At 67.7% G+C, this 48,765-nt stretch carries 37 protein-coding genes; 21 read left to right on the plus strand and 16 right to left on the minus strand.

The window, feature by feature from the left end; all coding sequences use genetic code 11:
- From BM252_RS27480 to tssK, 5 genes are all read left to right on the plus strand, one after another.
- The coding region (locus BM252_RS27480) for a DUF2345 domain-containing protein (RefSeq protein WP_139236782.1) at positions 1-1,440 on the plus strand (1,440 nt) is incomplete at its 5' end.
- A 66-nt stretch (positions 1,441-1,506) separates the two neighbouring features.
- The gene (locus BM252_RS27485) at positions 1,507-3,738 is read left to right on the plus strand and encodes a T6SS effector phospholipase Tle3 domain-containing protein (protein ID WP_245774484.1); all 2,232 of its coding nucleotides are present in this window, start codon (positions 1,507-1,509) and stop codon (positions 3,736-3,738) included.
- Positions 3,735-5,216, plus strand: coding sequence for a virulence factor (locus tag BM252_RS27490; RefSeq protein WP_093390857.1), 1,482 nt, complete (start codon positions 3,735-3,737; stop codon positions 5,214-5,216). The genes BM252_RS27485 and BM252_RS27490 overlap by 4 nt, the downstream gene beginning before the upstream one ends.
- 52 nt (positions 5,217-5,268) lie before the next feature.
- Positions 5,269-5,532 (plus strand): PAAR domain-containing protein, encoded by a 264-nt coding sequence (locus BM252_RS27495; protein WP_093390858.1) that lies wholly within the window; start codon positions 5,269-5,271, stop codon positions 5,530-5,532.
- Positions 5,533-5,719: 187 nt separating this feature from the next.
- Positions 5,720-7,066 carry a type VI secretion system baseplate subunit TssK gene (gene tssK, locus BM252_RS27500; RefSeq protein WP_093390859.1) on the plus strand — a complete coding sequence of 449 codons (1,347 nt, stop codon included), beginning with the start codon at positions 5,720-5,722 and terminating at the stop codon, positions 7,064-7,066.
- Positions 7,067-7,154: 88 nt separating this feature from the next.
- Here the strand turns inward: tssK and BM252_RS27505 are convergent, their stop codons facing one another.
- Complete coding sequence (locus BM252_RS27505; RefSeq protein ID WP_093390860.1) at positions 7,155-7,958, minus strand: class I SAM-dependent methyltransferase; 804 nt, start codon at positions 7,956-7,958, stop codon at positions 7,155-7,157.
- Positions 7,959-8,470: 512 nt separating this feature from the next.
- Between BM252_RS27505 and BM252_RS27510 the strand changes: the two genes are divergently transcribed.
- The 10 genes from BM252_RS27510 to BM252_RS27555 all read left to right on the plus strand — a co-directional run bounded on the left by BM252_RS27510 (position 8,471) and on the right by BM252_RS27555 (position 22,016).
- Positions 8,471-10,108, plus strand: coding sequence for a TldD/PmbA family protein (locus BM252_RS27510; protein WP_093390861.1), 1,638 nt, complete (start codon positions 8,471-8,473; stop codon positions 10,106-10,108).
- An 18-nt stretch (positions 10,109-10,126) separates the two neighbouring features.
- Positions 10,127-11,464, plus strand: coding sequence for a TldD/PmbA family protein (locus tag BM252_RS27515; protein WP_093390862.1), 1,338 nt, complete (start codon positions 10,127-10,129; stop codon positions 11,462-11,464).
- Between the two features lie 205 nt (positions 11,465-11,669).
- On the plus strand, positions 11,670-13,307 hold the full coding sequence (locus BM252_RS27520) for a TldD/PmbA family protein (protein ID WP_093390863.1): 1,638 nt from the start codon (positions 11,670-11,672) through the stop codon (positions 13,305-13,307).
- Between the two features lie 8 nt (positions 13,308-13,315).
- Positions 13,316-14,653: a TldD/PmbA family protein gene (locus tag BM252_RS27525; protein WP_093390864.1), complete on the plus strand. Its 1,338-nt coding sequence runs from the start codon at positions 13,316-13,318 to the stop codon at positions 14,651-14,653.
- A 7-nt stretch (positions 14,654-14,660) separates the two neighbouring features.
- Positions 14,661-15,281: a DUF4159 domain-containing protein gene (locus BM252_RS27530; RefSeq protein ID WP_093390865.1), complete on the plus strand. Its 621-nt coding sequence runs from the start codon at positions 14,661-14,663 to the stop codon at positions 15,279-15,281.
- A gap of 2 nt (positions 15,282-15,283) precedes the next feature.
- Positions 15,284-16,306 (plus strand): AAA family ATPase, encoded by a 1,023-nt coding sequence (locus BM252_RS27535; protein WP_425442382.1) that lies wholly within the window; start codon positions 15,284-15,286, stop codon positions 16,304-16,306.
- An 8-nt stretch (positions 16,307-16,314) separates the two neighbouring features.
- Positions 16,315-17,208: a DUF58 domain-containing protein gene (locus tag BM252_RS27540; protein WP_093390866.1), complete on the plus strand. Its 894-nt coding sequence runs from the start codon at positions 16,315-16,317 to the stop codon at positions 17,206-17,208.
- Positions 17,202-18,257 (plus strand): hypothetical protein, encoded by a 1,056-nt coding sequence (locus BM252_RS27545; RefSeq protein ID WP_093390867.1) that lies wholly within the window; start codon positions 17,202-17,204, stop codon positions 18,255-18,257. Before BM252_RS27540 ends, BM252_RS27545 begins: the two co-directional genes overlap by 7 nt.
- Positions 18,241-20,316: a hypothetical protein gene (locus BM252_RS27550; protein ID WP_093390868.1), complete on the plus strand. Its 2,076-nt coding sequence runs from the start codon at positions 18,241-18,243 to the stop codon at positions 20,314-20,316. The genes BM252_RS27545 and BM252_RS27550 overlap by 17 nt, the downstream gene beginning before the upstream one ends.
- Positions 20,313-22,016, plus strand: coding sequence for a hypothetical protein (locus BM252_RS27555; RefSeq protein ID WP_093390869.1), 1,704 nt, complete (start codon positions 20,313-20,315; stop codon positions 22,014-22,016). Before BM252_RS27550 ends, BM252_RS27555 begins: the two co-directional genes overlap by 4 nt.
- 27 nt (positions 22,017-22,043) lie before the next feature.
- Here BM252_RS27555 and BM252_RS27560 read toward each other — a convergent pair whose 3' ends face one another.
- From BM252_RS27560 to BM252_RS27570, 3 genes are all read right to left on the minus strand, one after another.
- Positions 22,044-22,586 carry a GNAT family N-acetyltransferase gene (locus BM252_RS27560; protein ID WP_093390870.1) on the minus strand — a complete coding sequence of 181 codons (543 nt, stop codon included), beginning with the start codon at positions 22,584-22,586 and terminating at the stop codon, positions 22,044-22,046.
- Position 22,587: 1 nt separating this feature from the next.
- Positions 22,588-23,109: a GNAT family N-acetyltransferase gene (locus BM252_RS27565; protein ID WP_093390871.1), complete on the minus strand. Its 522-nt coding sequence runs from the start codon at positions 23,107-23,109 to the stop codon at positions 22,588-22,590.
- Between the two features lie 252 nt (positions 23,110-23,361).
- The gene (locus BM252_RS27570) at positions 23,362-24,060 is read right to left on the minus strand and encodes a pyridoxamine 5'-phosphate oxidase family protein (RefSeq protein ID WP_093390872.1); all 699 of its coding nucleotides are present in this window, start codon (positions 24,058-24,060) and stop codon (positions 23,362-23,364) included.
- A gap of 116 nt (positions 24,061-24,176) precedes the next feature.
- On the opposite strand from BM252_RS27570, the gene pdxR reads away from it, so the two are divergent.
- Positions 24,177-25,667, plus strand: a complete 1,491-nt coding sequence (pdxR, locus tag BM252_RS27575; RefSeq protein ID WP_093390873.1) for a MocR-like pyridoxine biosynthesis transcription factor PdxR — start codon at positions 24,177-24,179, stop codon at positions 25,665-25,667.
- A 47-nt stretch (positions 25,668-25,714) separates the two neighbouring features.
- On the opposite strand, the gene BM252_RS27580 is transcribed toward pdxR, so the two are convergent.
- The 11 genes from BM252_RS27580 to BM252_RS27630 all read right to left on the minus strand — a co-directional run bounded on the left by BM252_RS27580 (position 25,715) and on the right by BM252_RS27630 (position 39,830).
- Entirely contained in the window at positions 25,715-28,186 is a 2,472-nt protein-coding gene (locus BM252_RS27580) for a TonB-dependent receptor plug domain-containing protein (RefSeq protein ID WP_093390874.1), read from the minus strand.
- 306 nt (positions 28,187-28,492) lie between these two features.
- Complete coding sequence (locus BM252_RS27585; RefSeq protein WP_093390875.1) at positions 28,493-29,290, minus strand: spermine/spermidine synthase domain-containing protein; 798 nt, start codon at positions 29,288-29,290, stop codon at positions 28,493-28,495.
- A gap of 79 nt (positions 29,291-29,369) precedes the next feature.
- A complete protein-coding gene (locus BM252_RS27590; protein WP_093390876.1) occupies positions 29,370-29,891 on the minus strand; it encodes an FxDxF family PEP-CTERM protein in 522 nt (173 codons plus the stop codon).
- A 217-nt stretch (positions 29,892-30,108) separates the two neighbouring features.
- Positions 30,109-31,515, minus strand: coding sequence for a sensor histidine kinase (locus BM252_RS27595; RefSeq protein WP_093390877.1), 1,407 nt, complete (start codon positions 31,513-31,515; stop codon positions 30,109-30,111).
- Positions 31,515-32,858 carry a sigma-54-dependent transcriptional regulator gene (locus tag BM252_RS27600; protein WP_093390878.1) on the minus strand — a complete coding sequence of 448 codons (1,344 nt, stop codon included), beginning with the start codon at positions 32,856-32,858 and terminating at the stop codon, positions 31,515-31,517. Before BM252_RS27600 ends, BM252_RS27595 begins: the two co-directional genes overlap by 1 nt.
- Before the next feature lie 139 nt (positions 32,859-32,997).
- Entirely contained in the window at positions 32,998-34,233 is a 1,236-nt protein-coding gene (locus tag BM252_RS27605) for an ABC transporter permease (RefSeq protein WP_093390879.1), read from the minus strand.
- A 24-nt stretch (positions 34,234-34,257) separates the two neighbouring features.
- Entirely contained in the window at positions 34,258-35,574 is a 1,317-nt protein-coding gene (locus BM252_RS27610; protein ID WP_093390880.1) for an ABC transporter permease, read from the minus strand.
- A gap of 10 nt (positions 35,575-35,584) precedes the next feature.
- On the minus strand, positions 35,585-36,301 hold the full coding sequence (locus tag BM252_RS27615; protein ID WP_093390881.1) for an ABC transporter ATP-binding protein: 717 nt from the start codon (positions 36,299-36,301) through the stop codon (positions 35,585-35,587).
- Positions 36,302-36,345: 44 nt separating this feature from the next.
- Complete coding sequence (locus tag BM252_RS27620; protein ID WP_093390882.1) at positions 36,346-37,614, minus strand: efflux RND transporter periplasmic adaptor subunit; 1,269 nt, start codon at positions 37,612-37,614, stop codon at positions 36,346-36,348.
- A 79-nt stretch (positions 37,615-37,693) separates the two neighbouring features.
- Positions 37,694-38,998, minus strand: coding sequence for an MFS transporter (locus tag BM252_RS27625; protein WP_093390883.1), 1,305 nt, complete (start codon positions 38,996-38,998; stop codon positions 37,694-37,696).
- Between the two features lie 34 nt (positions 38,999-39,032).
- Entirely contained in the window at positions 39,033-39,830 is a 798-nt protein-coding gene (locus BM252_RS27630; protein WP_093390884.1) for a DeoR/GlpR family DNA-binding transcription regulator, read from the minus strand.
- A gap of 201 nt (positions 39,831-40,031) precedes the next feature.
- On the opposite strand from BM252_RS27630, the gene BM252_RS31895 reads away from it, so the two are divergent.
- Positions 40,032-41,804, plus strand: coding sequence for a MutS-related protein (locus BM252_RS31895; protein WP_245774485.1), 1,773 nt, complete (start codon positions 40,032-40,034; stop codon positions 41,802-41,804).
- Between the two features lie 99 nt (positions 41,805-41,903).
- Here the strand turns inward: BM252_RS31895 and BM252_RS27640 are convergent, their stop codons facing one another.
- Entirely contained in the window at positions 41,904-43,994 is a 2,091-nt protein-coding gene (locus tag BM252_RS27640) for a phosphoethanolamine transferase (protein WP_093390886.1), read from the minus strand.
- Positions 43,995-44,310: 316 nt separating this feature from the next.
- Here BM252_RS27640 and rpsL point away from each other — a divergent pair, with 316 nt between their 5' ends.
- From rpsL to tuf, 4 genes are all read left to right on the plus strand, one after another.
- Positions 44,311-44,694 (plus strand): 30S ribosomal protein S12, encoded by a 384-nt coding sequence (gene rpsL, locus BM252_RS27645; RefSeq protein ID WP_025603541.1) that lies wholly within the window; start codon positions 44,311-44,313, stop codon positions 44,692-44,694.
- A 145-nt stretch (positions 44,695-44,839) separates the two neighbouring features.
- Positions 44,840-45,310 carry a 30S ribosomal protein S7 gene (gene rpsG / locus BM252_RS27650; RefSeq protein ID WP_093390887.1) on the plus strand — a complete coding sequence of 157 codons (471 nt, stop codon included), beginning with the start codon at positions 44,840-44,842 and terminating at the stop codon, positions 45,308-45,310.
- 111 nt (positions 45,311-45,421) lie between these two features.
- A complete protein-coding gene (gene fusA, locus BM252_RS27655) occupies positions 45,422-47,527 on the plus strand; it encodes an elongation factor G (RefSeq protein WP_093390889.1) in 2,106 nt (701 codons plus the stop codon).
- 72 nt (positions 47,528-47,599) lie between these two features.
- Positions 47,600-48,765: elongation factor Tu (gene tuf, locus BM252_RS27660; protein ID WP_093390890.1), on the plus strand; the 1,166-nt coding region annotated here is incomplete at its 3' end.

Consider the following 48,765-nt stretch of genomic DNA (forward strand, 5'->3'; position numbering starts at 1 on the left):
GCCGTCGTGGTCGGCCCCGCCGGCGAGCAGGTCCATTGCGACGCCCAGGGCCGGGTCAAGGTGCGCTTCGGCGCCATGCGCGAGCAGGAGCACGCCCACGCCGAGGGCGCCGGCGCCTCCGGCACCGACCGCGACTCGGCCTGGGTGCGCGTGGCCAGCAACTGGGCCGGCAACGGCGACGGCAGGCACTTCGGCGCGCTGGCGCTGCCGCGCCCCGGCACCGAGGTGCTGCTCGCCTTCCTCGGCGGCGACCCGGACAAGCCCGTCATCGTCGGCCAGCTGTACAACATGGTGGCGCGCCCGCCCCAGCTCGGCCTCGGCGATTTGCCGGGCAACAAATACTTGTCCGGCACGCGGAGCCTGGAGATCGGCGGATCGCGCGGCAACCAGCTGCGCCTCGACGACACGCCCGGCCAAATCAGCGCGCAACTGGCCAGCGACCACGCCCGCAGCGAGCTGAACCTCGGCTGGCTGACCCAGCCGCGCGACCAGGGCATCGGCCAGCCGCGCGGCGAAGGCGCCGAGCTGGGCACCGACGCGCAACTGGCCCTGCGCGCCGGCAAGGGCATGCTGCTGAGCGCCTGGAAGCGGCTCGGCGGCGGCGGCAAGCAACTCGACCGCGCCGACTACCTGGCACTGATGCAGGACTGCGTCGACCTGTTCCGCTCGCTGGGCGACTACGCCGCCGCGCAGCAGGGCCTGCCGGTGGACGACAAGGCGCAGGACGAGTTGCAATCGGCCATCAAGCAATGGGACAACGGCAGCAACACCGCGCCCCGGGGCGCCGGCGGCGGCGGCGCCGTGGTCGGCGTCACGGCGCCGGACGGCATCAGCTTCGCCAGCTCGAAGGCCATCGTCAGCTACGCCGCCAGCAACATCGACACGGTGGCCCAGCAACACCTGCAGATGACCGCCGGCCAGCGCTGCAACGTCAACGCCGGCAAGGGCATCTCGCTGTTCGCCCAACAAGACGGACTGGCGGCGATCGCCAACCACGGCAAGGTGCTGCTGCAAAGCCAGCACGACAGCACGCAGATCGACTCGGCCAAGGACGTCAAGATCAGCGCGAGGGGCCGCGTGATCGTCATGGCCGAGGAGATTTTGCTCGTGAATTCGGGCGGCGCCTACATCAGCCTCAAGGGCGGCGCGCCCGAAATCGGCGGACCGGGCGAGCTGACCATCAAGACGGCCGGCCACAACTGGAACGGCCCGGCCAGCCGCAGCACCGAGCTGCCCACCTTCGGCGAGGGCGACTTCGGCCGCACACCGCAACTGAGGCGGCCCTCCGACGGCCAGCCCATCAAGGACGTGGACATTCACGTCGAACGTGACGGCGATGCCGTGCTGTCCGGTAAAAGCGACGGCAACGGGGAGGGCGGCAAGGTCGAAGGCAACCGCATCGAGCAGTTGGACGTGGGTTTCTACCAACCGGACTCGTGACCAAACCGCGTTACCGCCGCTCGGGCACGAACAGAACCATGTTGACTAGCCAGATCTGGAGATGCGATGAAAAAAACCACACCAAGGAAGGCGGCTGCGGACGGAGTCCCAGCCGCCGCGCCGAACCCGCTCGACGACCCGAAAAACATCGTCTTCGCCAGAACCTCGGCGATCACACTGCTGAACCACGACAAGCTGGTCATGTACGCGCAGCTGCCGCTACCGGGCATCGTCATCTTCGTCCATGGCGTCAACTCCGACGGCGAGTGGTACAAGGAGACCGAAAAAGGCCTGTGCGCGGGACTCAACGCGCGCCTCAAGCGCTGCGACGAGCACATGGTCTGCCCGACGGTGGAGGGCGGCCAGTTGACGCCTGCCACCTACATGCAGGAACTGACGCCTGACGGTTACATCAATCCAAAGATGAAATTCGATACGTTCATGGGGAACGACGACTATTTCACGCCGGCCGTCCATTTCCGCTGGGGCTACAAGGCCAGCCTCAAAGAGCTGCAGGAGTATGGCGACTCGGTTTATCTCAACGAGAAAAACTACTGGGGCGGCGGCCCCTTTGCCAACGGCTGCACGGCCCTGCCCGACCTGTGGGGCGATGGACTGTCCGACAATCTGTTCCTGTGGATGCACGTCCAGCATTTGAATCCGACCAACAACCGCAACGTCTATTCCTGCCCGCCCCGGCCCTACTACGTGCTGGCCGCGTTGCGGCTGGCCAGGCTGGTCGAGTCCATCCGGCGCAAGCATGCCGACGTGCCCATCACCATCGTCTGCCACAGCCAGGGCAACATGATCGGCATGGCAGCCGCCTTCCTTGGCGACCGGTTGGCGCCGGTCACCGACGTCAGGGGCGTCGAGGGCCGCTGCGTGGCGGATAACTACGTGTTGTGCAACGCCCCCTACCGCCTGGTGAACTCGAATTTCACCGAGGACTGGACCGAGGGGCACATGAAGGACAAGCACGGCGGCACCGGCCGCCAGACCGTGGCCGCCCGCACCGCCACCCTGCGCGCCTTCTTCGACATCGTCCGCCAGCCCGCCTCCAGGCAACAGAAGGTCGCGGACATCAACAAATTCTTGGAAAACGAAAACCATCCCTTCAAGGCCGAGGACGACCGGCTGCGGTATGGCTACGGCATCGCCCCCTCCACCTGCCAACGGGTGACGCTGTACTGCAATCCGCACGACCAGGTGATCTCGTCGATGACCGTGCAGGGCATAGGCTGGCGCGGCATGAGCGAGTTGGAGGTCAAGGAAACCGGAGGCAATGTCTTTCTCTGCCAACGGGTGTTTGCCGAAGGTCATAAGGTGGGCGAAATCGGCAAATACCATTTCTGGAAAAACCACTACAGGAAACCCGAGGCGGGCAGCGCCGGGTACTGGTTCCCGGAGTCGCCCAAGGCGGAGTATTCCTTGTCCAAGGGGATGGAAGCGAGTCGCGGGAAATTCGTCGGATCGGTGCTGACCATCTTCTCGGCGCCGTTCATGATCGTGGCCACCGCGCTGGCCGGGACGCGCATCAACGCATTGCCGGACGAGAACTGGGTGATCAAAGTCGAGGCGCCCGAGCTTCCCCATCCTTTCACGCCGGAAGCGCGACGCTTCGGTGCGGTGGAAAAGAAATTCGACCAGGCCTACGACGCCCCGGGGCAGTCGCGCGATGTCAAGCGCGATCGCGGGGCCGACGACCCGTATGCCGGCGACCGGCCGATCAAACAGCGGGAGGGCGAGGACGAGCGCGAGGCCAACGACGCGGCCAAGGGCAACCAGGCCAGCGAGGCCACCATGCGCTACGAGGACCATGCCCGCCTGCGCATGCAGGCCAGGCGCGAAGGCTGGGCGAAGAACGACCAGCAGGTCGTCGGGGAGGACAAGCCCGAGGAAGCCAGCACGAAATACAAGGAGTGGCGTGAAAAGAAGATCAAGACCTATCTTGCCGAAAACATCGACACCCACGCCACCAACCATTCGACCATCATGACCAACCCCATGCACGCGCAGGAGGCGCTGGCCTATGACGTGGCCGTTGGCCTGTGCCATATCCGCCAAAAGGACTTGCATGCGCTGAGGATGGCCGCAGATTGGCGTTTCCTGGATGGACTCGCGAAAGACGATTCCAACAAGCGCTTTGATGAGTACTTCATATATGGAGTTGTCAAAGGCGTTTCTCCTTACGAGTGGACGCGCGCCGGAAACAGCGAGGGGAGCATGCCGGACAAGATCGTCGACCAGCGCGAACATCCCGCAAGAACAGCTTCGCAGCGTCGGGGAGGACATCCATGAAGGCCTTGATTTCGACTATTCCCCGGAGAATGGGATGGTCCGCGCTTGTTTACATACTCACGGTCGGCGCCGCGATCGCGCTCAAATGGATTGCCACTGCCGACTCACCACGCGTGCTAACCGACGGAGAAATCATGTCCATGTTCCTGACCATGCCAACATTTGCCGCCATCGCCGCCTTCTCGTTCCTCACCGCCGCCTGCGCGGGCAGGCCCGTACCTGTCGTCGCGGAAACGCACACAGCACCCGTTGTCGCGGAGCCCGCGAAACCCTTCAAGGCCCAGGTCGTCGGCCTGCAATGGCTCAATCCCCTGCAACGCCGCGACTATTCGACCGAATGGCAATTGCTGTGGACTTTGGGCCTTGCGCAGCCCAACAAGAATGACGACATGGTGAGGACCGAGCCGGAAAAGTTTTCCACGCTACAAATGGTGGGGTCGATAGCGGCCGGAAATGACGGAGAAGAAACCTTTGAGGGCTATCATGAAAAGTATGTAAATCAACTCACCGTGCTTTTCCACGACATCTATTTCTCCAGTTCCAACTACTTCTACAACGCCCATTCGCTCAAAGACAAGACGACTTGGCGCGAGCTGGCCGGCATCCATGTGGAATATGCGCTACCTGAGGGAAAACTTGATCCAGTCGAGGCGGCGAAATTCACGCGAAACAATATAATCGCCTGCTTTAGCATTGGAAGCAGTCACTTTCCCACCGCTTGGACCCGCAGCACCCCGCCCGACGTGCGCGTCACAATGGGCGGTCCCAACGCCGGCTTCACCTCGCTGTCGGCGGCGCTGCGCCACCTCGAATCGCACCCGGATGAAACCGTCTGGGCCATGAACTGGGACGCCCCCAGCCGCCCCAAGGACAAGCAGATCAACGAGAACATGGTCCTGCTGGTGCTGGCCGGCCCCAACTACAAGACCGAGCGCGACGCGCTGGCCTGGATCGGCTATCCCGCCACCAAGTCCGCCGCCGACTTCGACAGCAAGAAGGGACTGCCGCCCCGCGCGGTGCAGGCGTCGCAGGCGGCCTTGGACGCCGCCGTCGCCAACGCCGGCAAGCAGAGCACCGACATCGGCTACGTGGTCCACGACGCCAACGTCGCCCACCCGGACTCGCCGGACCGCCTGCGCATCCTGGCGCACACCCTCTCGACCGAGGCGCCCGAGATCGACTTCATGAAGCACGCCTTTAACACCCCGGCGCTGCTGGGCGAGATGGGCGCCGGAACGGCGCTGACCAACGTCGCGCTGGGCATCGCCTACGCCAACCACTTCGGCAAGAACGTGCTGGTGGCCGGCACCACCGACGCCGAGCACCCCACCGCCGTGCTGGTTCTGCCGCCGGCCAAGGTGCGTCCCATCGACCCGGACAAGCCATGGTTCCGCGCACGCGGAGAAAACAACGCCTACCTGATGTGGTGGGGCATCCGCCATGACGCCGAAGGAGGCATGCAGGGCTATTCCAAATGACGGCCAATCAACCGCAACAGATTGAACCACAACCTATCCGGGAGGAAGCGCCATGCGCGGAGTCGTACGTTTGAACGACCCCACCAGCCATGGTGGCAAGGTGGTATCGGCCGCTCCAAAGAGCAAAGTGATGGGCGTGGCCGTCGCCCGCAAAGGGGACAGGTGCCTGTGCCCCCTGCCGGGCCATGGCCTCTGCACCATCATGGAGGGCGACCCCAAGGTGCTGATCGACGGCGTCCCGGTGGCCTTCAACGGACATAAAACCAGCTGCGGCGCGGCACTGATTTCCACCGTGTCAAACAGCGGTCGCGGCTAGCCAGAACCATTCGCCAGCGCTGTATTGCGGCCGCGCAAACAGCAGCGACATGGCGCCGGCCACGTTGCGGACGTGTCTATGCCTGCGCAGAAAATGCCGGCCCATGAGCGGCGTCAATGGCGGCGGCGGATTTGGCTGCATGCTAGGGAACTCGGCTTGCATGCCACCAACCCGGAAGGAGTGCGCGATGAGTTTGCCATCAAAGGTCTTATGGTCTCCGGGCTTGTGCCTGGGGCCCCAACAATTCCAGCAATTGGACCTCTACCACGAGTCGCGGCTGCAAAAAATCGCCTCGGCGATCAATCCGGATATTTGGGGTGTGCGCTCGGTGGGCTGGAACATCGACCAGCTGAGCAACAACCAGCTGGCCAGCTACAAGATGTCGCTGATTTTCCAGGACGGCGACATCTACGAGGCGCCCGGCCCGGACGAGTTGCCGGCGGTGGTGGATCTCAGCAAGCTGCCGTTGAGCGAGCAGAGCGTCACCTTCTATGCCGCCTTGCCGGCGGTGAAGGACCATGGCGGGAATCTGCTGGACCCGGCCACGCGGCACAATGGTGCGCGCTATTCGCCGGTGGCCACGGAAACGGCGGACCTGTTCGGCGATTGCCCCGGCGTCGATGTCATGTTCCTGAGAAAGCGCGTGCGATTGCTGTCCCATTTGGAGCCGCGCGACGACCACATCAGCTTCCCCGTGGTCCGGGTACGGCGGATGGAGGGCGGCGGCTTCGAAATCGATCCCACCTTCATGCCGCCCGGTTTGTCGGTCGGCGCGATTGTCGGCCTGCAGTTCTTGCTGAACAGTCTGCTGGGGAAACTACAATCGAAAATCGAGTCGCTCTACGCGCGCCTGCGCCAGCCGCGCAAGGACGTGATCGAGGTGTATGGCGGCGACATCATCCCGTTCTGGATGCTCAACACCATCAACACGGCGGCCGCGTCGCTGAACCACAGCGCCAAATATCACCAACACCATCCGGAAGTCCTGTTCGACAAGTTGAGCGTGCTGGCCGGCGGCATGATGACATTCTCGACCAAGTACGCGCTGACCGACCTGCCGACCTACCAGCACGAGGACCCCGCGCCCGGCTTCGCCGTACTCGACGCGCTGATCCGCGATCTGGTCGACGTCATCATTTCGTCGCGCTACTTCGCTATCCCGCTGGTGGCCAATAAGCGGTGCTATCGCCAAGGCAAGCTGGACGCGGGGAAAGTCGACGGAGAAACAGTGCTGGGCCTGTCGGTCATCGCCGACATGCCGGCCGTTGAGCTGGTAGCGGCGGTGCCGAACCTCTTCAAGGTCGGTTCGCCCGACCAGGTCGAGCGGATGGTCATGTCGTCAGTGAGTGGGATCAAACTTCACTACATGCCACAGGTTCCGCCCGAGGTGCCGGTCCGCCCGAACACCCACTACTTTTTGATCGACAGGAACGACCCCAACTATGACGGGATGATCAAGGCCCAGGCGATCACCATTTACTTTCCCGACGTCTTCGGTAGCATGACAATGGAAATGTTCGGCATAACGCCCTAAGCCGGCTCTGCTGGAGCCACCTTGCGCGCCGAAATGCAGCAGGGAGGCGCGCGGCCTCCCTGCTGTTGACTACGCCGGCTGGCCGGCGTTACGGCTTCACGAACTTCAAGGTCATGCGGTCGCTCTCGCCGATCGCCGTGTACTTGGCGCGGTCCTCGTCCTTGTTGGCGTAGGTCGGCGGCAGCGCCCACACGCCGCTCTTGTGGTCGGCCTTGTCCTTCGGATTGGCGTTGATCTCCGACTTGGCCGCCAGCTTGAAGCCGGCCGCCTCGGCCAGGCCGATCACGTAGCGCTCCGACATGTAGCCGGTGCTGGCCTGGGCATCCTGGGTCTGGCCGGCCGGCAGGCGGTGCTCGACCACGCCGAACACGCCGCCCGGTTTGAGGCTGGTGTAGACGCTGGCGAACAGGGCCTTCAAATTGTCCGGCCCGCTCGGAATCCAGTTGTGGATGTTGCGGAAGGTGAGCACCATGTCGGCGCTGCCGGCCGGCGCGAACTCGTATTTGCGCGGCGGCTCGAACACGCCCAGCTGCACCTTGTTGAACACGGTCGGCCGCGCGTTCAGGCGGGTCATGAAGCGCTCGGCGCCGCGGCGCGCGTCGGCGTTCGGCGAGGCCAGCTCGTTGCCGGCGGCGATCAGCTTGCCGCGCTCGCGCAGGTAGGGCGCCAGGATCTCGGTGTACCAGCCGCCGCCCGGCGCCAGCTCGACCACCGTCATGGTCGGCTTGATGCCGAAGAAGCTCAGCGTCTCGTAGGGATGGCGGGCGCCGTCGCGCAGCGCGTTGGCCGGCGTGCGGTTGTCGCCGGAAATGGCCGCCTTCAGCGCGTCGTCGGCCTGGGCCGTGCCGGCCATGCCGCACAATAGGGCGCTGGCCAGTAGTAGTCGTTTCATGCAAAGTCTCCTCGTGGTGGGTGGGATGCTGCGATGGACGGGCGACACGGCGGCGGTCGCCCTGCGCGATCATCGGCCAACTGCGCAGGCCGGTCAAGCGAATCCGCAGCGTCGTCACGCCGCCGTCCGGCCGGCGCCGCCGGCACTGTCCGCCTTCCGTACGCGGACACTCGGCGGACAGTCTGCGGACACTCAACGGACAGCGCGCGGACAGCCGGCCGGCGCGCTTGTCCGCCTCCCTGCCAGCATGCAAGCCGCTACCGCCGTGCCGCCTACCCCGGCCGGCCGCCGCCGCCCAGTGGCACAAATATTGCCTATCTCGTTTCTTATTTTGCTGGTAATGTTGCCGCTCATTACGCGATAGCGGGCCCCGACGTAATTGCAAAAGTATCAAGTAGTGGCGACACCCGCCAGTAGCACAAGCCGTGGCGTACAAGACCCGGCGCAACCGAGCAAGACCCCGCGTGCGGCCCGTCCGCAACCCGATGCGTGAGTGTTTTTTTGGAGATACTATGGAACGACGTGCATTTCTCAACATCAGTAGTCTGGCCCTGGGCAGCATGTTGCTGCCCGCCTTCGGACGCGCCATCGCGGCCGAGGAGCTGCTCAAGCCGGTGGCCCTGCAGTTCAAGAAAATGTTGGCCGACACCGCGCTGACGGCGGCCACCCAGGCCGGCGCCAGCTATTGCGACGTGCGCGTCGGCCGCTACCTGAACCAGTTCATCACCACCCGCGACCTGAACATCGAAAACGTCACCAACACCGAGTCGGCCGGGGTCGGCGTGCGCGTCATCGCCAACGGCGCCTACGGCTTCGCCGCCACCAACGACATGTCGCCCGACGGCGTGGCCGGCGCGGCGCGCCAGGCGGTGGCCATCGCCAAGGCCAACGCCAAGCTGGGCGGCGAGCCGGTGCGGCTGGCGCCGCAGAAGGGCGTCGGCGAGGTGGCCTGGGCCACGCCGTACAAGAAGGATTGGCGCACCGTGCCGATCCAGCAGAAGGCCGAGCTGCTGATCGCCGCCAACAAGGCCGGCATGGAGGGCGGCGCCAGCTTCATGCAGTCGCTGCTGTTCCAGGTCAACCAGCAGAAGTACTTCGCCTCCACCGACGGCTCCTACATCGACCAGGACCTGCACCGCCTGTGGATGCCGGTGTTCGCCACCGCCGTCGACAAGACCAGCAACAAGTTCCGCTCGCGCCAGGGCCTGTCCTCGCCGGTCGGCATGGGCTACGAGTACCTGGACGCGCGGCCGGAGGACAAGGTCAAGGCGGCCGGCGGCATCTGCACCCTGTACAAGAACTCCTACGACCTGATCGAGGACGCCCGCGCCTGCGGCCAGCAGGCCAAGGCCAAGCTGAGCGCCAAGTCGGTCGAGCCGGGCAAGTACGACCTGGTGCTCAGCCCCGAGCACCTGTGGTTGACCATCCACGAGTCGGTCGGCCACCCGACCGAGTTGGACCGCGTGCTCGGCTACGAGGCCAACTTCGCCGGCACCAGCTTCGCCACGCTGGACAAGTGGCAGAGCAAGAAATTCAAGTACGGCTCGGAGCTGGTCAACATCGTCGCCGACAAGACCACCCCCGGCTCGCTGGCCAACGTCGGCTACGACGACGAGGGCGTGCCCTGCAAGCGCTGGGACATCATCAAGGACGGCATCCTGGTCAACTACCAGGCCACCCGCGACCAGGCCCACATCATCGGCGAGACCGCCTCGCACGGCTGCTCCTACGCCGACAATTGGAGCAGCGTGCAGTTCCAGCGCATGCCCAACGTGTCGCTCCAGGCCGGCAAGAAGAAGCTGACCCCGGACGAGATGATCAAGGACGTCAAGAAGGGCATCTACATCGTCGGCGACGGCTCCTTCTCGATCGACCAGCAGCGCTACAACTTCCAGTTCGGCGGCCAGCTGTTCTACGAGATCAAGGACGGCAAGATCGGCGCCCAGCTGGAGGACGTGGCCTACCAGTCCAACACCCAGGAGTTCTGGAACGCCTGCACGGCCATCTGCGACGAGCGCGACTGGCGCATGGGCGGCTCCTTCTTCGACGGCAAGGGCCAGCCCAGCCAGTCGAGCGTGGTGTCGCACGGCGCGTCCACCACCCGCTTCAACGGCATCAACGTCATCAACACCGCCCGCAAGATCGGCTAAGCCCTGGAGAGTTCCGCGATGAAGAATCTGAATCAAGAAGAAGCGCAGCGCATCTGCGCCAAGGTGCTGGCCTATTCCAAGGGCGACGAGTGCGAGGTCAAGCTGAGCGGCAGCCGCAAGGGCAACATCCGCTACGCCCGCAACACCGTCTCCACCGCCGGCCTGGTGGAGGACACCCAGTTGTCGGTCGCCGTCGCCTTCGGCAAGAAGCAGGGCGTGGCCACCATCAACGAGTTCGACGACAAGTCGCTGGAGAAGGCGGTGCGGCGCGCCGAGGACCTGGCCCGCCTGGCGCCGGACAACCCGGAGTTCATGTCGACACCGGCCAAGCAGGCCTTCAAGGCCAGCGCCACCTTCAGCGCCAGCACGGCCGCCATCGACCCCGAGTTCCGCGCCCAGGTGGCCGCCTACAGCATCGAGAACAGCCGCAAGAACCAGCTGGTGGCGGCCGGCTTCTTCGCCGACACCACCTCCTTCGAGGCGATCGCCAACTCCAACGGCGTGTTCGGCTACCAGCAGGACACCGCCGTCGACTTCACCGTCACCGTGCGCACCGAGGACGGCCGGGGCTCCGGCTGGGCCAAGCGCAACGCCGGCGACGTCGCCAGGTTCGACGCCCGCGAGGCCTCCAACGTGGCCATCGAGAAGGCGCTGCGCTCGGTCGAGGCGAAGGCGCTGGAACCGGGCCGCTACACCGTGATCCTCGAACCGGCCGCCACCTCCGACCTGCTCGGCTACATGTTCAACGGCTTCGACGCGCGCCAGGCCGACGAGGGCCGCAGCTTCCTGTCGAAGAAGGGCGGCGGCAACCGCCTGGGCGAGAAGCTGTTCGACCAGCAGGTCAACGTGTGGGCCGACCCGTGGGACAAGGACGTCGCCGTGCTGCCCTGGGACGGCAACAGCATGCTGGCGCGCGAGCGCATGGACATCATCAAGAACGGCCGCGTCAGCGCGCTGGACTACTCGCTGTTCTGGGCCAAGAAGCAGGGCAAGCGCGCCGTCGGCCAGCCGGGCAACATCATCATGGCCGGCACCAACAAGTCGACCGCCGAGCTGATCGCCAACACCAAGAAGGGTGTGCTGGTCACCCGCACCTGGTACATCCGCATGGTCGACCCGCAGTCGGTGCTGCTGACCGGCCTCACGCGCGACGGCACCTTCTACATCGAGAACGGCAAGATCAAGCACCCGATCAAGAACTTCCGCTTCAACGAGAGCCCGGTGTCCATGCTCAACAACATCGACGAGCTGGGCCGGCCGGAGATAGTCGCCGGCGACGAGTCGCAGTACCAGTTGCTGATCCCGGCGATGAAGGTGCGCGACTTCAACTTCACCTCGCTGTCGGACGCGGTGTAACGGGCGCGGCGCTGAAGGTCGAGAGCCACGACGCAAATCTAGGGTCAGACCCTAGGGTCTGACCCTGGCTCTCCGCCTCTGGCTAGCATAGCAGCCGCCGGCACCAAGCTGGCGACGAAGCATCTGAGTACCGCAGTGAAGGTTGTGCCGTACTTCGCACCGTCACACGGCGGCGCGTTTCAAATTGTATGCATTAGGAGTCACAGTGGAACGACGTTCATTTCTCAAAATCGGCGCGGCGGCGGGCGGCGCCATGCTGGTGCCGGTGTTCGGCAACGCCATCGCCGCCGACGAGCTGCTCAAGCCGCAGGAGGTGCGCTTCAAGAAGGCCTTGGCCGACGCCGCGCTGAACGCCGCCACCCGGGCCGGCGCCAGCTACTGCGACGTGCGCATCGGCCGCTACCTGAACCAGTTCATCACCACGCGCGAGCTGAACGTGGAGAACATCGTCAACACCGAATCGTCCGGCGTCGGCGTGCGCGTCATCGCCAACGGCGCCTACGGCTTCGCCGCCACCAACGACATGTCGCCCGACGGCGTGGCCGGCGCGGCGCGCCTGGCCGTGTCCATCGCCAAGGCCAACGCCAAGCTGGGCGGCGAGCCGGTGCGCCTGGCGCCCGTGCAGGGCGTCGGCGAGGTGGCCTGGGCCACGCCGTACAAGAAGGATTGGCGCATGGTGCCGATCAAGGACAAGGCCGAGCTGCTGATCGCCGCCAACAAGGCCGGCATGGACGCCGGCGCCAGCTTCATGCAGTCGATGCTGTTCCAGGTCAACCAGCAGAAGTACTTCGCCTCCACCGACGGCTCCTACATCGACCAGGACATCCACCGCCTGTGGGCGCCGTTCACCGCCACCGCCGTCGACAAGGCCAGCAACCGCTTCCGCACCCGCGAGGGCCTGTCCTCGCCGGCCAGCATGGGCTACGAGTTCTTCGACGCGCGGCCGGAGCACAAGCTGCGTGCCGCCGGCGGCGTCACCACCTTGTACCGTGGCGGCTACGACCTGGTGGAGGACGCCCGCGCCGCCGGCCGCCAGGCGCGCGAGAAGCTGGGCGCCAAGTCTGTCGAGCCGGGCAAGTACGACCTGGTGCTCAGCCCCGAGCACCTGTTCCTGACCATCCACGAGTCGGTCGGCCACGCCACCGAGTTGGACCGTGTGCTCGGCTACGAGGCCAACTACGCCGGCACCAGCTTCGCCACGCTGGACAAGTGGCAGAGCAAAAAATTCAAGTACGGCTCCGAGCTGGTCAACGTGGTCGCCGACAAGACCACGCCCGGTTCGCTCGGCCACGTCGGCTACGACGACGAGGGCGTCGCCGCCAAGCGCTGGGACCTGATCAAGGACGGCATCCTGGTCAACTACCAGGCCACGCGCGACCAGGCCCACATCATCGGCGAGACCGCCTCGCACGGCTGCTCCTACGCCGACAGCTGGAGCAGCGTGCAGTTCCAGCGCATGCCCAACGTGTCGCTGGCTGCCGGCAAAAAACCGCTGACGCCGGACGAGATGGTCAAGGACGTCAAGAAGGGCATCTACATCCTGGGACGCGGCTCGTTCTCGATCGACCAGCAGCGCTACAACTTCCAGTTCGGCGGCCAGCTGTACTACGAGATCAAGGACGGCAAGATAGTCGCGCCGCTGGAGGACGTGGCCTACCAGTCGAACACCCAGGAGTTCTGGAACGCCTGCTCGGCGCTGTGCGACGAGCGCGACTGGCGCATGGGCGGCTCCTTCTTCGACGGCAAGGGCCAGCCGAGCCAGGTCAGCGCCGTCTCGCACGGCTCGAGCACCACGCGCTTCAACGGCATCAACGTGATCAACACCGCTCGCAAGATCGGCTAAGGGACAACATGAAACAGCTGAACCAGGAAGAAGCCAAACGCATCAGCGACAAGGTGATCGCCCTGTCGCGCGCCGACGAGTGCCGCGTGTCGATCAGCGGCAGCCGCAACGGCAATATCCGCTACGCCCGCAACAGCGTCTCCACCTCCGGCGTGGTCGACAACACCCAGCTCAACGTCAGCGTCGCCTTCGGCAAGCGCCAGGGCAGCGCCTCGGTCAACGAGTTCGACGACAAGTCGCTGGAGAAGGCGGTGCGCCGCGCCGAGGACGTGGCGCGGCTGGCGCCGGAGAACCCGGAGTTCCAGCCGGCCATCAAGCAGCAGCAGTACAAGGCCTCGGCCACCTACAGCGCGGCCACCGCCGCCATCGACCCGGACTTCCGCGCCGAGGTGGCTGCGCACAGCATCAACGCCGCGCGCAAGCACAATCTGGTGGCCGCCGGCTTCTTCTCCGACACCACCGGCTTCGAGGTGGTGGCCAACTCGAACGGCCTGTTCGGCTACCAGGAGCTGAGCAACCTGGGCTTCACCGTCACCACCCGCACCGAGGACGGCCGTGGCTCCGGCTGGGTCACCCGTTCGGCCAACGACGCCGCCAAGTTCGACGTGCGCGAGGCCTCGGCCATCGCCATCGACAAGGCGCTGCGCTCGGTCGAGGCGAAGGCGCTCGAACCCGGCCGCTACACCGTGATCCTGGAGCCGGCCGCCACCTCGGAACTGATCGGCCGCATGTTCGGCGCCTTCGACGCGCGCCAGGCCGACGAGGGCCGCAGCTTCCTGTCGAAGAAGGGCGGCGGCAACCGCCTGGGCGAGAAGCTGTTCGATCAACAGGTCAACTTGTGGGCCGACCCGTGGGACAAGGACGTGCCGGTGCTGGCCTGGGACGGCAGGTCGATGCTGCCGCGCGAGCGCACCAGCGTGATCAAGGACGGCCGCATCGAGGCGCTCGACTACAGCCTGTTCTGGGCCGCCAAGCAGGGCAAGCGCGCCAGCGGCCGGCACGGCAACATGATCATGTCGGGCGGCGGCAAGTCGACCGAGGAGCTGATCGCCTCGACCAAGAAGGGCATCCTGGTCACCCGCACCTGGTACATCCGCGAGGTCGACCCGCAGTCGCTGCTGCTGACCGGCTTGACGCGCGACGGCACCTTCTACATCGAGAACGGCAAGATCAAGCACCCGGTGAAGAACTTCCGCTTCAACGAGAGCCCGGTGTCCATGCTCAACAACATCGAGGAGCTGGGCAAGCCGGTGGTGATCGGCGGCGACGAGGTGCGCTACCAGATGTTGATCCCGCCGATGAAGGTGCGCGACTTCAACTTCACCTCGCTGTCGGACGCGGTGTAGCGCGCGCATGGCCAGCTACGACTTCTACTTCACGCGCCTGAGCTACGAGTCGGGCGACTGGGACGTCGATATCCGGATGCCGAGCAATGTGCTCAATTCCCTGGTCGAATACACCACCCTGCGCGTCGATCCGGTGGAGCGGATCGTCGCGCTGTCGGACCCGAAGATGCTGGAGGCGCCGTTCTGCTACTTCGCCGGCCACAAGCTGGTGCAGTTCAGCGCCGCCGAACGCAAGAACCTGGAACGCTATGTCAAGGGCGGCGGCTTCCTCTTCGTCGACGACTGCAACCACGACATCGACGGCCTGTTCGCCAAGTCCTTCGAGGCCGAACTGGCGCGCATCTTCGGCGCCAAGGCGCTGCGCAAGATCGCCAACAACCATCCGCTGTATTCGAGCTTCTTCCATTTCGACGGCCCGCCCAACACCAGCGTGGAGTTGAACGGCTGGGGCGACGATCTGGTGCACGACTACTTGAAGGCGATCGAGGTGGGCGGCCGCGTGCGGCTTTTGTACAGCAACAAGGACTACGGTTGCGAGTGGGACTACGACTTCCGCAACAAGCGCTGGCTGGTCATCGATAACACCCGCTTCGCCGTCAACATCATTCAATACGCATTGGGAGCCTGATAGTGTCTGCATTGTCGAACATGTCGCACAGCGCGAGCATCGCCTGGAGCGAGGACGAGATCGGCGCGCTGTGCGCCAAGGTGGCCGGCCTCAAGGCCAGCATGGCCAAGGTCATCATCGGCCAGGAGGAAGTGATCGACTCGCTGATCATTTGCCTGCTGGCCGGCGGCCACGCGCTGGTCGAGGGCGTGCCGGGGCTGGGCAAAACGCTGTTGGTCAAGTCGCTGGCGCAGGCCACCGACATGCAGTTCCGCCGCGTCCAGTTCACGCCCGACCTGATGCCGTCCGATATCGTCGGCACCGAGATTTTGGAGGAGGATACGGCGACCCGCAAGCGCGAGTTCCGCTTCCAGCGCGGCCCCGTGTTCACCCAGGTGCTGCTGGCCGACGAGATCAACCGCGCGCCGCCGAAGACCCAGTCGGCCCTGCTCGAGGCGATGCAGGAGTGCAGCGTCACCTTCGCCGGCCAGACGCACATGCTGCCGCGTCCCTTCTTCGTGCTGGCGACACAGAACCCGATCGAGCAGGCCGGCACCTATCCGCTGCCGGAGGCGCAGCTGGACCGCTTCCTGCTGCGCATCGACGTGGTCTACCCGAGCGAGGAGGAGGAGATCGCCATGGTCTCGGCCACCACCCACGCCGGCCTGGCCGACGCCGAGCCGGTGATGGACGTGGCCACCCTGCTGCGCCTGCAACAACTGGTGCGCGACATCCAAATCGGCGAGCACCTGCTGCGCTACGCCACCCGCCTGGTGCGCGCCACCCGGCCGGCCGACAGCGAAGTGGCCAGCGTGAAGAAGCACGTCGGCTGGGGCGCCGGTCCGCGCGCCGGCCAGGCGCTGGTGCTGGCCTCGAAGGCGCGCGCGCTGATGCACGGCCGTTTGGCCGTGACGCGCGACGACATCGCGGCGATGCTGCTGCCGGTGCTGGCGCACCGCGTGCTGCGCAACTTCGAGGCCGAGGCCGACGGCGTCGCCATCGCCGAGATCCTGCAGGCGCTGCGCGACCACGTGCGGCCGGAGTAGGGCCGCGCATGCTGCAAACGTCGGCCCTGGTGGCGCACTCCACCGATTTGAACCTGATCATCCGCCACGTGCTGGCCGGTCTCGGCCACGGCATGCACGCCGGCCGCGAGCGCGGCGCCGGCGTCGAGTTCTCCGAGTACCGCGCCTACGCGCCGGGCGACGAGTGGCGCCGGGTCGACTGGAAGCTGCTGGCGCGGGCCGACCGCTACTACGTGCGCGAGGCCGAGCGCGACAGCCACGTCGCCGTCTGGCTGTGGCTGGACGCCAGCGCCTCGATGGCCGAGCCCAGCCGCGAGGTGGCGGGACTGGACAAGCTGTGGTTCGCCCGCACTATGCTGGCCTGCCTGGCCGCCGTGGCGCAGCGCCAGGGCGACGCCTTCGGCCTGGTGATGTGCGGTGGCGGCCGCGTCGAGTTCACCCCGGCCGGGCGCGGCCCGCGCCAGTTGCAGCGCGTGCTGGCGCAGCTGTCCCGCGTCAAGGCGCAGGGCGCGCTGCCGGACGAGGCGACGCTGCGCGCCAACCTGCACTTCGCCCGCGCGCCCAGTTTGATCTTCGCTGTCAGCGATTTCTTGGAGTGGCCGTCGCCGCTGAGCGAGGCGCTGCTGCGCCTGCGCCGTCTACAGCACGACGTGCGCATCCTGGCGTTGCGCACCCAGGCCGAGGTGGACGCCAGCTTCAAGGCCGGCGCCGGCTACCGCGATCCCGAGCAGCCGGACGGCCTGCACCGCATGGGCCAGGCCGAGCGCGAGGCCTACCGCCAGGCGTTAACCGAGCATTTCGATGCGCTGGCCACCAGCTGCCGCCAGCACGACATCGTGCGCTGCGAGGCGCGCATCGAGCAGCCGCTGGCGTTGGTGCTGCGCAGCTGGCTGCAACTGGCGGGGGCGCGCGCAAGATGTTGAGTACTCAAGCATTGTGGTGGCTGGCGCTGCCCGTCCTGCTGCTGCCGATCTGGTGGCACCGGCAGAAGCGCCAACGCCTGAAGGCCGAGCCGCTGGCCACCGCGCGCTTCCTGCCGGCCGCCGCGCCGGAACAATTGCGCGTGTGGCGCTGGCGCGACCTGCTCCTGCTGTTGTTGCGCTGCCTGCTGCTGCTGGCGTTGATCGCCTGGCTGGCCGCCACCGTGCTGCCGTGGCGCGGCGACACCGTGCTGCTGGCGCGCGGCGTCGACCAGGCCTGGGCCGGCCAGCGCATCGCCGCCTCCGGCTTCGGCGCCGCCCGCCGTGAGGAGATCGCCGCCGAGGCGCTGCCGCATTTGCTGCCCTGGCTGCGCCAGCACGAGTACCAGTGGCGCGGCGACGCCCGCGTGTTGGTGCTGGCCGACGCCGGCCAAGTCGCCATGCCGGCGCGCTTGCCGCGTTTCGCCCACGCGGTCCGGCTGGAGTTGAGGCCAGCGCCTGCTGTCGCCACCGCCGCGCCAGCCGCCACCGTGGCCGAACACCGCGTCGCGCTGGCCACCACGGCGGCGCGCGCGCCTGCCTGGCAGGCGCTGTTCGCCGCCTTCAACGCCGGCGCCGACGACCGCTACGTCTTGACCGACGAGCCCGACGCCGCCACCGAACTGATCGTCTGGGACCGGCCGCAATTGCCGCCGCATGGTTGGCACGCGCCGCTGTGGTGGTTCGGTGGCGGCGCAACGCCGCCCGAGCTGGCCGGCGCGCCCACGCTGGACATCAATGGCATCAAGCTGCGCTACGCCGACAGCGCGCGCGGGCGGCTGTGGGCCTCGGACGCCTGGCCGGCGCATGACGCCGAGACGGCACGCGCCATCTTCGCCACCCTGAACGCGCTGGACCGAGCGGCGCCGGACTACCCGGCGCCGGCGCAGGCGTTCGCCGCCGAACGCGGCGTCGGCGTGCCGGTCGAGGCCAGCCCGGCCTCCTGGATCGGCTGGCTGCTGCTGGCGCTGTTTTCACTGGAACGGATACTCACCCATGCGCGACGCCGCTGACCTCCTGCGCGGCCAGTTGCGCCGCGCCGTGCTGCGCCGCCGCGCGCCGCTTTGGCTGGCCACGCTGCTGCCGCTGCTGGCCTGCGCGCTGTGGCTGCCCGCCGCGCGCCCCTACACCCTGGCCGCGCCGCTGCTGTGGGCCGCCTGGCTGTTGTGGGACTTGGCACGCTGGCGCCGCCGCGTCGGCGCGCAGTGGGCCGCATGGCTGGACGCCGCCGTGCCCGCGCTGGAGGACAGCAGCGCCTTGCTGGCCGGCGCCGTCGACAGCCCGATCGCCCGTCTACAGCAAGAGCGCCTGCGCGTCCGCCTGGCCAGCGCGCTGGGGCCAGACGACTTCCGCGCCATCGCCCGCGTGCGCGCGCCGGTCGCCTCCGTGGAAGCACTGCTGCCGTTGTTGTTGGCGCTGGCCGTGGCCGGCGCCGCCTGGGGTTGGCAGCAGCGCCACCAGGCCGGCGCCGCAGCTGGCCACGCCGCCGCCGCCGCCGCGCGCGCCATCGTCGACGGCGATGTTTACCTGCGCGTGGCGCCGCCGGCCTACACCGGCGTGGCCGCCTTCGAGACGGCCGCGCGCGATATCGAGGTGCCGCAGTATTCCGCGGTGCGCTGGTGCGTCAAGAACGCCGTCGGCGCGCAGCCGGTGGTGGAGCTGAGCGACGGCCAGGCGCTGCCCGTCACGGCCGACTGCGCGCAGTGGCGCGCCGGCGAGTCGATCTTCTGGCGCGCCCGTGGCAAGGCCGGCACGCGCTACAACGTGCGGGTGCGGCCCGACCAGGCGCCGCAGGTCAACGTGGTCGCGCCGAACGAGTTGATCACCGTGCTGCCGGCCGACGCCGGCGGCGTGCAGTTGGAGCTGAGCGCGCGCGACGACTACGCCATCGTGCGCGCCAGCCTGCACATGACGCTGGCGCGCGGCAGCGGCGAGAACGTCCGCTTCAGCGACCGCGAGGTGCCGCTGCCCGAGTCGGCCGACCGCAAGGTGCGCAACTGGCAGAAGCGCTGGACGCTGGCGGTGCTGGGCATGGAGCCGGGCGACGAGTTGTACTTCTTCGTGCGCGCCACCGACAACGCGCCCGAGCACGCCCACACCACGCAGTCGCCCACCTACACGCTGCGCCTGCCCGGCCCGGCCGCCGAGAGCCTGGACGCGACGGCGCTGCCGTCGATGGTCAAGCCGGAGAACCTGCGCAGCCAGCGCCAGATCATCATGGACACCGAGCAGCTGCTGGCCGACCTGCAGGCCAAGCCCAACATGCCGCGCGCCACGCTGCGCGAGCGCAGCGAGTCCATCGCCACCGACCAGGCGCAGCTGCGGCGGCGCTACGGCATGTTCCTCGGCGAGGAGTCCAGCCTGTTCGGCGAAGAGCACGAGCACGAGCACGAACAAGAACAAGAACACGGCGGCGGGCATGGCGGCGAACCCGGCGCGCCCAAGCGCGGCGCCGAGGCGGCCATCATCGCCGAGTTCGGCCACGCCCACGACCAGGAGGACAACGCCACCATCTTCGACCCGGCCACCAAGGCGCTGCTCAAGCGCGCGCTGGCGGCCATGTGGGACGCCGAGAAGTCGCTGCGCGCCATCACGCCGAAGTCGGCCCTGCCACCCGAGTACAAGGCGCTGGCGGCGATCAAGGAGTTGCAGCAGGCCGAGCGCGTCTACCTGCACCGCACCGCCTTCGTGCCGCCGGCGCTGAAGGAGGAGAAGCGCATGAGCGGCGACATGGTCGGCGCGCTCAGCTACAAGCGCGCCCAGGGCGGCGCCGTCGACGCCGCGCCGGCCGAGGTGCGCGAGCTGGTGCTGGCGCTTGCCGGCGACGGCACGCTGCCGGCGCTGTGGAGCAAGTCGGCGCGCGAGATCATCGCCGCCCGCATCACCGACCAGGAGCAGAAGCTGGCGGCGCAGCGCGCCGTGCAGGACGTGGCCGACGGCTGCGTCCCCTGCCGCGCCGTGCTGCGCGCCTGGCTGCGCGGCACGCTGGCCGAGGCGCCTGTGCGCCTGCAGGCGCAGCCGCAGGCCGACACCCCATTCCGCCGCGCCTGGCGCGGCAAGGAGCAGCCATGACGGCCAGCATCACCAGTCTGGCCGTGCTGGCCGTCGGCGCGCTCAGCGCGCTGTTCTACGCGCGCCGGCGCCAGTGGATCGAGCTGGCGCTGGTCGTCCTGGCCGCACTGGCGCTGGCCGCCATGTTCGCCGACCTGCGCCAGTCCGGCAGCGTGGCCGCCAACATCACATTGAGCACCGACGCCGCCGGCAACGCCAGCGAGGCGGCGCTGCTGGCCGTACCGCAGGCCGGCGCCATCCTGTTGCGCGGCGACGGCCTGCGCGAGGCGCAGTGGCGCGACTTGCCGGCCCGTCCGCTGCAGTGGAAGCCGGCGGCAGACGCCGACCTGCTGTGGCTGGACTTCCCGCGCCGCGTGGCGCTGGGCCGCATGTTCCAGTTCAGCGTCCGGCGCGGCCAGGCGCAGGCCGGCTGGCGTTTGCAACTGCTGGCCGAGAACGGCCAACTGCTGGCCGAGGCGCGCGCCGCCGCCGCCACCGACAAGCTCTCGCTGCAATGGCTGCCGCCGCTGGCCGAGGCCATGCTGCTACAGGCGCGCCTGCTCGACGCCGCCGGCAAGACCATCGCCGCCGGACCGCTGCCGCTGCAGGTGGTGGCCGCCGCGCCGCTGCAGGTGCTGGGCCGTTTCGACGCGCCGTCCTTCGACGCCCGCGCGCTGAACCAGTTGCTGGCCGAGGGCGACGCCGTGCTGGACTGGCAGCTCACGCTGGGCAAGGCCATCGCCCGCAGCGAGACGGCGCGGGTGCCGTTGACGCAGCCGAACCTGCTGCTGGTCGACGCCGCCTATGTCGAGCATCTGAACCCGGCCGCGCGCGCCGCGCTGCTGGCTCAGGTGGCGCAGGGCGCGCCCCTGCTTGTGCTGGGCGCGAACGCGGCCGACGCCGCCCTGTGGCAGCGCGAATTCGGCCTGCGTCTGCGGCCGCAGTCGGCCACCACGGAGAAGGAGGACATGCGCCAGTTCAGCATCAACGGCGCCGCGCTGGCGCTGACGCCGGCCGGCCTGAACCCGGACGCGCCTGCCGGCGCCGCCTGGACGGCGGCGGCGCGCGACGACAAACAGCAAGCCTGGTTGTGGCAGCGCGACTGGCAGCGTGGCCGCGTGCTGTGGCTGGGCGTGGCCGACTGGCACCGCTACGTCATCAGCGCGCCGCAGCCGCTGTCGCTGTGGTGGCAGCAGCTGCTCGACCGGGCGGCGCTGCCGGCCACGCAAAAGAGCGCCTGGCGCCTGCCCGACCCGATGCCGGTGCCGGGCCTGCGCAGCGAATTGTGCGGGCAAGGATTCAAGCCGGGGGAAGAGGTGCGACTGGACGGCATGGCGGCGGCCAGATGGCAGGCGCGCGCCGAGCAGGCCGACGCCGTCTGCGTGGCGCTGTGGCCGCGCGCGCCCGGCTGGCAGAAGTTCGCCAGCGCCGGCCAGGAGGGCATGGAATACATCTACGCCGCCGGCGACTGGCCGGCCTGGCAGCGCGCGCTGCGGCGCGACGCCACCGCGCGCTATGCCGCGCGCAGCGAGGCGAAGCCGGCGTTGGTCGTTGCCGGCGCTGCGGGGGCTGTGGCCACCGGCGCCGCCAACGCCCCCGTCAACCCCAGGCTAGGCCCGGAGGCCACCGCTGCCGCGAACGGCGCACCCATGCCGGCGGCGCCGTTCGCACTGCTGTTCGCGCTGTGCATGCTGACGTTGTGGTGGCGCGAGCAGCGTTAGGCGAAGGGCAGGCCCTTGCTTATCGCCTCAGAGTAGGGCGTTGCCCAGCTCTCTGCGCAGCAACGAAAAGTGCGCCACGGAAATGTACCGGCCATCCCGATGTTCGCATTCCCGATGGATGCCCTCCTCGGTGAAGCGAAGTGATCGCAGCAATTCGAGCGAGGCGATGTTCTCGGTTTCGACTTCGGCCCAGAGGCGATTGATGCGGTAATGCGCAAACACATATGGCACAAAGGCTTGTAGCGCCGCGCGCATTGCGCCTCGTCCCCAATGAGCCGGCAACAACCAGTAGCCGAGCTGCGCGTGGTGATCCGTCTCGCAAAGGTCGCTAAAACCCAGCGCGCCGAGAAATGCTCCGTTAGACGCGTCGACCACCGCCAGCCACAGGCCGCTGCCTGTCTTTTGGATGGATCGATACCAGTCCATTTGAACCTCGAAGGCATCCGGCGCATCGAAGCGCATGCCGTAGTAGCGCAGCACTGCGGCATCGGAAAGGCCGGCCTGGATGTACGGGCGATCCGTCGCTGCGATCGGGCGCAGTTGGATTGAATCGTTTTCGATGAGCACCATACTACACCCCCGGAAAGTCGACGTTTTTCGAACGCGATAAACCCTGCTGCGCGGAGCGTGGGCGCTCCAATGCTAGGGGTGGCGACGCAAGATGAAATCCGGCGATTTTTTCTCCCCACGGGGCCAGTCCCTCGGCGCGAAAACCGACGGACTCATACAGACGATGGGCCGCCAGATTGTCGACGTGATAGCCAACCATCAGCTTCGGGGCTGCGGGAGTCCCTTTCGCCAGGGTCTTGATGATCTCCTGCAAAGCGATCCGGGCATGGCCTTGTCGCTGCTGGGCTTTGTCGATCATCAGTCGATACAACCAATAATTGCCGTCATCCGGATCGATTCCATACAAGGCAAAACCGATCATCTCTTGCTTGAGGTAAATGCCAGTCGCTTTGAAACCGGGCAGGAACTGGGCTTCGGCGATGGAGTAGAGATTGGCGGCGATGAATTTTTTTTGCTCGCGCGAGACGCGCAGGGCGACGCAATCTTCCCAGTTGTTTTTGTTGATACGTTTGAGTCTTAACATGTGTTTTTTACGATATGGGTACTGCCTGATCAGTGAACAAGAAATCGATTTTTCTCATCGATTCTTTCCGTACAATTTCGGTCGTTTTTTGGTCGTCGCTCATAGCACATTTCCTTTACTAAAATAGCTTGTTGCCCATGCTTGGCTGGGATGGGATTATGTATTGCTGCAAAGTGGGGCCGGCGTCGTCGAATGCAAGCCCGCGCCAGGCAGACGGCGCGTCCGCCGCTGGCGCGGGTTCAACTCAGGCCCTTATTGCGCGCCCTCGCTCCAGCGTTGCACGTAGTCGGGCACCGCCAGCGCGCAGGCCGGGTCGGTCTGCGGCGCCAGGCGGCTGCGCTCGAACGGCAGCACGCCGGCCCAGACCGGCCAGGCCATGTCCTCGGCGTCGTCGGTCGGCGCGCCGGCGCGCACCTTGCAGGCCGCCTCGGCCAGCGCGATGCGCAGCACCGTGGTGGCGGCGTATTCCTTGTCGTTGCCGGCGCGGACCTCGGCCTGGCGGCCCGGCACCAGCCGGTCCATGAAGCTCTCCATGGTGCGCCGCTTGTGCGCCTCGTCGGTGACTTTTTCAAAACGGCCGTAGATCATCACCGAGCGGTAGTTCATCGAGTGGTTGAAGGCCGAGCGCGCCATCACCAGGCCGTCGAGGTGGGTGATGGTGACGCAGATGTCCGACTCGACCAGGCGGCGCAGCATGCGGCTGCCGTTCGAGCCGTGGATGTACAGGTGCTCGCCGTCGCGCCAGCAGGCGGTGGGGATGCAGTGGCTGCCCTTGTCGTCGCTGAAGGCGATGTGGCACAGGTAGGCGTCGTCGACGATGGCGCGCACGGTGGCTGCGTCGTAGCGGGCGTTCTCGGCGACGCGGCGCACGCGGGTGCGCTCGCTCGGCGCGCCGGCGAAGGTGGTGGTGTCTGCGGATGCTGCGGTGTCGGCTGCGACGGTGTCGGTCATGGTGGTGTCCAGATGGGTGGCTACAAAGGGTGAAGTAGGCAATATAATGGCCCGCTGGCTCTGTCGACAGATCCAGCGTTGTGTCATTTTTTGGAGCCATGAATGGAGCACACCCCGTGGATTACGCCCTATTGATCGCCGCCTTCACCGAGCAGCACCGCGCGCGCGGCTGGCCGCGCCAGCGCCTGCTGCACGAATGCCTGCGCGCGGCGATCCGCAACGGCACGCTGGGCGCCGGCAGCCGCCTGGTGGCCACCCGGGTTCTGGCCGCCGAGCTGGGCGTGGCGCGCAACACCGTGCTGTATGCCTACGAGCAGCTGGCCTGCGAGGGCTATGTCAGCACCGGCCGCGGCGGCACCATCGTCGCCGCGCTGGCGCCGGAGTTCGCCGCGCCGGCGGTGGCGGCGCCGCACGCCGGCCTGTCGTCGCGCGCCCGCGAGCTGCGCCCGATGTCCGGCATCAGCGACAGCATGGCCGCCTTCATGCCGGGCGTGCCGGCGCTCGAGCAGTTTCCGCTGGCGCTGTGGCGGCGCATGCTGGAGCGGGCCTGGCGCGGCCTGACGGTGGCGCAGCTGAACTACGGCGAGCCGTGCGGCGAGGCGGCGCTGCGCGAGGCCATCGCCGACCACCTGCGCGCCTCGCGCGGCGTGGTGTGCGAGGCCGGCCAGGTGTTCATCACCGACGGCACCCAGAGCAGCCTGGACCTGTGCGCCCGCGCCTTCGCCGACCACGGCGACACCGCCTGGCTGGAGTGCCCCGGCTACGCCGGCGCGCTGGCCGCCTTCCGCGCCGCCGGCCTGCGCGTCGAGCCGGTCGCCGTCGACCAGGACGGCATCGCGCCGCAGCCGCAGGACTGGGCGGCCCGTCCGCCGCGCCTGATCTACACCACGCCGTCGCACCAGTACCCGACCGGCAGCGTGCTCAGCCTGCGGCGCCGGCTGGCGCTGATCGAACAGGCGCGCGCCGCCGGCGCCTTGATCATCGAGGACGACTACGACAGCGAGTTCCGCCACGACGGTCCGCCGCTGGCGGCCATGCAGGGGCTGGCGGCGGACGCGCCGGTGCTCTACCTGGGCACCTTCAGCAAGACCATGTTCCCCTCGCTGCGCATCGGCTTCGTGGTGGTGCCCAGGGGCCTGGCGCCGGCGCTGGCGGCGATGCGCGCGCAGTCGGCCGCGCGCGGCCGCGTCGCCGAGCAGCTGGCGCTGGCCGAGTTCCTGCGCAGCGGCCAGTTCGCCCTGCACCTGCGGCGCATGCGGCGGCTGTACCGGCAGCGGCGCGACGCGTTGGCGGCGGCGCTGGGCGAGCATGTGGGGACGGTGGCGCTGGTGCATGGCGGCTCGGCCGGCATGCACCTGGCCTTGCGTTTCACCGACGCGGCGCTGTGCGACACGAGCATCGCCGCGCAGGCGCTGGAGCTGGGCATCGTGACGCACGCGCTGAGCGCGCACTGCGACCATGCGGGGGAGGGCGGTTCGGACTGGCGGGGCTTGATGCTCGGCTACGCGCAGGTGCCGGCGGAGCGGATGGATGGACTGGTCAGGCGGTTGGCGGCGCTGTTGCACCTGGCGGCCTACAGCGCCAACCGGCCGCGCCGCAGCGGTTGACGCTGCGGCGCGGAGGCACTACGGAACTACGGCACGACGGAACTAGCTTAGAACGCCGTGTCGGCGCGGATGTACATCGAGCGGCCGTTCACGCCGATCGGGCAGGTTTCCCAGCAGCGGGTGAAGCCGATCTTCGGGAAGTCGCCGCCGTTGGTCCATTCCGACGGCAATGTGTTGAACACGTTGTTGGCGCCGACGCTGAGGAAGGTGCGCTTGCTGAAGGCGTAGCGCACCGAGGCGTCGACCAGCCACTTGGCGTCCCAGGTGTGCAGCGGGCTGAAGTTCGAGGCCTGCACTTCGCCGTAGTAGTTGGCGCGCGTGTTCAGGTTCCACGGGCCGCTGGTGTAGTCGGCCGCCACCACGTGGTGCTTGCGTGGCTGGCCGCGTTCGATCAGCGTCACCTGCGACTGGTCGAACAGCTGCTCGCCGGTCAGCACCGACGACGTCGAGTGGCGCTTGGTGACCTCGGTCTTGTTGAAGCCCAGCTGGCCCGACAGCACCAGCGTCGACGCCGGCAGGCGGGTGGTGTGCTCGGCGACGATGTCCAGGCCGCGTGTCTTGGTGTCGACCGCGTTGGTGAAGAACTGCGCCTGGCCGACGCCGAGCGGTTTCAGGATGTTGGCGATCGGGCCGCTGCCGCTCGCCTCGGGCGCCACCTCGCTGGAGAACACGATGCGGTCCTTGATCTTGATCTGGTAGGCGTCGGCGGTGATCGAGAAGTTCTTCACCGGGCGCAGCACCATGCCGATGCTGCCACCGGTCGAGGTCTCCTCCTTCAGCGGGGCGATGCCGAAGGCCTGGGTCACGGCGCTGCCCTGGCGCGCGGTCAGCGTCTCGGTCAGCACGCCGTTGTTCAGGTTGGTCGAGACCGAGCTGTAGAACGCCTGCTGCACGCTGGGGGCGCGGAAGCCGGTCGAGACGCTGCCGCGGAAGCCGATCTGCTTGCTCGGGTCGAAGCGGGCGCTGAACTTGCCCGTCACGGTGCTGCCGAAGTCGGAGTACTTCTCGTAGCGCACGGCGCCGGCGACGGTCAGCTGGTCGACCGGCTTGTGTTCGAGGTCGAGGAACAGGGCGATGTTGTGGCGGCCGGCGTCGACGGCGGTGCCCGGCGTGTAGCCGGGGAAGCCCTGGATGCCGGAGGCGGCGGTCTTGCCGTTCTGGCCCTTGATGACGATGGCCGGGTTGTTGGTGCGGCCGTACTGGTAGGAGACCGGGTCGCCCGCCTCGATCTGGTAGTTGTCGCTGCGGTACTCGAAGCCGGTGGCGACGAACACGGTGCCGTCGCCGAACTTGACCGGACCCTTGACGTCGGCGTTGAAGGTGGTCTGGGTGAACTTGAGCTTGCCGGTGTCGGCCTCGCGCGGCGACTCGCCGTAGATCTGGCCCGGCGCGCCGCCCGGTTTCGGCTCGTACCAGTAGCTGACGTTGATGCTGTTCGACTCGTGGAAGTCGAGTTCGCTCTCGCCGTGGTTGATGCTGATGTCGGCCTTCCAGTCGTTGGCCAGGTCGCGCCGGTAGCCGAAGGCGAAGGAGGCGTCCTTGACGGTGGTGTGGATGTTGGGCAGGTAGCCGTCGGCGTGGGTCTCGGACGGCACGGTGCGGTCGTCGCCCTGCGAGCGGTAGAAGCCGTAGGCGTCGCCCTTGCGGCGCGACAGGCCGCCGAAGGCGTAGAACTCGCTGGCCTTGTCGATCGGCAGCGCGGCGTTCCACCACAGGTAGGCGTCCTTGGCGTTGCTGTCGCCGATGTGTTGGGTCACCCGTGGCGCGCCTTGCACGCGCAGCGAGTCGGGGCCGGCGCGGTTGGTCTCGCCGCGCTTGCGCGCCTCGACGGTCAGGTTGATGAAGCCGCCGTCCTGGCCCAGGGCGAAGCCGGTGTTGGCGCTGCCGGAATAGGTGTCGCCGTCGCCCTCGGAGGTGGTGCCGACGGTGCCGCTCAGGGTGGTCTCCTTGACCTGCGACTTGAGCACGATGTTGATCACGCCGGCGATCGCGTCGGAGCCGTACTGGGCGGCGGCGCCGTCGCGCAGCACCTCGATGTGGTGGATCGCGCCAAGCGGGATGGCGTTGATGTCGGTGCCGGCCGAGCCGCGGCCGATGGTCTGCTGCACGTTGACCAGGGCCTGCTGGTGACGGCGCTTGCCGTTGACCAGCACCAGCACCTGGTCGGGGCCGAGCGAGCGCAGCGTGGCCGGGCGGATGATGTCCGAGCCGTCGCTGATGAAGGTGGTCGAGAAGTTGAACGACGGGTCCAGCGTCTGCAGCAGCTTGCCCAGTTCCAGCGGTCCGGCGGTTTGCATGTCCTTCAGGCTGATCAGGCCGACCGGGGCCGAGGTGTCGAGCGCGGTCTTGGCCACCGAGCGCGAGCCCAGCACGACGACGGTTTGTTCGGCTGCCGGCGCGCTGTCGGCGGCGCTTTGCGCCCAGCTATGGCCGGCGGCGAGCAGCAGGGCGGAGGCGATCAGGGTGCGGCGGAAGGGGAGGCGTTGCGGGGCGGCGGTGCTGCGGTGTGCTGTAGTCATGTGTCATTCTCTCGTATGGTTTTTATCTGAACATGCAGCCAATGGGTGACCGGCTTTGACGCTGAACGGGCGAGGGTGACTCGCCGCCGAGAAAATACTACAGTGTGCGATTGCTGCCGGCCAAGGGGTTTGCGGCGCGGTGTTGTGTTATGTGCACCAGTTGCAATATTGCGTGCGTTATACGGGGAAATCCCTTACCCTGATCGACCGCCGGCCGGAAAGTCGAGTCCGCCAGGGGGCGGCGGGTGGATGCCTTTATGCTAGTCTTGCCGGGGCGGCAACGACTGTTGCCGCCGCCGGCGCCGCCTATTGCTGGTCGAGCATCCAGCCCTTGAGGCCGTTGACCCAGGACTTGGCGGGCAGGTTGAAGCGCGTCTTGATGGCGCCGGCGCGCTCGTAGAGCAGGCTGAAGTCGAGCAGCGGCGAGCGCTTGAAGGCGATCACGACGATGTTGGCGTCGTGCACCTCGGGCAGCCAGACGACGGCGTCGAACACCTGCTCCATGGCTTGCAGGTTCTTGTCGTAGTTGGGGAAGTCGCCGAACACGTTGGTGGTCATGATGCCGTCGGCGCTCAGGCAGTCGTGGCAGGCCTGGTAGAACTCGGGCGAGTCGAGCACCGGGCCGCGCGCCTCCTCGTCGTACAGGTCGACCTGCAGCACGTCGACCGTGCCGTGGTTGGCCGGGTCGAGCACGAAGTCCATGGCGTCCATCTCGCGCACCGCCAGGCGCTCGTCGTCGGGCGGCAGGCCGAACTGGGCGCGGCAGATGGCGATGACGTTGGGGTTGAGCTCGACGGCGGTGACGCGCGCCTCGGCCAGGCGGTGGTAGCAGAACTTGGTCAGCGCGGCGCTGCCCAGGCCGAGCTGGACGACGTGGCGCGGGCGTTCCTGGAACAGCAGCCACATCATCATCATCTGCACGTATTCGAGCTCGATGGCGTCCGGTTTGGACAGGCGCATCGCGCCCTGCACCCACGAGGTGCCCAGGTGGAGGAAGCGCACGCCCTGGAACTGGGTGGTGGTGGCCGGCGGGTGGCCGGGCTGGTCGTAGCGCGCGGCGCTGGCCGGCGCGGCGGCGGTGGGGGAGGCGGTTTTCTTGGACATGGGCGTAGTTTACCAGCCGCCCCGGCGGCGCAAAAAAAAAGACGCCGCAGCGTCTTTTAAGCTGGGCGCCGGGTTGCGCTCAGGACGACTTGCGGCGCCGCGCCAGGAAGGCCAGCACGCCCAGGCCGCCGAGCATCATGCCGTAGGTTTCCGGCTCGGGCACGGCGGTCACGTTGATGGTGCCGGCGTACGAGGCGGTGATCGGCGTGTCCTTGTGCATCATCATGTCGCCGGCCCAGCCGTGCACGGTCAACACCAGCGAACCGGAGGCGGGCGCCGGGAACATGCCGCCGAATTCAAAGAAGCCCGGACCGGACAGTATCAAGGGGTTGCCGTTCAGCGTGGCACCGAGGAAGTCGATGTTGTTGACGGCGCTGAAGCCGATCGTGACCAGGCTGGCGTCGACCATCGACGGGCCGACCGCCGGGGTGAAGGTGATGGTATCCCAGAACTCGCCCGAGAACATGTGCGTCAGGCCGAAGCCGGCGCTCTGCATCGGTGGCACGCCGACCAAAGGCACGCTTGGCGTGAGGTCTTCCGCCATGACGGCGGTGAAAGGTGCGGCCAGCATGGCGGCCAAAAGTAATGATTTTAGTTTCATTTTTCTTCCCCGTGAAAGTGTTACCCGGCACCGAAAGGTCAGTGCCGGATTCCAAGTTACGCCAGTGGAAAAGTCATGTCAATTCGCTATTTTCAAATCGATAGTCACCGCGAAATAGCTTGTCCCTAACACAAGGGCGGGCGCCTCGGAAACTTATCAAAGAGGCACTGATCAATGTCAAAATTTACATCCAAATATTGTCAGCCCGAGCACAATTTTAGTTGCAGGAAACCGACAGTGGCAGGATCAGCGCCACCGTCAGGCCACCGCCGGCGCGGTTGGCCAGGGTGATGCGGCCGCCGTGGGCCTCGGCGATCTCGCGCGCCAGCGCCAGGCCCAGGCCGGTGCCGCTGCGCTTGGTCGAGTAGAACGGCACCAGCGCGTTGGTCAGCACCGTCTCGCTCATGCCCGGGCCGCGGTCGTGCACCTCGATGCGCAGGCCGTCCTGCAGGCGGCGCACGGCGAGGCGCACGGCGCCGGCCGGCGAGCCGGACTCGTGGGCGTTCTTGAGCAGGTTGAGCAGGGCCTGTTCGAGCTGGGCGGCGTCGAAGGCGGCCGGCTCGGCCGGCAGGGCGCCGGCCAGGGCGAACTCGACCTGGGCCGCCAGGTGGCCGACGAAGGCGCCCCAGTCCTGCCATTCCGGGCGCGGCGCCGGCAGCTTGGCGAAGCGGGCGTAGCCGAGGATGAAGCTCTCCAGGTGGCGGCTGCGCTCCTCGATGGTGGCGAGGATCTGCGGCAGGCGCGCGGTCTGGCCGCGCCGCACCAGCTCGGCGCCGGAGTGGGCCAGCGAGGTGAGCGGGGCGAGCGAGTTGTTGAGCTCGTGGCTGATGACGCGGATCACCTTCTTCCAGGTCTGCACCTCCTGCCGGCGCAGCTCCAGGGTCAGTTGGCGCAGCAGCAAGAGCTCGTGTTTGCGGCCGTTCAGGTTGAAGCTGCGCCGCGCCAGGTGGAACACCTCCTCCTCGGCGCCCGCCTCGGTGCCGAGCCCGGCGCCGTTGGTGAACAGGCCGTCGCCGCCGCGCGCCAGCGCCTCGTTGAGGGCCGGCGCGGCCTGCGCCAGCACGGCGGCCAGGCGGTGGCCCTCGAGCTTGCGGCCCTGGTTGAGCAGCTGGCGGGCGGCCACGTTGGCGTACACCACCGGCCCGCCCTCGCTCACCAGCAGCATCGCCACCGGCGTGTTCTGCACCATGGTGTCGAGCAGCAGCTCGCGCTGCACCAGCTCGAGGCGCTGTTGGCGCAGCACGGCGCCGAGCGCGTTGTGGGCCGCCACCAGGTCGCTCAGCTCGTCGTTCTGCGGCCAGTGCAGGCTGAACGAGAAGTCGCCGTCCTGGTAGCTGGTGACGGTGCCGGTGAGGGCGCGGAACAGCGACAGGATGGGCGCCAGCTGGGCACGGATGGTGATGACGGCGAGCGGCAGCACGCACAGCAGGCACAGCGCCAGCACCAGGCCGGGCCGTTGCGGCAGCAGGCGGGTCAGCGCCAGCGCGACCAGGATGCCCACGGTCAGCAGGGTGCCGACCAGGGCCGACCAGCGCGTCAGCAGCGAGAGGCGGATGCCCTTCGAGGCGCCGCCCTTGGCCCCGGCGGCCGGCCGGGGCTGCTGCTGCTGCTCGGCGCCGGCCATCAGGGACGGGCGATGCCGAGCCGCTCCATGCGGCGGTACAGCGCCTGGCGCGACAGGCCCAGCTCGGCGGCGGCCTGCGCCACCACGCCGCCGGCGCGGCGCAGCGCCAGGCCGATGGCGTCGCGGTCCGGCTCGGCCTCGGCGGCGGCGGCCGCCGCCATGGCCGGCGAGGGCGGCAGGCCGAGGTCGGCGGCGCCGATCGACTCGCCGGCGGCCAGCAGGCCGGCGCGCGCCATCACGTTCTTCAGCTCGCGCACGTTGCCCGGCCACGGGTGGGCCAGCAGGGCCGCCTCGGCGCCGGCCTGCAGGCGCTTGCCGGCGCCGAGGAAGTGGGCCGCCAGCGGCAGGATGTCGGCCGGGCGCGCCGCCAGCGGCGGCAGGCGCAGCTCGATGACGTTGAGGCGGTAGAACAGGTCCTCGCGGAAGCTGCCGGCGCGTATCATCGCCGGCAGGTCGGCGTTGGTGGCGCTGACCACGCGCACCTTGACCTGGCGCTCCCTGTTCGAGCCGAGCCGCTCGAAGCGGCCCGTCTCGAGCACGCGCAGCAGCTTCATCTGGCCGGCCAGCGGCAGGTTGCCGATCTCGTCGAGGAACAGGGTGCCGCCGTCGGCCGCCTCGAACTTGCCCTCGCGCGCGCGCGAGGCGCCGGTGTAGGCGCCGGCCTCGGCGCCGAACAGCTCGGCCTCGACCAGCTCGGCCGGCAGGGCGCCGCAGTTGAGCACGACGAAGGGGCCGTCGCGCACCGCCGAGTTGGCCTGGATGATGGCGGCGATGCCCTCCTTGCCGCTGCCGTTCGGCCCGGAAATGAGCACCGGGACGTCGGCCCGCGCCACCTGGCAGGCCAGGTGGATGACGCGCTCGGTGGCGGCGTCGCGCCAGACCATGCCGCGCAGGTCGAAGTCGCGTTCCAGGTCGTGGCGCTGGCGCGCCTCGCTGCGCAGGCGCGCGCCGAGGGCGCGCTTGGCCTGGCCCAGCTCGACCAGGTTGCGCACGGTGGCGATCAGGCGGTGGTCGTCCCAGGGCTTGGCCAGGTAGTCGGCGGCGCCCGAGCGCACCAGCTCGACGGCGGCGTCGAGCTGGGTCCAGGCGGTCAGCAGGATCACCGGCAGCTCGGGGTGGCGCGCGCGGATGGCGTGGAACAGGGCGCGGCCCTCGTCGCCCGAGGTGGTGTCGGCCGAGAAGTTCATGTCCTGGATCACCAGGTCGACCTGGTGGCGCTCCAGCAGGGCCAGGCCCTCGTCGGGCGCGGCGGCGCGCAGCGCCTCGATGTCGTGCAGCGAAAACAGCACCTCGAGGGCGATGGCGACGGCGCTGTTGTCGTCGATAATGAGTACGGTAGGCATGCGCTAAGAATAACATTGCCGGACCGCGCGCGGTCCGTTGATTTCCCCCCCGGGGTCAGTGCCGACATTCGGACATTCACGCGGTGAATGTCCGAATGTCGGCACTGACCCCGCAGGCTGACCCCGCGGGGGTGGTGGCTCAGGCGCTGCGGGTGGCCAGCGCGGGCGAGGTGGAGGCGGCGCGCCAGGCCGGGCCGTAGACGGCGCCCAGGCCGAGCAGCCAGAACACGCCGGCGCCGGCCGCCAGGTAGGGCGCCGGCAGCCGCGTCATCTCCAGCTGGCTCACCAGCAGCGCGTTCAGCGCCAGCCCGAGCAGCACGCCGGCGGCCACGCCGACGCTGGTGATCATCACGTTCTCGACCAGGAAGTAGCGCAGGATGTCGACGCGGCGCGCGCCCAGCGCGCGGCGCACGCCGATCTGCTTGCGCCGCTGCGTCACCCACAGGCTGGCCATGCCGACGATGCCGCTGGCCGTCACCAGCAGCAGCAGCGCGCTGACGGCGACCAGCATGCCGGACAGGCCGCGGTCGGCGCGGTAGCGGTCGGCGCGCACCTCGGCCAGGCTCTTCAGGCGCACGATCACCGGCGCCGCCGCCGCCGCCCGCGCCGCCGCCTCGGCGTCGCGCATGGTGCGCTCGAGCCGGCCCGGCTCGGCGCGCAGGGTGAAGTTGCTGTCGCTGCCGCCGGTGTAGCGGATCGGCACGATGACCGAGAGCTCGCCGTCGCCCTTGAGCTGGGCGCCCGGCGTTTGCAGCCGCTCGACCACGCCGACCACCACGCTGGCGTTGGCCTTGTCACCGGTGCCGAAGTACAGCGTCTGGCCCAGCGCGCTGGCGCTGTCGGGCCACAGCCGCTGCGCCAGCGCGCGCGTGACGATGACCGTCTTGGCGAACTCCTCGCTGGTGTCCTGGTCGACCTCGAGCACCTCCTGCGGCGCGAAGTCGCGCCCCTCGCGCAGCTGCAGGCCCCAGGTCTTGAGCAGGCCGTCGGGCGTGCTGTACAGCGCCGCCGAGCCGCTGTCCTGCGCCTGCGCGCGGCTGGCGGCGACGCCGCTGTAGCTGCCCGAGCGCGTCATCGGCAACTGGCTGACGTTGGCCACCGACAGCACGCCGGGCACGCCGCGCAGCGTGGCCGCCTCGGCCTTTTGCTCGGCCAGCTGCTGCTGGTGGCTGCCGGCCTTCAGGTGGCGGATCTGCAGCGAGAAGACGTCGGCCTCGGCGGCCACGCCGCTGGGCCGCGCCGCCACCGCCTGGCGCACGGCGACGATGTGCAGGGCGTTGGCCAGGATGGCCAGGCTGAGCGCGACCTGCACGGCGACCAGCACGGCACCGGTTTTGCTGCGCAGCAGCGCCGACAGGATGGGGCGGATTTCCATGGTCTTGTCCTCTTTTCTAGGGGCTTATTGGGATTTGAGCTGCAGCGCCGGGGTCACCTGGCAGGCGCGCCAGGTCGGCAGCAGGCCGGCCAGCACGGCCGCCGCCACCGCCAGCGCGAAGGTGGCCGCCAACATGGCCCAGTCCATGTGGGCCACCACCGTCAGCTCCTTCGACTGGCGGGCGATCAGGGCCAGCGCGCCGAAGGCCAGCAGCAGGCCGAGCGCGCCGCCGGCCAGGCCGACCACGCCGGTCTCGACGAGGAACTGGCGGAAGATCTCGCGGCGCGAGGCGCCCAGGGCGCGGCGGATGCCGACCTCGGCGGCGCGCACGGAGAACTTGGCCAGCAGCAGGCCGATGGCGTTGACCAGGCACAGCAGCAGGAAGCCGAAGGCCAGCCAGGCGCTCAGCCGGTTGTCGTTGCCGACCACCTTGAGGAATTCGAGCCATTCCATCACGTTGTACAGGCGGTTCGGCGCGTGGCGCGGCAGCCGGCCCAGGCGGCGCTGTTCGTCGGCGTAGTTGTCCAGATAGGCCTGCAGCGCGGCCCGTCCGCCCGGCGCGCTCTCGAACCAGAACTGGATCCAGGTGCATTCGGAGTCGAGCAGGCCCTGGTAGCCGGGCGTCGGCGGGCCGTTGCAGTTGGTGCTGCCGTAGTGCTCGCTTTGGTGGCGCACCATGCTGGCGAAGGGGATGAAGAAGTCCTCCTCCTCGCCGAAGGCGCCACGGCCGCCGACGATGCGGTGGAAGCGCGGCACCACCTGCCAGGGCGCCAGCACGCCGCTGACCTGGTAGGCGAAGCCCATGATGGACAGGCGTTGGCCGACCGGGTTGGCGGTGCCGTACAGCTTCTCGGCCAGCGCGGCGCTGAGCACGACGACGTCGGCGCCGGCGGCGTCGTCGGCCGGGCTCCAGCCCTGGCCGTGGCGGAACGGCGCCTCGAACATGGCGAAGAAGTCGCTGGTCGGCGCCACGCCGTAGGCGGCGAAGGGGGCCAGGTCGGGCCGCGCCGGCGCCACCGCCGCCGCCACGCCGATGATGGCGGTGCGCCGCTCGCCCTGGCCGCCGCGCAGCAGGTTGCTGGCGTCGCGGTAGCTCAGCTGGCGGTCGCGCTGGCGCGGGTCGCCGCCCGGCGTGTAGCCCTGCAGCGGGCCGTTGTCGAGCAGCGGCACGAACAGGCGCGCGCTCTTGTGCGGCATCGGGTCGCCGCCCATCACGTGCAGCACGGTCAGGGTGGCGACGCTGGCGGCCACGCCGACGGCCAGCGTCAACACCATCAGCGCGGTCAGCGCCGGGTTGCGCCGCAGGCTGCGCAGGCCGAGTTGGAAGTAGTAGAGCCACATGGCCGCCCCCTTATGCCGCGTGGACGGCCGACTGGCCGTCGAACAGCGAGGCGCCGCGCCGCGCCAGGTCGGACACCTGGCCGTCGACGATGTGCACGTTGCGCTGCGAGCGCACGGCCAGCTCGGCATCGTGGGTGACCATCAGGATGGTGGTGCCCTGGGCGTTGATCTCCTCGAGCAGTTGCATGACGCCGCGCGCCATCTGGGTGTCGAGGTTGCCGGTCGGCTCGTCGGCCAGCAGCAGCTTGGGCGAGCCGGCCAGCGCGCGGGCGATCGCCACGCGCTGCTGCTGGCCGCCCGACAGCTCGGCCGGGTAGTGGCGCATGCGCGAGGCCAGGCCGACCTTGGCCAGCGCGTCCTCGATGCGTTCGCGCCGCTCGGCGCGGTTGAAGCCGCGGTAGCGCAGCGGCACGTCGACGTTGTCGAACAGCGACAGGTCGGGGATCAGGTTGAAGCCCTGGAAGATGAAGCCGAGCTTCTCGTTGCGCAGGCGCGAGCGGGCGTTGTCGTCCATGCCCTGGACGTTGACGCCGTCGAGGATGTACTCGCCGTCGCTGAACTCCTCGAGCAGGCCGGCGATGTTGAGGAAGCTGGTCTTGCCCGAGCCGGAGGGCCCGGTGACGGTGACGAATTCGCCGGCCTTCACCTCGATCTCGAAGCCGCGCAGGGCGTGCGTCTCGATCATGTGGGTGCGGTAGACTTTGCTCAGGTTGTGCATGCGCAGCATGGCGTGCCTTTCGGGTCGGGTGGAATGGGTTGACTTGTTTCTGCTTATTGGTGGATGGTGACGCGGGCGGCGTTGTCGAAGGCCTCGCTGCCGGCGATCACCACCTGGTCGCCCAGGCGCAGGCCGCCGGCGATCTCCACCGCCGCCACGCTGGTGGCGCCCAGCTTGACCGCCGTGCGCACGGCCACGCCGTCGCGCACCAGGTAGACGAAGCGGCCGCCGTCGGCCTCGACGAAGGGGCCGCGCGGCAGCAGCAGCACGCCGGGCTTCTCGTCGATCAGCAGGCGCGCGCTGACGCGCTGGTTCTGCCGCAGGCCGGTCGGCTGGGCGCCGTTGAAGCGCAGCCGCGCCAGCACCTGGTTCTTCACCACCTCGGGCGACAGCGCCGACAGGGTGCCGACGGCCTGGATGGCGCCGGCCGTGATCTCGCCGCGCATGCCCAGGCCGATGTCGGCCACGTAGGTCTCCGGCACCTCCAGCTCGACCTCCAGCTTGGACAGGTCGACCAGCGTCATCAAGGCGGCGTTGGCCTGCACCACGCTGCGGTTGGCCACCGACAGCGTGCCGATGAAGCCGTCGACCGGCGCGCGCACGGTCAGCTCGTCGACCCGGCGCTGGGCGTTGGCCAGGGTCAGGCGCTGGCGCTCGAGCTGCTGCACCTTGGTGGTCAGCTCGAGCGCCACGTTGTCGCCCTCCAGCGCGGCGGCCTGCTCGGCGTGCCTGGCGCGGATCTCGGCCGAGTTGAGCGCGTCCTTGGCCTTCTGGAAGTCGATCTTGGCGATGATGCCGTCGTTGGCCACCGCCTGGTAGCGCTCCAGCACGCGCTGGGCCGACAGGCGCTCGATCTCGGCGGTGTCGGCCTCGCGCCGCGCCAGCAGCTTCTGCTTGCGCGCCAGGATGTGCTGGCGCGCCACCTCGGCCTCGAGCTGGGCGTAGCTCGACTGCTCGCGCTTGAGCGCGTCCGACAGGTCGGCCGACTCCAGCACGGCCAGCACGTCGCCCTTCTTGACGGTGTCGCCGGCCGAGGCCTTCAAGGTCACCGTGGCCGGCGTGGTGGCGTACAGCGTCGGGCTGACGGCGGCCACCACGCGGCCGTTGACGGCGGCGTCGCGCAGCAGCGTGCCACGGCTGACGGCGGCGATGCGCAGCCGCGCCGCGCTGACCGAGTGTTCGTTGCCGCGCCAGGCGGCCAGCAGCAGCACGCTGGCGCCGGCCAGGGCGATGGCGGCGCCGGCCCACAGCAGGCGGCGCTTGTAGCGTTGTGCCGGCGGCGCGTTCAGCACGGTGTCTTGATGGGAGGTGTCGCGGATCATTTGCTTGCCGGTGGACGAAGGATGCGTCTATCTATGCAGCTTCCGTGCCAGCGCCGCGCGGCGCGCCCAAGTGCTTGATTCAGCTGGCTTTCCCCGCCGCCGCCGGGGCCGCGCAGGGCGCTGCGGTGTCCGCCGCCGTGTCCGTTGCGGTGTCCGCCGGGCGGCGCCGGACGGCCAGCGTCAGCAGGGCGGCGCACAGCGCGGCGCCGGCCATCACGCCGACGCCGGCGCGCAGCGACCAGTTGGCGGCCACCGCGCCGATCAGCGGCGGTCCGGCCAGCAGGCCGGCGTAGCCGATGCTGGCCACCATGGCGATGCCGGCGGCGGCCGAGCTGCCGGTCCGCCCGGCGGCGCTGAAGATGGCCGGCACCACGTTCGACAGGCCCAGTCCGGCCATCGCGTAGCCGGCCAGGATGGTGCCGGTGGCCGGCAGCGCGCCGGCCAGGCCCAGGCCCAGCGCGGCCAGCGCGGCGCCGCCGACGATCACCTGGCGGCTGCCGCAGTGGCGCACCACGCGGTCGCCCAGCAGGCGGCCCAGCACCATCGTGCAGGAGAAGGCGGCGAAGCCGGCGGCGGCGGCGGCCGCCGTGGCGCCGGTGCTGGTCAGGTACAGGCCGCTCCAGTCGACCATCGCGCCCTCGACCAGGAAGCACAGCAGGGCGATCGCCGCCAGGCCGGCCACGGCCAGCCGGGCGCTGCGCGCCGCCGTCGGCGAGGGCGCCGGCGTGCCATGTGCGGTGGTCGCAGCCGCAGCGGCGCTCGCCGCGTGGTTGCTATCCGCCGCCGCGCCGATGCCGGCGCCCGAAGGCGGCGCCACGGCGGCATCCGCGTCCAGCCGTCCGGCCGCCGTCAGCACCAGCGCCAGGGCGAGCAGCGCCGTCGGCAGCAGCAGCCAGGCGGTCGGCGTGTCGAAGTACAGCAGGGCGGCGCCGATGCCGGTGCCGGCCAGGCCGCCCAGGCTGAAGGCGGCGTGGAACGACGACATGATGGCCGCGCCCCAGCGCCGCTCCACCGTGCTGGCGTGGGCGTTCATGGCGACGTCGAGCAGGCCGTTGGCGCCGCCCAGCAGCAGCGTGGCCAGCATCAGCAGCGGCAGGCTGTCGACCCACAGCGGCAGCGGCAGCAGCGCGGCGAAGGCCAGCCCGGCCAGCTTGGTGGCGGCGGCCGTGCCGCCGACGCGCGGCACCAGCCGGCCGCTCAGCGGCATGCAGCACACCGCGCCGGCGGCCAGGGCCAGCAGCGCCAGACTGAGGCTGGCGTCGGACAGGGCCAGCGCCTGCTTCAGCGGCGGGATCGCCGTGGCCCAGGCGCCGATGCCCAGGCCGTTGGCGAAGAAGACCATCAGCGTGGCCCAGCGGGCCTGTTTGACTGCGGCGGTGTGCATGCGTGCTTTCGGTTGGTGGGCGCGGGGGCCGGGATCAGGCGGCGTCGGCCACCCGCACCTGGGTCGCCTCGCCGTAGAAGCTGGCCAGGCGCGCCGGGTCGGCGTCGTGTTCGACCAGCAGGTAGGCGATCTGGCGCATCGCCGCCACGCCGTAGGGCGCGCCGGTGCCGATCTTCTCGTTGGTGACGGCCACCGCGACGGCGTCGCTGGCGGCCACGGCGGCCTGCTTGAACTCGGCCTCCTCGAAGCTGAAGCCGCCAATGCCGCGCCGCGCGTCGACCGAGCAGGCGCCGAGGAAGCACAGGTCGGCGCGCAGGGCGGCGACGTCGCGCACGGCGCGCGCGCCCAGGCTGGCGCCGGAACGCCAGTCGACCTGGCCGCCGATGACGATCAGCTCGATGCCGCGCCGTGGCGCCAGCAGCGCGGCGATGGCCGGCGAGTTGGTCGCCACGCTCAGGCCCAGGTTGTCCGGCAGCAGTTCGGCGATGGCGCCGTTGGTCGAGCCGGCGTCGATCAGCAGCAGCTGGCCCTGGCGCAGCAGGGGCAGGGCGGCGGCGGCCAGCGCCAGTTTGCGCGGGCGCGCCTGCTCCAGCCGCTGCACCAGCGGGCCGGAGGCCGGCGACAGCGGCAGCACGCCGCCGTAGACGCGCTCGCACAGGCCGGCGGCGGCCAGCTCGCGCATGTCGCGCCGCACGGTGTCCTCGGAGATGCCGAATTCGCGCGCCAGCTCGGCGGCCAGTACGCGGCCGCCGCCGGCCAGGCGTTCGACGATCAGGCGTTGGCGTTCCTCGGGCAGGCGAACGGCGGAAATAGATGTGATGGAGGCTGACATGGCAAAAAAAAACGTGCAAATGAATGAGGTAAATTGTGCACCAACGTGCATAAACATGCAAGCGTGCATGGCGTGCCCTGGGGATTGGGCCGGGCGCCGTCCTGCGGCGGCACGCGGGCGGGATGATTTGTTTCTTCGTCGCACTTGTTAATTTTGCAAGCGGTGTCATCTTGGCTCGACCGCATCACCATGGAACCCCGCATGAATCCTTTGCCACGCTGGCGCCTCTCCCTGAGCACCGCCCTCGGCCGCCTGATCGCGCTGCTGACGCCGGAACGCCCGCCGCTGGCCGACTACCCGTTCACCGCCCACGACGTTGGCCTGTACCACCGCACCGCCTCGGCGACGGCCGTCGGCGTGGTCGACGAGCAGACCTGGCAGGAGATGCTGCTCGAGCCGTACAGCGCGCGTCTGGCACCGGCCACCAGCATCATCGGCCAGCAGATCCTGCACCAGCGCCTGCGCGGCGCGGCCGGTGCGGAGGACGGGTCAAACGACGCGGACGGGACGGGCGGGGCAGGCGCGGCGCGCGTGCGCGCGCTGAGCCTGGACGCGCCGCGCCAAGCCCGCCTGCAGCAGTGCTGCGAGGGCTTGCGGCAAACAGATGTTGAGATCAGCGAACAATTGTTTGACGCGCCCCACCGAACGGCGCCGCGTTGGAGCGCCATGCTGCCTTGGCTGCCGCTGGGTTTCCTGCTGCTGGTGGCCGGCGGCCTGGCCAGCGGCTGGATGCTGTTGTGGCTGGGCGCCGTGCTGGTGTGGCTGGCGCTGCTCGGCGTGCAGATGTGCTTCAGCGACGCGGTCGATCAGTGGGAGCGCAAGCTGCGCACCATGCAGCAGCTGTTGCGCAGCCATGTGCTGCTGGCGCGGCTGGACGATCCGTTCACGGCGGCCTTGCGTGGCGGCGCCGCGCGCGCCGGCAAGATCAACCGCGCCATCACCCGCTCGCCGCTCGACATGCTGCCCGGCGTGCGCGAGTACAGCGACTGGCTGCTGCTGAAGAACGTGCGCCACTACTTCGCCAGCCGCGACACGGTGCTGCTGCATCTGGACTTGCTGCGCTCCAGCTTCCTGCTGGTGGGGCGGCTGGAGGCCGACCTGGCCTTGGCGCGCCATCTGGCCGCCACGCCGCAGCACTGCTGGGTCGAGCCCGAGTCGGCGGCGTGTGGGTTCGCGTCGTCGTCGTCGCCGGCGCCGGCGCCGGCAAGCGTATCCGAGGGGGCGCCGCCAGCCGTTGCGCCGGCCGCCGCAGCTGTCGCCGCGAGTCCGTCTGCGGCGGCCGTCCCGGCGCCGCCGCGCCTGCGCTTCGAGCAGGTGGTGCATCCCTTATTAGAGCGCGCCGCGCCGCTCGACTTCGCGCTGGACGGCCGGGGCGCCTTCATCTCCGGCCAGAACGGCATCGGCAAGAGCACGCTGCTGCGCACCGTCGGCTTGAACTTGATCGTCGCGCGCGCCTTCGGCTTCTGCTACGCGCGCTCGGCCAGCGCGCCTGCGCTGCCGGTGTATTCGAGCATGCAGGGCGAGGACGCGCTGAGCAGCGGCGAGAGCCTGTACATCGCCGAGCTGCGCCGCGCCCGCGAGTTGCTGGCGCTGGCCGAGCGCGGCCCCGGCCTGTTCATCATCGACGAGATCTTCCGTGGCACCAACCACATCGAATCGATCTCGGCGGCGGCGGCCGTGCTGCACTCGCTGGCCGCCTCCGGCCTGGTGATCGTCTCCTCGCACAACCTGGTGCTGGCGCCGCTGCTGGCCGACTGCCTGACGCCGCTGTGCGTCAGCGCGCCCGACGGCGACCAGTCGCGCCTGCGCATCGCGCCCGGCGTGCTGGCCGAGACCAACGGCATCGCCCTGCTCAGCGCGCGCGGCTTCGGCGCCGACATCGACGCCAAGGCCAGGCGCGTGTTCGACTGGCTCAGCGAGTATCTGGCCGAGCCGCAGGACTGCGGCCAGGTGCTGCTGCAGAAGGCCGCCTAGCGTGCTGGCGAACCCCGGCGCGACGCCAGGGTCAGACCCTGAGGGTCTGACCCTCATGTGGCCGCGCCTGCCCGCCACTGAGTGTTTGGCGGGGTGGCCTCACTTCTCCTGCTTGAGCGGCTTGCTCTTGTCGATCACCTCGCGGCAGTCGCCCTTGATGGTGGCGTTGTCGTAGTTGGTCCAGCCGTAGCTGTCGACGTAGCGCTTGTGCTGCTTGAACTGCTTGTTGATGAAGCTCCATTCCGGCCGCTCGCCGTCGTAGTCGATGTCGCCCAGGTCGAGCAGGGTGTGGAACACGTTCTCCGTCGCCAGCCTGGCCTTGCGGTGGCGCAGCAGCTGCTTGACCTTGTCCGGATAGCGGGCGCGGTACTGGTCGGAATACCAGACCAGTGCCGGCACGTGGAACTCGAACTGCGTGTTGTGGCCGTGGAAGGCCAGGTTGCAGGTGCCGTCGTACAGCGTCTGGCCGTGGTCGGCCACGTACATCATCGAGGCCAGCTGGCCACCGTCCTTCAACTGGCCGATCACCTGCGACAGGAACCAGTCGGTGTAGAGGATCGAGCTGTCGTAGCTGTTGTTCAGCTGCGGCTTGATCTTGGTGTCGGTGTAGACCGGCCTGTCGACGCCGTACAGCGAGGGCTGCCACTTGTCGAAGGCCTTTGGATAGCGCTGGCTGTAGTTCCAGTGGCTGCCCAGCGAGTGCAGCACGATCAGCTTCTTCGGCGCCGGATCGGCCAGCGCGTTCTTCAGCGGGTCGAGCAGGATCTGGTCGAAGTTGGAGTTGTTGGTGAAGCCGCCCAGGTTGAGGAACTGGATCACGTCGGCCTCCTTGGCGAACACCGACACCGGTGTGTCGAACTGGCCGAAGGAGATCTGGTTCGACAACCAGTAGGTCTTGAAGCCGGCCTCCTTGTAGGCGGTCAGGAAGGACTTCTCCGAGAAGCCGTCCTTCAGGCTCTGCATCGACGGCTTGCGCGAGATCATCACCGGCACCGACAGGCGCGTCGCCGACACCGCCGTGATCACGTCCGGCAGCGTCACCAGGTTGGCCTCGCGCTTGAGCAGGGGATTGGTCTCGCGCTCGTAGCCGTTCAGGCTCCAGCGGTCGTAGCGCGACGATTCGCCGATCACCATCACCACCAGCTCGGGATCGCGGTTGGGCGTCGGCTGGTGCGCCTTGAAGGTGAAGCTGCTGCTGCGCTGGCCCAGCTCGGCCAGGTAGTGGCGCTCCTTATAGAAGTCGATGCCGCGCACCATCAGGCCGAACGGCCAGGCGCCGCCGATCGCCTCGAACTCGATCGGCGAGCGCGCCCACCACGGCAGCGGCGCCAGCTTCCAGCCGGTGCGGTGCGCCGCCGCGATGGCGACGTGTTGCGGGCTGCTGTCCTCGACGGCGTCCTCCTCGCCTTCGTCGGACTCGTCGTCGGCGTCGTCGCCGAAGCCGGAGGCGGCCACGCTGGCGGTCGAAGCCGAAGCCGAAGCCGAAGCCGAAGCCGAAGGCAAAGCAGATGCCGGGCTCGAAGCCGTTGCCGTGCCGCTGCCCACGCCGCCGGCAGCCACGCCGCTGCCCGGGTTCGTCTTGGCGGCCGGGGTGGCGCCGCTGGCCGGGGCCGCGCCGGACGCCGCCAGGCCGGCAGCGTGCGCCGCGCCGGCGCCGTGGCCGCCGCCGGCCGGCTTGGCGCTGATGCCGAACTCCCAGCCGTAGGCCCAGCCGCCGGCCAGCAGTAGTAGCGCCGCCAGCGCGGCCCAGCGGCTGCGGCCGCGCCAGTCCAGCGCGCGGGTGCGGCTGGCGGCCCAGCCGGCCAGCAGCCACCAGACACAGACGCCGAGCATCACGCCGCCCATCAGCCACACCTTCTGGCCGAGGAACTCCAGCGCCTCCTTCGGGCTGGTCTCGGCGATGATGCCGAGGTGGTGGGTGGAGATGCCCTGGCCGTAGAATACATATAGATACAGCTCGGTCGGCGCGGCCAGGAAGGCCGGCAACAACAAGCAGTGGAACCAGGCCGGACGCTGCAACACGGCCCACACGGCCAGCCAGGCGATCAGCTCGACGGCGGCGATCTGGCCGCCGCGCTCGACCGCGCGGCCGAGCAGCAGCGGCACCCAGGGCAGGAGGCTGAGCAGCAGGTAGCTGGCGAGCAGGAACAGGGGAGCGGGACGCAACAGCGGCCGGAGGGAAACGCGCATAGAATCCGGAGGTGGCAAAAATGTCTGCTATTATCTGTGCTTTCCCGGGGCGACAGTTAGCTTTTGCGCACCCCGCGCAACACTCCTCGGCCGTGGCGCCAGCCGCCGTCCGCCGCGAATTAGATTGACTGCAAGCTAGTCCACGTCTATACTCGCGAGTTCTCAATTTATTCTGCACATCGTATACGCTCTTTGTGGCCGCTCCAACGTGAGTGGCTGTTCGCGCCTCTACCGTGCATAGGAAATCGAGACTAGGTTTTAGTCCCCGGACATCCGTCCGGGTTATCAACGTTGTAATTTTGTTGGATTTAGAACGATGCCAACCATCAATCAACTGATTCGCAATCCACGCGTCGCTTTGACCGTGAAGAGCAAATCGCCGGCGCTGGAAAACAGCCCGCAAAAACGTGGCGTTTGCACCCGTGTTTACACCACCACCCCTAAAAAGCCTAACTCGGCGCTGCGTAAAGTAGCCAAGGTTCGCCTGACCAACGGTTTCGAAGTCATTTCGTACATCGGCGGCGAAGGCCACAACCTGCAAGAGCACAGCGTTGTTCTGCTGCGCGGCGGTCGTGTTAAGGATTTGCCGGGTGTGCGTTACCACATGGTTCGCGGTGCACTGGATACCCAGGGCGTCAAAGACCGTAAGCAAGCTCGCTCGAAATACGGTACCAAGCGCGCTAAGGCTGGTAAGAAGTAATCGAGTTGTAAACCAAGTTTCGCTCAGTGGCAGTAGGCTAAGTGAATGTAGTCGACCGCATCTGGTCGAGTAAGTGGGGGGCTATGATGGCCGTCCGCGAGTGTGCGATAAAGCGCACCTCAACTGAAGATTGAAAGGAATTGATATGCCACGTCGTCGTGAAGTACCCAAGCGCGAAATTTTGCCAGATCCAAAATTCGGCAACACTGATGTCGCCAAGTTTGTAAACGTGCTGATGCTGTCCGGTAAAAAATCGGTCGCAGAAAACATCATCTACGGTGCCTTCGAGCACATCGCTGCTAAATCGGGCAAGGATCCGCTCGAAGTGTTCGCTACCGCGATCAGCAACGCCAAGCCGCTGGTTGAGGTGAAATCCCGTCGCGTCGGTGGTGCAAACTACCAGGTGCCGGTCGAAGTTCGCCCAGTCCGTCGTATGGCTCTGTCGATGCGTTGGTTGCGCGAAGCCGCGAACAAGCGTAGCGAAAAATCCATGCCACAGCGTCTCGGTGGCGAGCTGATGGAAGCGGCCGAAGGCCGTGGCGGCGCAATGAAAAAGCGTGATGAAGTGCACCGCATGGCTGAAGCGAACAAGGCGTTCTCGCACTTCCGCTTCTAATAAAATCGGCCGGGTCTTTCGGGACTTGGCTGTTATCTGTTGTTCGAGGCCGGGCTCATTTTGTCAAAAAATGGTGCTCGGTTTTGTCCATTAAAAGATTTAGGATTAATTATGGCCCGCAAGACCCCCATTGAGCGCTACCGCAATATCGGTATTTCCGCTCACATCGATGCAGGTAAGACGACCACCACCGAGCGCGTTCTGTTCTACACGGGCGTGAACCACAAGATCGGTGAAGTCCACGATGGCGCCGCCACGATGGACTGGATGGAGCAGGAACAAGAGCGCGGTATCACGATCACCTCCGCGGCGACCACCTGCTTCTGGAAAGGGATGGCTAACAACTTCCCAGAGCACCACATCAACATCATCGACACCCCGGGCCACGTCGACTTCACCATTGAAGTCGAACGCTCGATGCGCGTGCTCGACGGCGCTTGCATGGTTTACTGCGCAGTGGGCGGTGTTCAGCCACAGTCGGAAACCGTATGGCGTCAGGCTAACAAGTACAAAGTGCCACGTCTGGCCTTCGTCAACAAGATGGACCGTACCGGCGCGAACTTCTTCAAAGTTTACGAGCAGATGCGTGCCCGCCTGAAGGCGAACCCGATTCCTCTGCAGATCCCGATCGGCGCCGAAGAGAACTTCCTCGGCGTGGTCGACCTGGTCAAGATGAAGGCGATCTATTGGGACGACGCGTCCCAGGGCATGAAGTTCGACTACCGCGAAATCCCGGCCGAGCTGGCCGAGCAGGCCGCCGAGTGGCGCCTGAAGATGGTCGAAGCCGCCGCCGAGTCCAGCGACGAACTGATGAACAAGTACCTGGAAGAGGGCGACCTGAACGAAGCCGAGATCAAGGCCGCCATCCGCGCCCGTACCCTCGCTTCGGAAATCGTTCCAATGATGTGCGGCACCGCCTTCAAGAACAAGGGCGTGCAAGCCATGCTGGACGGCGTGATCGAGTACCTGCCATCGCCGGTCGACATCAAGCCGGTTCAAGGTATGGACGAGGACGACCAGCCGACCAGCCGCAAGGCTGAAGACACCGAGAAGTTCTCGGCGCTGGCCTTCAAGATCATGACCGACCCGTTCGTCGGCCAGCTGATCTTCTTCCGCGTCTACTCGGGCACCATCAAGTCGGGCGACACCGTCTACAATCCGATCAAGAACAAGAAGGAACGTCTTGGCCGTATTCTGCAGATGCACGCCAACCAACGCGAAGAGATCAAAGAAGTGCACGCCGGCGACATCGCCGCTGCAGTTGGTCTGAAAGACGCGACCACGGGCGAAACCCTGTGCGATCCATCGTCGATCATCACGCTGGAAAAAATGGTCTTCCCTGAGCCGGTGATTCAACAGGCCGTGGAACCTAAGACCAAGGTCGACCAGGAAAAAATGGGCTTGGCGCTGAACCGCCTGGCACAGGAAGATCCTTCGTTCCGCGTCAAGACCGATGAAGAATCGGGCCAGACCATCATCGGTGGTATGGGCGAGCTTCACCTGGAAATTATCGTTGACCGCATGAAGCGCGAATTCGGCGTCGAAGCGACCGTCGGCAAGCCACAAGTGGCCTACCGCGAAACGATCCGCAAGACCTGCGAAGAGTCCGAAGGCAAGTTCGTCAAGCAATCGGGTGGTCGTGGTCAATACGGTCACGTGGTTCTGAAGATCGAGCCGCAAGAACCGGGCAAGGGCTTCGAGTTCGTTGACGCCATCAAGGGCGGCACCGTGCCACGCGAATACATCCCTGCGGTTGAAAAGGGTGTGCGCGGCACGCTGAACACCGGCGTGTTGGCCGGCTACCCAGTGGTCGACGTCAAGGTCACGCTGTTCTTCGGTTCGTACCACGACGTGGACTCGAACGAAAACGCGTTCCAGATGGCCGCTTCGATGGCCTTCAAAGACGGTTGCCGCAAAGCGTCGCCAGTCATTCTGGAGCCAATGATGGCTGTGGAAGTGGAAACGCCGGAAGACTACGCCGGTACCGTGATGGGCGATCTGTCGTCCCGCCGCGGTATGGTGCAGGGCATGGACGAGATCCCAGGCGGTGGTGGCAAGATCATCAAAGCCGAAGTGCCGCTGTCCGAAATGTTCGGTTACTCGACCTCGCTGCGTTCCGCAACGCAGGGTCGCGCTACCTACACGATGGAATTCAAGCACTACTCGGAAGCGCCTAAGCACGTTACCGACGCAATCGTTACCGCGAAAGCCAAGTAATTTTTGTATTTTTTGCGGCCGGGGGGATCCCCCGGGCCGCATATCTAAAACAATGTTCTAAGGAAGAATAAAATGGCAAAAGAGAAATTCGAACGGACCAAGCCGCACGTCAACGTCGGCACCATCGGCCACGTCGACCACGGTAAAACCACCCTGACCGCTGCAATCGCAACCGTTCTGTCGAAGAAATTCGGCGGCGAAGCTAAAGCATACGACCAGATCGATGCAGCTCCGGAAGAAAAAGCACGCGGCATCACCATCAACACCGCCCACGTCGAGTACGAAACCGCAGCGCGCCACTACGCTCACGTTGACTGCCCAGGCCACGCCGATTACATCAAAAACATGATCACCGGCGCAGCGCAGATGGACGGCGCGATCCTGGTGTGCTCCGCAGCTGACGGCCCAATGCCACAGACCCGCGAACACATCCTGCTGGCCCGCCAAGTTGGCGTTCCATACATCATCGTGTTCCTGAACAAGTGCGACCTGGTCGACGACGCGGAACTGCTGGAACTGGTCGAAATGGAAGTGCGCGAGCTGTTGTCGAAGTACGATTTCCCAGGCGACGACCTGCCAATCGTTAAAGGTTCGGCACGTATGGCACTGGACGGCGACACCGGCCCAATGGGCGAGCAAGCCATCATGCAACTGGCCGAAGCACTCGATTCGTACATCCCTACGCCAGAGCGCGCTGTTGACGGCGCCTTCCTGATGCCAGTGGAAGACGTGTTCTCGATCTCGGGTCGCGGCACCGTTGTGACCGGCCGTATCGAGCGCGGTATCATCAAAGTCGGCGAAGAAATCGAAATCGTCGGCATCACCGACACCGTCAAAACCATCTGCACCGGCGTGGAAATGTTCCGCAAGCTGCTGGACCAGGGTATGGCTGGCGACAACGTCGGTCTGCTGCTGCGCGGCACCAAGCGTGAAGATGTCCAGCGTGGTCAAGTTCTGGCCAAGCCAGGCTCGATCAAGCCGCACAACCACTTCACCGGCGAGATCTATGTGCTGTCGAAAGACGAAGGCGGTCGCCACACCCCGTTCTTCAACAACTATCGTCCACAGTTCTACTTCCGTACCACCGACGTGACCGGTTCGATCGAACTGCCAGCGGACAAAGAAATGGTCATGCCAGGCGACAACGTGTCGATCACCGTCAAGCTGATCAACCCGATCGCCATGGAAGAAGGCCTGCGCTTCGCTATCCGTGAAGGCGGTCGTACCGTCGGCGCCGG

Origin of the sequence: Rugamonas rubra (assembly GCF_900114705.1) — a bacterium.
Lineage (GTDB): Bacteria > Pseudomonadota > Gammaproteobacteria > Burkholderiales > Burkholderiaceae_D > Rugamonas > Rugamonas rubra.

Excerpts from the sequence above, each read along its gene's own strand:
- BM252_RS27485 (WP_245774484.1), top strand. The coding sequence starts at position 1,507 with ATGAAAAAAACCACACCAAGGAAGGCGGCTGCGGACGGAGTCCCAGCC.
- BM252_RS27490 (WP_093390857.1), top strand. The coding sequence starts at position 3,735 with ATGAAGGCCTTGATTTCGACTATTCCCCGGAGAATGGGATGGTCCGCG.
- BM252_RS27495 (WP_093390858.1), top strand. The coding sequence starts at position 5,269 with ATGCGCGGAGTCGTACGTTTGAACGACCCCACCAGCCATGGTGGCAAG.
- tssK (WP_093390859.1), top strand. The coding sequence starts at position 5,720 with ATGAGTTTGCCATCAAAGGTCTTATGGTCTCCGGGCTTGTGCCTGGGG.
- BM252_RS27505 (WP_093390860.1), bottom strand. The coding sequence starts at position 7,958 with ATGAAACGACTACTACTGGCCAGCGCCCTATTGTGCGGCATGGCCGGC.
- BM252_RS27510 (WP_093390861.1), top strand. The coding sequence starts at position 8,471 with ATGGAACGACGTGCATTTCTCAACATCAGTAGTCTGGCCCTGGGCAGC.
- BM252_RS27515 (WP_093390862.1), top strand. The coding sequence starts at position 10,127 with ATGAAGAATCTGAATCAAGAAGAAGCGCAGCGCATCTGCGCCAAGGTG.
- BM252_RS27525 (WP_093390864.1), top strand. The coding sequence starts at position 13,316 with ATGAAACAGCTGAACCAGGAAGAAGCCAAACGCATCAGCGACAAGGTG.
- BM252_RS27530 (WP_093390865.1), top strand. The coding sequence starts at position 14,661 with ATGGCCAGCTACGACTTCTACTTCACGCGCCTGAGCTACGAGTCGGGC.
- BM252_RS27540 (WP_093390866.1), top strand. The coding sequence starts at position 16,315 with ATGCTGCAAACGTCGGCCCTGGTGGCGCACTCCACCGATTTGAACCTG.
- BM252_RS27545 (WP_093390867.1), top strand. The coding sequence starts at position 17,202 with ATGTTGAGTACTCAAGCATTGTGGTGGCTGGCGCTGCCCGTCCTGCTG.
- BM252_RS27550 (WP_093390868.1), top strand. The coding sequence starts at position 18,241 with ATGCGCGACGCCGCTGACCTCCTGCGCGGCCAGTTGCGCCGCGCCGTG.
- BM252_RS27555 (WP_093390869.1), top strand. The coding sequence starts at position 20,313 with ATGACGGCCAGCATCACCAGTCTGGCCGTGCTGGCCGTCGGCGCGCTC.
- BM252_RS27560 (WP_093390870.1), bottom strand. The coding sequence starts at position 22,586 with ATGGTGCTCATCGAAAACGATTCAATCCAACTGCGCCCGATCGCAGCG.
- BM252_RS27565 (WP_093390871.1), bottom strand. The coding sequence starts at position 23,109 with ATGTTAAGACTCAAACGTATCAACAAAAACAACTGGGAAGATTGCGTC.
- BM252_RS27570 (WP_093390872.1), bottom strand. The coding sequence starts at position 24,060 with ATGACCGACACCGTCGCAGCCGACACCGCAGCATCCGCAGACACCACC.
- BM252_RS27580 (WP_093390874.1), bottom strand. The coding sequence starts at position 28,186 with ATGACTACAGCACACCGCAGCACCGCCGCCCCGCAACGCCTCCCCTTC.
- BM252_RS27585 (WP_093390875.1), bottom strand. The coding sequence starts at position 29,290 with ATGTCCAAGAAAACCGCCTCCCCCACCGCCGCCGCGCCGGCCAGCGCC.
- BM252_RS27590 (WP_093390876.1), bottom strand. The coding sequence starts at position 29,891 with ATGAAACTAAAATCATTACTTTTGGCCGCCATGCTGGCCGCACCTTTC.
- BM252_RS27595 (WP_093390877.1), bottom strand. The coding sequence starts at position 31,515 with ATGGCCGGCGCCGAGCAGCAGCAGCAGCCCCGGCCGGCCGCCGGGGCC.
- BM252_RS27600 (WP_093390878.1), bottom strand. The coding sequence starts at position 32,858 with ATGCCTACCGTACTCATTATCGACGACAACAGCGCCGTCGCCATCGCC.
- BM252_RS27605 (WP_093390879.1), bottom strand. The coding sequence starts at position 34,233 with ATGGAAATCCGCCCCATCCTGTCGGCGCTGCTGCGCAGCAAAACCGGT.
- BM252_RS27610 (WP_093390880.1), bottom strand. The coding sequence starts at position 35,574 with ATGTGGCTCTACTACTTCCAACTCGGCCTGCGCAGCCTGCGGCGCAAC.
- BM252_RS27615 (WP_093390881.1), bottom strand. The coding sequence starts at position 36,301 with ATGCTGCGCATGCACAACCTGAGCAAAGTCTACCGCACCCACATGATC.
- BM252_RS27620 (WP_093390882.1), bottom strand. The coding sequence starts at position 37,614 with ATGATCCGCGACACCTCCCATCAAGACACCGTGCTGAACGCGCCGCCG.
- BM252_RS27625 (WP_093390883.1), bottom strand. The coding sequence starts at position 38,998 with ATGCACACCGCCGCAGTCAAACAGGCCCGCTGGGCCACGCTGATGGTC.
- BM252_RS27630 (WP_093390884.1), bottom strand. The coding sequence starts at position 39,830 with ATGTCAGCCTCCATCACATCTATTTCCGCCGTTCGCCTGCCCGAGGAA.
- BM252_RS31895 (WP_245774485.1), top strand. The coding sequence starts at position 40,032 with ATGAATCCTTTGCCACGCTGGCGCCTCTCCCTGAGCACCGCCCTCGGC.
- BM252_RS27640 (WP_093390886.1), bottom strand. The coding sequence starts at position 43,994 with ATGCGCGTTTCCCTCCGGCCGCTGTTGCGTCCCGCTCCCCTGTTCCTG.
- rpsL (WP_025603541.1), top strand. The coding sequence starts at position 44,311 with ATGCCAACCATCAATCAACTGATTCGCAATCCACGCGTCGCTTTGACC.
- rpsG (WP_093390887.1), top strand. The coding sequence starts at position 44,840 with ATGCCACGTCGTCGTGAAGTACCCAAGCGCGAAATTTTGCCAGATCCA.
- fusA (WP_093390889.1), top strand. The coding sequence starts at position 45,422 with ATGGCCCGCAAGACCCCCATTGAGCGCTACCGCAATATCGGTATTTCC.